Source organism: Oceanisphaera avium, from assembly GCF_002157875.1.
Classification (GTDB): Bacteria; Pseudomonadota; Gammaproteobacteria; order Enterobacterales; family Aeromonadaceae; genus Oceanimonas; species Oceanimonas avium.
The window spans coordinates 2,107,419-2,165,089 of sequence record NZ_CP021376.1; the positions used below are offsets into that span (position 1 = coordinate 2,107,419).

Annotated in this window: 46 protein-coding genes, 5 tRNA genes and 1 riboswitch (2 of these 52 cut by a window edge); of the genes, 20 read left to right on the top strand and 31 right to left on the bottom strand. The window is 46.8% G+C overall.

Going from position 1 to position 57,671, the window contains the following annotated elements; all coding sequences use genetic code 11:
* From glxR to CBP12_RS09740, 4 genes are all read left to right on the top strand, one after another.
* A protein-coding gene (gene glxR, locus CBP12_RS09725; RefSeq protein WP_086964254.1) for a 2-hydroxy-3-oxopropionate reductase crosses the window boundary here: on the top strand, positions 1-208 show its final stretch. The gene continues 680 nt to the left of window position 1, outside the view; the window shows 208 of its 888 coding nt (coding positions 681-888); its start codon lies off the left edge, out of view; its stop codon occupies positions 206-208.
* Between the two features lie 461 nt (positions 209-669).
* Positions 670-2,121 carry a YfcC family protein gene (locus CBP12_RS09730; protein WP_232455051.1) on the top strand — a complete coding sequence of 484 codons (1,452 nt, stop codon included), beginning with the start codon at positions 670-672 and terminating at the stop codon, positions 2,119-2,121.
* 191 nt (positions 2,122-2,312) lie between these two features.
* Positions 2,313-3,416: a carboxynorspermidine decarboxylase gene (locus tag CBP12_RS09735; protein ID WP_086964255.1), complete on the top strand. Its 1,104-nt coding sequence runs from the start codon at positions 2,313-2,315 to the stop codon at positions 3,414-3,416.
* 52 nt (positions 3,417-3,468) lie between these two features.
* A complete protein-coding gene (locus CBP12_RS09740) occupies positions 3,469-4,710 on the top strand; it encodes a saccharopine dehydrogenase family protein (RefSeq protein ID WP_086964256.1) in 1,242 nt (413 codons plus the stop codon).
* Between the two features lie 111 nt (positions 4,711-4,821).
* Here CBP12_RS09740 and CBP12_RS09745 read toward each other — a convergent pair whose 3' ends face one another.
* From CBP12_RS09745 to CBP12_RS09770, 6 genes are all read right to left on the bottom strand, one after another.
* Positions 4,822-5,631, bottom strand: coding sequence for an IclR family transcriptional regulator (locus CBP12_RS09745; RefSeq protein WP_086964257.1), 810 nt, complete (start codon positions 5,629-5,631; stop codon positions 4,822-4,824).
* Between the two features lie 543 nt (positions 5,632-6,174).
* Positions 6,175-6,251 (bottom strand) — tRNA-Pro (locus CBP12_RS09750).
* 58 nt (positions 6,252-6,309) lie between these two features.
* Positions 6,310-6,386: transfer RNA gene (locus CBP12_RS09755), tRNA-Pro, on the bottom strand.
* A 90-nt stretch (positions 6,387-6,476) separates the two neighbouring features.
* A tRNA-Leu gene (locus tag CBP12_RS09760) sits at positions 6,477-6,560 on the bottom strand.
* A gap of 34 nt (positions 6,561-6,594) precedes the next feature.
* Positions 6,595-6,670: transfer RNA gene (locus CBP12_RS09765), tRNA-His, on the bottom strand.
* 67 nt (positions 6,671-6,737) lie between these two features.
* A tRNA-Arg gene (locus tag CBP12_RS09770) sits at positions 6,738-6,814 on the bottom strand.
* A 232-nt stretch (positions 6,815-7,046) separates the two neighbouring features.
* On the opposite strand from CBP12_RS09770, the gene CBP12_RS13835 reads away from it, so the two are divergent.
* From CBP12_RS13835 to recG, 7 genes are all read left to right on the top strand, one after another.
* Complete coding sequence (locus tag CBP12_RS13835) at positions 7,047-7,613, top strand: TetR/AcrR family transcriptional regulator (RefSeq protein WP_086964258.1); 567 nt, start codon at positions 7,047-7,049, stop codon at positions 7,611-7,613.
* Positions 7,614-7,643: 30 nt separating this feature from the next.
* A complete protein-coding gene (locus CBP12_RS09780; RefSeq protein WP_086964259.1) occupies positions 7,644-8,795 on the top strand; it encodes an efflux RND transporter periplasmic adaptor subunit in 1,152 nt (383 codons plus the stop codon).
* 12 nt (positions 8,796-8,807) lie between these two features.
* Positions 8,808-11,882, top strand: a complete 3,075-nt coding sequence (locus CBP12_RS09785; protein ID WP_086964260.1) for a multidrug efflux RND transporter permease subunit — start codon at positions 8,808-8,810, stop codon at positions 11,880-11,882.
* Between the two features lie 145 nt (positions 11,883-12,027).
* Positions 12,028-12,222, top strand: coding sequence for a hypothetical protein (locus CBP12_RS09790; protein ID WP_086964261.1), 195 nt, complete (start codon positions 12,028-12,030; stop codon positions 12,220-12,222).
* 46 nt (positions 12,223-12,268) lie between these two features.
* Positions 12,269-14,077, top strand: a complete 1,809-nt coding sequence (locus CBP12_RS09795; RefSeq protein ID WP_086964262.1) for an aminopeptidase P family protein — start codon at positions 12,269-12,271, stop codon at positions 14,075-14,077.
* A 101-nt stretch (positions 14,078-14,178) separates the two neighbouring features.
* Entirely contained in the window at positions 14,179-15,528 is a 1,350-nt protein-coding gene (gene pssA / locus CBP12_RS09800; protein ID WP_086964263.1) for a CDP-diacylglycerol--serine O-phosphatidyltransferase, read from the top strand.
* 300 nt (positions 15,529-15,828) lie between these two features.
* Positions 15,829-17,901 carry an ATP-dependent DNA helicase RecG gene (recG, locus tag CBP12_RS09805; RefSeq protein ID WP_086964264.1) on the top strand — a complete coding sequence of 691 codons (2,073 nt, stop codon included), beginning with the start codon at positions 15,829-15,831 and terminating at the stop codon, positions 17,899-17,901.
* 92 nt (positions 17,902-17,993) lie between these two features.
* Here the strand turns inward: recG and CBP12_RS09810 are convergent, their stop codons facing one another.
* Positions 17,994-18,992 carry an acyltransferase family protein gene (locus CBP12_RS09810; protein ID WP_157420093.1) on the bottom strand — a complete coding sequence of 333 codons (999 nt, stop codon included), beginning with the start codon at positions 18,990-18,992 and terminating at the stop codon, positions 17,994-17,996.
* A 368-nt stretch (positions 18,993-19,360) separates the two neighbouring features.
* On the opposite strand from CBP12_RS09810, the gene CBP12_RS09815 reads away from it, so the two are divergent.
* Positions 19,361-21,430: an AsmA family protein gene (locus CBP12_RS09815; RefSeq protein ID WP_086964266.1), complete on the top strand. Its 2,070-nt coding sequence runs from the start codon at positions 19,361-19,363 to the stop codon at positions 21,428-21,430.
* A gap of 68 nt (positions 21,431-21,498) precedes the next feature.
* Here CBP12_RS09815 and CBP12_RS09820 read toward each other — a convergent pair whose 3' ends face one another.
* The 6 genes from CBP12_RS09820 to typA all read right to left on the bottom strand — a co-directional run bounded on the left by CBP12_RS09820 (position 21,499) and on the right by typA (position 28,844).
* A complete protein-coding gene (locus tag CBP12_RS09820; RefSeq protein ID WP_086964267.1) occupies positions 21,499-22,479 on the bottom strand; it encodes an acyltransferase family protein in 981 nt (326 codons plus the stop codon).
* Between the two features lie 1,046 nt (positions 22,480-23,525).
* Positions 23,526-24,416: a bifunctional GNAT family N-acetyltransferase/hotdog fold thioesterase gene (locus CBP12_RS09825; protein ID WP_086964268.1), complete on the bottom strand. Its 891-nt coding sequence runs from the start codon at positions 24,414-24,416 to the stop codon at positions 23,526-23,528.
* 79 nt (positions 24,417-24,495) lie between these two features.
* On the bottom strand, positions 24,496-24,933 hold the full coding sequence (dtd, locus tag CBP12_RS09830; protein WP_086964269.1) for a D-aminoacyl-tRNA deacylase: 438 nt from the start codon (positions 24,931-24,933) through the stop codon (positions 24,496-24,498).
* A complete protein-coding gene (pip, locus tag CBP12_RS09835; protein ID WP_086964270.1) occupies positions 24,930-25,889 on the bottom strand; it encodes a prolyl aminopeptidase in 960 nt (319 codons plus the stop codon). Before pip ends, dtd begins: the two co-directional genes overlap by 4 nt.
* Positions 25,889-26,791, bottom strand: a complete 903-nt coding sequence (locus CBP12_RS09840; protein WP_086964271.1) for a virulence factor BrkB family protein — start codon at positions 26,789-26,791, stop codon at positions 25,889-25,891. The genes pip and CBP12_RS09840 overlap by 1 nt, the downstream gene beginning before the upstream one ends.
* Before the next feature lie 223 nt (positions 26,792-27,014).
* Complete coding sequence (gene typA / locus CBP12_RS09845; protein WP_086964272.1) at positions 27,015-28,844, bottom strand: translational GTPase TypA; 1,830 nt, start codon at positions 28,842-28,844, stop codon at positions 27,015-27,017.
* Positions 28,845-29,314: 470 nt separating this feature from the next.
* Between typA and glnA the strand changes: the two genes are divergently transcribed.
* On the top strand, positions 29,315-30,724 hold the full coding sequence (glnA, locus tag CBP12_RS09850; protein ID WP_086964273.1) for a glutamate--ammonia ligase: 1,410 nt from the start codon (positions 29,315-29,317) through the stop codon (positions 30,722-30,724).
* A 68-nt stretch (positions 30,725-30,792) separates the two neighbouring features.
* On the opposite strand, the gene CBP12_RS09855 is transcribed toward glnA, so the two are convergent.
* Genes CBP12_RS09855 through slyA form a run of 3 tightly spaced genes read right to left on the bottom strand, consistent with a single transcriptional unit; the run spans position 30,793 to position 33,331 of the window.
* Complete coding sequence (locus tag CBP12_RS09855; protein WP_086964274.1) at positions 30,793-31,815, bottom strand: DUF2955 domain-containing protein; 1,023 nt, start codon at positions 31,813-31,815, stop codon at positions 30,793-30,795.
* Positions 31,816-31,839: 24 nt separating this feature from the next.
* The gene (locus tag CBP12_RS09860; RefSeq protein ID WP_086964275.1) at positions 31,840-32,889 is read right to left on the bottom strand and encodes an HlyD family secretion protein; all 1,050 of its coding nucleotides are present in this window, start codon (positions 32,887-32,889) and stop codon (positions 31,840-31,842) included.
* Between the two features lie 7 nt (positions 32,890-32,896).
* Positions 32,897-33,331, bottom strand: a complete 435-nt coding sequence (gene slyA / locus CBP12_RS09865) for a transcriptional regulator SlyA (RefSeq protein ID WP_086964276.1) — start codon at positions 33,329-33,331, stop codon at positions 32,897-32,899.
* A gap of 180 nt (positions 33,332-33,511) precedes the next feature.
* Between slyA and glnL the strand changes: the two genes are divergently transcribed.
* Positions 33,512-34,648: a nitrogen regulation protein NR(II) gene (gene glnL / locus CBP12_RS09870; protein WP_086964277.1), complete on the top strand. Its 1,137-nt coding sequence runs from the start codon at positions 33,512-33,514 to the stop codon at positions 34,646-34,648.
* 11 nt (positions 34,649-34,659) lie between these two features.
* Positions 34,660-36,063 carry a nitrogen regulation protein NR(I) gene (gene glnG / locus CBP12_RS09875; protein ID WP_086964278.1) on the top strand — a complete coding sequence of 468 codons (1,404 nt, stop codon included), beginning with the start codon at positions 34,660-34,662 and terminating at the stop codon, positions 36,061-36,063.
* 138 nt (positions 36,064-36,201) lie between these two features.
* Here the strand turns inward: glnG and hemN are convergent, their stop codons facing one another.
* The 4 genes from hemN to CBP12_RS09895 form a co-directional block, all read right to left on the bottom strand.
* A complete protein-coding gene (hemN, locus tag CBP12_RS09880) occupies positions 36,202-37,572 on the bottom strand; it encodes an oxygen-independent coproporphyrinogen III oxidase (protein ID WP_086964279.1) in 1,371 nt (456 codons plus the stop codon).
* Between the two features lie 13 nt (positions 37,573-37,585).
* Positions 37,586-38,044: a DUF2489 domain-containing protein gene (locus tag CBP12_RS09885; protein ID WP_086964280.1), complete on the bottom strand. Its 459-nt coding sequence runs from the start codon at positions 38,042-38,044 to the stop codon at positions 37,586-37,588.
* Complete coding sequence (yihI, locus tag CBP12_RS09890; RefSeq protein WP_086964281.1) at positions 38,041-38,616, bottom strand: Der GTPase-activating protein YihI; 576 nt, start codon at positions 38,614-38,616, stop codon at positions 38,041-38,043. Before yihI ends, CBP12_RS09885 begins: the two co-directional genes overlap by 4 nt.
* Before the next feature lie 297 nt (positions 38,617-38,913).
* The gene (locus tag CBP12_RS09895) at positions 38,914-39,531 is read right to left on the bottom strand and encodes a c-type cytochrome (protein ID WP_086964282.1); all 618 of its coding nucleotides are present in this window, start codon (positions 39,529-39,531) and stop codon (positions 38,914-38,916) included.
* Between the two features lie 143 nt (positions 39,532-39,674).
* On the opposite strand from CBP12_RS09895, the gene yihA reads away from it, so the two are divergent.
* Positions 39,675-40,322, top strand: a complete 648-nt coding sequence (gene yihA / locus CBP12_RS09900) for a ribosome biogenesis GTP-binding protein YihA/YsxC (protein WP_086964283.1) — start codon at positions 39,675-39,677, stop codon at positions 40,320-40,322.
* Positions 40,322-41,008 (top strand): pseudouridine synthase, encoded by a 687-nt coding sequence (locus CBP12_RS09905; RefSeq protein WP_086964284.1) that lies wholly within the window; start codon positions 40,322-40,324, stop codon positions 41,006-41,008. Before yihA ends, CBP12_RS09905 begins: the two co-directional genes overlap by 1 nt.
* Positions 41,009-41,051: 43 nt before the next feature.
* On the opposite strand, the gene CBP12_RS09910 is transcribed toward CBP12_RS09905, so the two are convergent.
* Both CBP12_RS09910 and CBP12_RS09915 read right to left on the bottom strand, forming a co-directional pair.
* Complete coding sequence (locus tag CBP12_RS09910) at positions 41,052-43,910, bottom strand: PAS domain S-box protein (RefSeq protein WP_086964285.1); 2,859 nt, start codon at positions 43,908-43,910, stop codon at positions 41,052-41,054.
* Entirely contained in the window at positions 43,907-45,700 is a 1,794-nt protein-coding gene (locus tag CBP12_RS09915; protein ID WP_198341787.1) for a sensor histidine kinase, read from the bottom strand. Before CBP12_RS09915 ends, CBP12_RS09910 begins: the two co-directional genes overlap by 4 nt.
* 192 nt (positions 45,701-45,892) lie before the next feature.
* Between CBP12_RS09915 and CBP12_RS09920 the strand changes: the two genes are divergently transcribed.
* From CBP12_RS09920 to CBP12_RS09930, 3 genes are read left to right on the top strand one after another with little or no spacing between them, the layout of a single operon-like run.
* Complete coding sequence (locus CBP12_RS09920; protein ID WP_086964287.1) at positions 45,893-47,551, top strand: diguanylate cyclase; 1,659 nt, start codon at positions 45,893-45,895, stop codon at positions 47,549-47,551.
* A 3-nt stretch (positions 47,552-47,554) separates the two neighbouring features.
* Positions 47,555-48,757 (top strand): HDOD domain-containing protein, encoded by a 1,203-nt coding sequence (locus CBP12_RS09925; protein ID WP_086964288.1) that lies wholly within the window; start codon positions 47,555-47,557, stop codon positions 48,755-48,757.
* A 1-nt stretch (position 48,758) separates the two neighbouring features.
* Positions 48,759-49,151 carry a response regulator gene (locus CBP12_RS09930; protein ID WP_086964289.1) on the top strand — a complete coding sequence of 131 codons (393 nt, stop codon included), beginning with the start codon at positions 48,759-48,761 and terminating at the stop codon, positions 49,149-49,151.
* A 177-nt stretch (positions 49,152-49,328) separates the two neighbouring features.
* Here CBP12_RS09930 and mnhG read toward each other — a convergent pair whose 3' ends face one another.
* The 9 genes from mnhG to polA form a co-directional block, all read right to left on the bottom strand.
* Positions 49,329-49,715: a monovalent cation/H(+) antiporter subunit G gene (gene mnhG, locus CBP12_RS09935; protein WP_086964290.1), complete on the bottom strand. Its 387-nt coding sequence runs from the start codon at positions 49,713-49,715 to the stop codon at positions 49,329-49,331.
* On the bottom strand, positions 49,708-49,983 hold the full coding sequence (locus tag CBP12_RS09940) for a cation:proton antiporter (protein ID WP_086964291.1): 276 nt from the start codon (positions 49,981-49,983) through the stop codon (positions 49,708-49,710). The genes mnhG and CBP12_RS09940 overlap by 8 nt, the downstream gene beginning before the upstream one ends.
* Positions 49,984-49,985: 2 nt before the next feature.
* Positions 49,986-50,459: a Na+/H+ antiporter subunit E gene (locus CBP12_RS09945; protein WP_086964292.1), complete on the bottom strand. Its 474-nt coding sequence runs from the start codon at positions 50,457-50,459 to the stop codon at positions 49,986-49,988.
* Positions 50,456-51,967 carry a Na+/H+ antiporter subunit D gene (locus CBP12_RS09950; protein WP_198341789.1) on the bottom strand — a complete coding sequence of 504 codons (1,512 nt, stop codon included), beginning with the start codon at positions 51,965-51,967 and terminating at the stop codon, positions 50,456-50,458. The genes CBP12_RS09945 and CBP12_RS09950 overlap by 4 nt, the downstream gene beginning before the upstream one ends.
* Complete coding sequence (locus CBP12_RS09955) at positions 51,964-52,311, bottom strand: Na+/H+ antiporter subunit C (protein ID WP_086964293.1); 348 nt, start codon at positions 52,309-52,311, stop codon at positions 51,964-51,966. Before CBP12_RS09955 ends, CBP12_RS09950 begins: the two co-directional genes overlap by 4 nt.
* Entirely contained in the window at positions 52,311-52,742 is a 432-nt protein-coding gene (locus CBP12_RS09960) for a Na+/H+ antiporter subunit B (protein WP_086964294.1), read from the bottom strand. Before CBP12_RS09960 ends, CBP12_RS09955 begins: the two co-directional genes overlap by 1 nt.
* Positions 52,739-55,042 carry a putative monovalent cation/H+ antiporter subunit A gene (locus tag CBP12_RS09965; RefSeq protein ID WP_086964295.1) on the bottom strand — a complete coding sequence of 768 codons (2,304 nt, stop codon included), beginning with the start codon at positions 55,040-55,042 and terminating at the stop codon, positions 52,739-52,741. The genes CBP12_RS09960 and CBP12_RS09965 overlap by 4 nt, the downstream gene beginning before the upstream one ends.
* A gap of 248 nt (positions 55,043-55,290) precedes the next feature.
* A complete protein-coding gene (gene thiD / locus CBP12_RS09970) occupies positions 55,291-56,112 on the bottom strand; it encodes a bifunctional hydroxymethylpyrimidine kinase/phosphomethylpyrimidine kinase (protein ID WP_086964296.1) in 822 nt (273 codons plus the stop codon).
* Positions 56,113-56,151: 39 nt separating this feature from the next.
* Positions 56,152-56,261: riboswitch (TPP riboswitch) on the bottom strand.
* Positions 56,262-56,398: 137 nt separating this feature from the next.
* On the bottom strand, positions 56,399-57,671 hold the final stretch of the coding sequence (polA, locus tag CBP12_RS09975; protein ID WP_086964297.1) for a DNA polymerase I. It continues 1,466 nt past the right edge of the window; 1,273 of the gene's 2,739 nt are visible here — the last part of the coding sequence; the start codon falls outside the window, past its right edge; its stop codon occupies positions 56,399-56,401.

Here is a 57,671-nt window from a genome sequence, read left to right on the forward strand (position 1 = left end):
TGACCCAGGTTTCCGTATCGCGTTACACCAGAAAGACCTGAACTTGGCTCTGACTGGCGCACGTGAACTGGGTGTTTCTCTGCCTAACACTGCTGGTGCACAAGAGTTGTTCAACACTTGTAACGCATTGGGCGGTTCAGGTTGGGACCACTCTGGTTTGATCAAAGCACTTGAGCACTTGGCTAACCACAACATCCGCGGCGAGTAATTGCTGCTTGCCCGCAAGCCTAAGCTTGCGGGCCTTTAAGAATCGGGGCAGGCAAAGATAAGTACGAGCTTTCACTCAGGGGGCTTTGTGTAAGATCTTAATTATTGCTGTGCTGCCCCACCTTCTGCATCATTAGCTTATTTAGTTCCCCCTTCAGCTACTTTACCTTCCTTTTCTTTAGCACCCTCAGCTTACCAAAGTGACTTATTTATCAGCGATTTACTCTTTGCATAAGGACTGTTAAAAAGCCACCTCAAAAAATCAGTTTTAAAACCTGGGTTCCAAATATCCTAAGTTCCTCTCTTTAATGTTGCCAATCTGTTAATAAATCTTATTAATAACTAAGAGCCATTCGTAACTATGTGGCTGTGCTAAAGAACTAGCCAACATTCATCACTACTCATCTGCTTTTAACGTAAACATGGTTTAACAGCTGTATTTGCTACAAGGAAGGGTAAATTATGGAACCAAAAGCTCACCAAAATCAGCTCGCTACGATACATAATACAAAAAAGAAAAAGCTATTCGAGATGCCCCATATTTATGTCATCTTATTTGTCTTTATTGCTATCGCTGCCGCTCTCACCTATGTCGTTCCTGCTGGGCAATATGAACGCGTGCCTGGCCCCGGTGGTCGAACGACAATCGATCCTAACTCTTACCAAGTTATTGAGTCGACTCCGGTTAGCGCTGTCGACTTTATGCTTGCGATCCCCAAAGGGTTAATGGATGCAGGCACAGTAGTATTTTTTACCTTTATGATTGGTGGGATGTTCATGGTACTGCGTCGTACTGGAATCATTGAGATAGGCGTAGATAAACTAACTCGGCGGTTCGCTAATAACACCATCATTATTATTCCCGTGCTAATGACGACCTTTGCGGTGATCGCCACGCTTATTGGCACTCAAGAGCTCGCCTTGGTATATGTTCCTGTCATCTTGCCACTGATGATAGCGCTGCGCTTTGACTCCATCACTGCAGCTGGAGTTGCGCTCTGTGCTACTACTGCTGGCTTTACAACGGGTATCCTAAATCCTATTAACACGGGTTTAGGCCAACAACTCTCCGACCTTCCTGTTTATTCAGGAATGCTGTTACGTACTGTGGCATTTATTCTTATTTTGCTAGTCGGTATTTTTTATGTCACTCGCTATGCGCTCAAAGTACGTAATAATCCAGAGTTAAGCTTGATGGGTGATGACGTTAAAGAGCAGCAGAAACGAGAACGATATCTACACAGTGCTAACGAAAAAACGCTGGCCGCAACCAAACGTCAACAATGGGCTTCTTTAGCAACCTTCGCCTTTTTCATTTTACTGGTGTGGGGCGTGATGACTCGCGGCTGGTTTATGATGGAGATGGCCGGTCTGTTTATTGTGATGGGCATAGTAGTCGGTCTGATTGCAGGTTTAAAAACTGAAGATATCAGTGAGGGCTTTAACGAAGGTTTCCGTGATGTGCTAGTCGGTGCCATGATCTGTGGTATTGCTCGAGCCGTAGCCGTAGTGCTAGAAGATGGCCAAATTATGGATACTCTGGTATATGCGCTAGGAAATCTGGTAGGTGAATTTCCGGCAATGTTCTCAGCCATTGGAATGTTTTTCGCCCAACTTGGCTTTAACTTTGTTATTCCCTCGGGCAGCGGACAAGCATTAGTAACTATGCCAATTATGGCCCCCTTATCAGATTTAGTGGGCGTAACCCGCCAGACTGCTGTACTCGCTTTCCAGCTCGGAGACGGTATTGGAAATATCCTTTATCCTACTTCTGGCTATTTTATGGCAACACTCGCTTTAGCAGGTGTAACGTGGAATAAATGGGTTAAGTTTTTCCTGCCATTATTTACCATTTGGATTCTAATCGCGATGGGATTCCTCATATTTGCACAAATGACACAGTGGGTAGGATAATGTTGCCTATCATTGATAATCGTAGGCTCCTTTCGGAGCCTTTTTAATAGCTAGCTCGCAAATTATAGGTCTTAGAAAAGCACGGCTGCCATTTGTGCTCGAAGCGGCTGGTCCTTTCTACTATAATTACGCGCTTCAAATTTCCCGTGCCATGACGGGTGGGCTATTACAGTCAAGAGGATATGATCTAGGTGATAAAAACGCCGTACTATCTCATCGATAAAGCTGCGCTGATGCGCAATATGGAAAAAATTGCCTATGTGCGCCAGCACTCAGGCGCAAAAGCATTGCTTGCTTTAAAGTGCTTTGCTACTTGGTCGGTGTTTGACTTAATGAGTCAATATATGGATGGCACCACTTCCTCTTCGCTGAATGAAGTCAAACTGGGCAAGCTGAAATTCCCCGGTGAAACTCATGCCTATAGTGTGGCGTATGCTGATGATGAAATTGGCGAAGTACTCGTCCACAGCGATAAAATTATCTTTAACTCCATCGGCCAGCTTAATCGCTTTGCTGAACAATCAGTTAATCATGTGCGCGGTTTGCGCTTAAATCCCGGCGTGTCTAGCTCCGCTTTTTTAATTGCCGATCCCTCACGGCCCTTTAGTCGTTTAGGCGAGTGGAATGCCGAAGAAATTAAGCCGGTACTAGAACAGATTTCTGGCTTTATGATCCATAACAACTGTGAGAACAACGATTTTTCTTTGTTCGATCACATGCTAAGTGACATAGAAACCAAGTTTGGCGACTTACTGGAGCATTCTAATATCACTTGGGTGAGCTTAGGCGGCGGTATTCACTTTACTGGCGAAGGTTATCCGTTGGATCACTTCTGTGCTCGTTTAAAGGCCTTTAGTGAGCGCTACGGCGTGCAAGTTTATCTTGAGCCCGGTGAAGCATCCATTACGAATACCACTAGTTTAGAAGTGACAGTGTTGGACACCTTGTTTAATGGCAAGCAGTTAGCCATAGTGGACAGCTCTATTGAAGCACATATGCTAGATCTGCTTATTTACCGCGAATCGGCGAAGATGGCGCCTAATAGCGGCAAGTTGGAATACATGATTTGTGGTAAGTCATGTTTAGCCGGCGATATTTTTGGCGAATTTAATTTTGAGCAACCGCTCAAAGTAGGCGATCGACTCTCTTTTATCGATGCCGCTGGTTATACCATGGTAAAGAAAAATTGGTTTAATGGCGTTAATATGCCCGCCATCGCCATTCGCCAACTTGACGGTAGCGTGGAGTTGGTTAAGGAGTTTAGTTTCGACGACTTTGTAGGCAGCCTCTCCTGAGGCATGAATCAACTATAACAGAGCCTTTTGAAGGAGGCGGTTAGAGGAAAAAATGAAAAGAAACGTTCTGATTATTGGTGCCGGTGGGGTTGCCCAAGTTGTGGCTCATAAATGCGCACAACATAATGATATTCTGGGTAACATCCACATCGCCTCGCGCACAGTCGAGAAGTGTCAACAGATTGTCGACAGCGTACAGGAAAAAGGCAGCTTAAAAACTGCCGGCGACTTGCAAGCTCACGCATTGGATGCGCTAGATATAGCAGCCACCAAGGCGTTAATTAATAAGACACAGTCGCAGATGGTGATCAATGTCGGTTCGCCTTTCATTAATATGTCAGTGCTTCAAGCCTGCATCGAAACCGGTGCTGCGTACATGGACACGGCTATCCACGAAGATCCGGACAAAATCTGTGAAAACCCACCTTGGTACGCTAACTACGAATGGCAGCGCAAACAATTGTGCGCCGATAACGGCGTAACCGCTATTTTAGGGGTGGGCTTTGATCCTGGCATGGTAAATACCTATGCCGCCGCTGCCGTTAAAGAAGATTACTTCGACCGCGTTGAGTCTATCGACATTATCGATATTAATGCCGGCAATCATGGCCACTATTTTGCTACCAACTTTGATCCTGAGATAAACTTTCGTGAATTTACCGGTCGCGTTTGGTCTTGGCAAAATAATGCGTGGGTCAAAAATAAGATGTTTGAAGTTAAGCGCACCGACGACTTACCGGTGGTGGGCATACAAACCAGCTACATGACAGGGCATGATGAAATTCATTCGTTATCTCATCATTTAGATGTGCCTAACATCCGCTTTTGGATGGGCTTTGGTGAGCATTATATTAATGTATTTAATGTACTGAATAATTTAGGTTTATTGTCTGAGCAACCGGTTAAAACTGCCGAAGGCTTAGAAGTAGTGCCGCTTAAAGTAGTGAAAGCTATCTTGCCAGACCCTGCATCTTTAGCGCCTAACTATACAGGTAAAACCTGTATTGGTGATTTAGTAAAGGGCACTAAGAATGGTCAAGAGAAAGAAATTTTTATCTATAACATTAGCGATCACGAAGCCGCTTATGAGGAAGTGGGCAGCCAAGGTATTTCTTATACCGCAGGCGTGCCCCCCGTCGCCGCCGCCATTTTAATCGCCACTGGCGAGTGGGACGTGTCGCGCATGGTGAACGTAGAAGAGCTGCCACACCGCCCTTTCATTAATCTGCTCAATGATATGGGTCTGCCTACGCGCATTAAAGATGAAGACGGCGATCGCCCGCTGCACTTCTAAGCTAAGCAGTTAAGACAATTAAGCAAACTGCAAAAGGCCAGTCATCAGACTGGCCTTTTTTATAGTTAAATTTTTTCGCTCAACTTAGGGCGTCAAGCTTCTCGCTTACAGCTACCTTTGAGGTGTTTTCCCACCAATGGCCTGCGTTACCTCTTGGGCCGCATCCACTACCAGCTGGCTTAAGTGAGTTAAGCGCTCGCGCTTGACGCGTACCGCCGGCCCAGAAATGGAAATCGCTGCCACCGCTTCGCCGTACTCATTATAGATATTGGCGGCAATGCAGCGTAAGCCTTCAAATTGCTCTTCGTCGTCTAACGAGTAGCCTTGTTGCTTAATGTGCTGTAATTCAGCTGCGAACTGCTCGGCATCGGTAATGGTATGCTCGGTAAAAGCCACCATATCCGTTTGCTTAATCAATGCCATGGCATCTGCCACAGGCACCACAGACAACAACGCCTTGCCCACACCCGAGGCATGCAAAGGTGAGCTACTCCCTAAAGACACCACCATGCGCATGGTTTGTGCAGACTCAACCTGCCCTACATACACCACTCTGTCTTGCTCTAAAATCGCAAGATTGGAGGTTTCACCCGTCTCGGCTACTAAGCGTTTCATAAAGGGGCGCGACTGAGCAATCACATCACGTTTTTTTAAGTAAGCATTGCCTACTGCAAAAGCGTTAACGCCTATGCTCCATAAGCCTTGAGTGTCATCCACATCAACGAAGTCATGACTACGCAAGCTGTTTAATAAGCGGTGCGTGGTAGAGGGCGCAAGATCTAAACTATTAGCGACTTCGGTTAGCGACATCCCCATATCTGAGGCGGCCAAGCGCTCAAGTAGTAATAAGGCCCGTGAAAGCGATTGCACTTGGGTAGCACTGCTCGCTTTATTTTTTTTAACTTTTACTTCTTCGGTCATGATATTGCCATGATCTACAGAGACTTATAGCCATTGTATGGCTATTTAGCCGCTAAGTCCTGTTTGCATTCGTGAAGAGTAAGGCGAGAAGAGAAGGCGTGGAGTTCTGCACAGCGTTTTTTCGTGTTACTGATGAAAATCAGGATCTCGCTGTTGATGTTAACGCTTAAGCAGAAGGGTGAGATACTTGGGCAAGCTCGGTAAGACAGCAGAGGTGCTTTGGGTTTTACTCTTTACGATCATCTGTTACTAAAATTCAGACGAAAAAAAACCAGTCATAAGACTGGCTTCTTAATTGGTCGGCCACACAGACATAAGCAGGATTCGAACCTGCGAACACACTCTCTGGTCCGCTTATTCCTAAAACACGAGATGCGCTACCAAGCTAAATGCAATGTTGAATACTTAATGTTGAGTGTTTAATTAAAAACTAAACATTCAACACTATGTTGACCGCTACCAAGCTGCGCTATTTGGCTGTATTTCTGCAGAACCCTGAATTTTAAACAGAAAAAAGCCCGCTACTTGAGCTGGCTTCTTAATTGGTCGGCGTTGCAGGATTCGAACCTGCGACCCTCTGGTCCCAAACCAGATGCGCTACCAAGCTGCGCTAAACGCCGTAAAACTGTGCTGTCTTTCTAAAATTAACCGTGAAGTCATCACGGTTAATTTTTTAATTGGTCGGCGTTGCAGGATTCGAACCTGCGACCCTCTGGTCCCAAACCAGATGCGCTACCAAGCTGCGCTAAACGCCGAAATTTCTTCTTTACCTTAAGGCCTAAGCCTTACTTTTAATCTTATGTATCGTACTCCGATAAAGTACAATTACAAACTTATTGAAGTAGTGGTGCGAAGGGGGGACTTGAACCCCCACACCCGAAGGCACTAACACCTGAAGCTAGCGCGTCTACCAATTCCGCCACCCTCGCACATTTTTACTACTTCCAGGCCATAACCTGAAATTGGGGTGACCGACGGGGCTCGAACCCGCGACAACCGGAATCACAATCCGGGACTCTACCAACTGAGCTACGATCACCATTATTTCTGACTAACTTTCTTTTTACTGGGGCTTAGTCTACCAAGCTTTGTCCGAATGTACTAGATGGCGCGCCCGACAGGATTTGAACCTGTGACCTCTGCCTCCGGAGGGCAGCGCTCTATCCAGCTGAGCTACGGGCGCTCACATTTGGACGATGCGGATATTAAGACCCACGCCGCTGCTTGTCCAGCACTATTTAAAAATAAACACGTGGTTGGTGCTTTTGTCGTCAGTCTGCTGCTTTTTTAGCGTGGTGCTAATAATGTCTTACTTAACTTGTCCGTTGAGCAATTGACTTATGTTAGAAAAGACTTAAAATTCTTAAAAATGAATGAACGTTCATTCATGGCTTTATTTTGTTAGCGGTGAGTTAATGCCTGATAAACGCGAACGTATTTTAAACTCGGCCGAAGCCTTGATAGCTCAGCTGGGCTTTCACGGTATTTCAATGCAGCAAGTAGCTAAGCGAGCTAATGTTGCTACTGGAACTATCTATCGCTATTTTTCTGATAAAGAAACGCTATTACGGTGTGTACACGAGGAAAGACTGCGTGATGCTTCTACCACCATTTTAAAAAACGTCAATGTAGCAGAACCTTGTTATTTGCAGTTTCGCCAACTTTGGCTAAATACCTTGCACTATTTACAGGCTAGTCCAGACAGCCTGTGTTATCGAGTGCAGTATGAAGCCTCGCCTTTGTTTAACCGCGAAGAAGAAAAACAAATGGACGAGCGATACTTTAAACCGGTGCATGAGTTTTTTGAATGTGGGCGCATTAACGGCTTATTTCGCGATATGCCTGCCGAATTATTGGGCTTTTTAGCACTGGAAAACCTGATGTTATTGACTCAAAAATGCACTAAAGGCTGTATTGAGCTTGATGATGACTTATATGAACAACTGCTTGATGCCAGTTGGAACTCTATTCTTAAACGTTAATATTTTATAAAAAGTTGCGGGAGCAAACGAATGAAAAAGTGGACATTGTCCATGTTGTTGCTGGTAGTGCTAATTTTCGGCAGCGTCATCGGATTTAACTTATTTAAACAAAAGATGATGGGCGAATATTTCGCCAATATGCCGGTGCCTAGCTATCCAGTCACCACGATGGAGGTGACTCCAAAAGACTGGACGCCGCGTATTGCTGCCATTGGTTTTATTGAACCTATTCAAGGCATTGATATCAGCAACGAGTCTTCAGGCATAGTGCGCGCTATTCACTTTGAGTCTGGGCAAAAAGTAAAAGCTGGAGATGTCTTGCTTGAGCTGGACGCAGATGTAGAAAAAGCCAACTTACGCAGTGCTCAAGGGCGGGTGCATTCGGTAGAAGCAAATTTAAAGCGTACCCGCCAGTTGCTTAATCGCGGCTCAGTTTCACAAGGTCAATTAGATGAAGCTCAAGCTAGTTATCAAGAGCTAATCGGCCAAGTGGACTCTCTTAAAGCCACTATTGCTCGGCGCACCATTCGCGCGCCCTTTGATGGCGTGATGGGCATTCGTAATGCATTTTTAGGTCAGTATTTAAATGCCGGCACCGATATCGCGCGCTTAGAAGACAGCAGTCAATTTCGGATCCGCTTTACCATACCGCAAACGCGCATTGCCGATATTGCAGTAGGACAGGCGTTAAATATTTTTGTTGATGCCTATCCTGCCACCCCGTTTGAAGGTGAAGTCACTGCGATTGAACCGCAAGTTAATCCTGACTCCGGCGTCGTGCAGGTACAAGCCAGTATTCCAAACCAAGATGGCAAGTTACGCTCTGGCATGTTTGCCAAGCTAGACGTGCAGTTGCCAGTGCAACATGAACAAATTTTGGTACCACAAACCGCCATTAACTTCACGCTGTATGGCCAAACGGTGTATGTCGTTAGCAAGCAGCAGCCAGAAGAAGGTAAAGAGAAAGAAAAACCCAACGCTGAGGATGAAACCGTATACATCGCTAAACAAAGAGTGATTGAAGTGGCTGAGCGCGAGGATGATTATGCGCGCGTAGTAAAAGGCCTCAAAGCGGGTGAAGTCATAGTGACCACCGGACAGGTGCGCTTGTCTAATGGCAGCCATGTAAAACTGGTTGAAGACGATGCCCTAGACACCCCAGAGTCAGCGCCCCAGCTGTAAGCGGAGAATCTGATGCGTTTTACTGATATTTTTATTAAGCGCCCCGTACTGGCGGTGTCGATCAGTTTACTGATCGTGCTGCTGGGGCTGCAGGCCTTGCAAAAAATGCAAGTGCGCGAATACCCAGATATGACTAACACCGTGATCACCGTGAGTACCGGCTATTACGGTGCCAGTGCGGATTTAATCCAAGGTTTTATTACTCAACCCTTAGAACAAGCCATAGCACAAGCGGATAATATTGATTATATGAGCTCCAGCAGTAGTAACGGCAGCTCCAGTATTACCGTACAAATGAAGCTAAACACCGACTCTAATGCCGCCCTTTCCGATATTTTGGCCAGGGTAAACTCGGTGCGCTCGCAGCTCCCCAGAGAGGCAGAAGACCCCAGTCTGGAAATGACCACAGGCGCTTCTACCTCCATTATGTATATCGCCTTTAGTAGTGATGATTTGAATGCACCTCAAATCAACGACTACTTAGAGCGCGTTATACGCCCACAATTCTACTCGGTAGACGGGGTTGCCAAGATTAACCTCTTTGGTGGTGCTAAGTTTGCGCTGCGCATTTGGTTAGATCCCCAGCGCATGGCGGCACATAAGCTCACCGCTCCCGAGGTATTGACCGTTTTACAAGCAAATAACTATCAAGCGGCGGCTGGTCAGGCCACGGGTTATTACATGCTGTATAACAGTGAAATCAATACCCAAATTGAAAATCCTGAAGAGCTAGAGTCTTTGGTGGTGGCCACTCGCGACGATGGCGTAGTGCGCCTGCGCGATATTGCCCAAGTGTCCTTGGAGAAAAGCCACGATGTAGTGCGCGCCTTAGCCGATGGCCAACCTGCGGTGGTGATTGGTGTGGATCCCACGCCCTCGGCTAACCCCTTGGATGTGGCCGATAATGTGCGCAACATGTTGCCTGACTTAGAACGCAACATGCCCGATAACATTAAGATGCAGCTGCTCTATGATGCGACCGATGCCATTAATGAGTCTATTAGTGAGGTGGTTAAAACCATATTGGAAGCCTCATTAATCGTGGTGGTAGTTATTACGCTGTTCTTGGGTTCTTTTCGCGCCGTATTAATCCCTATTGTTACTATTCCGCTGTCGCTCATTGGCGTGGCCATGCTGATGCAAGCTTTTGGTTTTAGTATTAACCTGATGACGCTACTGGCCATGGTACTGGCAATTGGCTTGGTGGTAGATGACGCCATTGTGGTAGTAGAAAACGTCGACCGACATATCAAAGCGGGTGAAGAGCCTTATCGTGCCGCCATTATTGGTACCCGAGAAATTGCCGTGCCCGTTATTACCATGACCATCACCCTAGCAGCCGTGTATGCTCCTATCGCGTTAATGGACGGTATTACTGGCTCTTTGTTTAAAGAGTTTGCGCTAACTTTGGCGGGGGCGGTATTTATCTCTGGCATAGTGGCGCTCACGCTGTCACCTATGATGTGCTCTAAGTTATTAAAACCGCACACTAATCCTAATCGTTTTGAACGTGGCGTAGAAAGTACCTTAGATAAGCTAACGCACAATTACTCGCGCATGCTGGATGCAGTATTGGCCAAGCGTGCGGTAGTCATTGCCTTTGCGGTATTAGTATTCGCTTCAATGCCGGTGTTATTTAGCTTTATTCCCAGCGAGTTAGCACCCAGTGAAGATAAAGGCGCGTTTTTGATGATGGCCAAGGCACCGAACTCGGCAAACCTAGACTACATCGAAAACAATATGCGCAAAGCCGTGGAGGTATTGAATAAAGAAGATGGCCTTGCCACCTCGTTAACCATTGCCGGCGTGCCTAATCCCAACCAAGGGCTAGCAGTCGCCGTGCTTAAGCCATGGAGTCAGCGCGATAGCCAAAAAACGGTGATTGACCGCCTTACCCCAGGTCTGGGCGCCATTCCTGCGGTGGCAATTACTGCCTTTGAGTTTCCTGAGTTACCCGGGGCGTCTAGTGGCTTACCGGTACAATATGTACTAACTACGCCAAATAGCTTTGAAAGCTTGTATGAAGTGGCAGCCGATGCCCTGAAAAAAATCAGCCAAAGCCCGCTGTTTGTTTATAGCGAACTGGATCTGGCGTTTGACTCAGGGACCATGAAAATTGAGGTTAATCGCGATAAAGCCGGTGCCTACGGCGTCACCATGCAAGACATTGCTATTACTTTGTCGACCATGATGAGTGACGGTTATGTAAACCGAGTGGATTTAGATGGCCGAAGCTATGAGGTGATCCCACAGGTGTATCGCAAAGACCGCCTCAACCCCGACTCCATCAAAGAGTATTATGTGCGGGCGCACAATGGTGACATGGTGTCGCTGGCTAACTTAGTATCTATTACTATGGAAGCTCAGCCTAGAGCGCTTCCTCACCATAATCAGCTAAACTCAGCCACCATTGGCGGCGTGTTAACGCCTGGGGTATCTATGGGTGATGCCATCGACTTCTTAGAACAAGATGTGTCAGCTAACTTACCTAAAGGCTATAACCACGACTACTTAGGGGGGGCTCGCCAGTTTGTCACCGAAGGCAGCGCGCTGTACATGACCTTCTTATTGGCCTTATTCATTATCTTTTTAGTGTTGGCCTCGCAGTTTGAAAGTGTACGCGACCCACTGGTGATTATGGTGTCGGTGCCGCTGGCTATTTCTGGTGCCTTAATTGCCTTGGCGTGGGGGCTCGCCACCATGAATATTTATACTCAGGTGGGGCTTATTACCTTGGTCGGTATTATTACTAAACACGGTATCTTAATGTGTGAGGTAGCCAAAGAAGAGCAGCTAGCGGGAGCCAGTCGTACCGACTCCATTCGCACTGCAGCACGCATACGCCTGCGCGCCATCTTAATGACCACTGCCGCCATGGTGGCGGGCTTACTGCCGCTGATGTTTGCAGTTGGAGCGGGGGCTATCTCACGCTTTGGCATGGGGATAGTGATTGTGTCGGGCTTGAGTATTGGTACGCTGTTTACACTGTTTGTGTTGCCAGTGATCTATACCTTCTTAGCTTCACAGCACAAACCCTTACCGGAGTTTGATGAAAGCCTAGCACCCAAGACGGTAGATAGTTACTAAGCACAACTTCACTCTTAGTTTAAAAGGGCTGCCGTGGCAGCCCTTTTTTATTCTTCTAACCCCGCCATCTTCATCTAAGCTGTGATAACTTAGCGTCTAATAGCCCCAACTCAAGGGCATGTTTTTATAAGATAGGAAGCGGCTAATGCTAGCAATAATATTATTAGGTTTAGTGATTGCCGGCGTTTTGCTATTACTCAATCAAGGCCGTAGCCACAGCGATATTACGCAGCGTGTCTTCGCCCTTGAAGCGCAAAACCAACAACTACAAGACAGAGTGCAAGCACTGGAAGCGCTAGTAATAGAAAAAGAAAAACACCGCCCTTTTGACGCTCTCTAACTCGCGTCCTCTTTTTATATTATTGAATGTCTATTAAGGAGCCCTAATGCCCTACGCACAACGCCTTGGTGCCCTTCGCCGTGCCATGGCGAGTCTAAATCTACAGGCCTTAATTGTTCCTCATGATGACGAACACTTGGGAGAGTATATTGCGCCCTACGCTGAGCGTTTAGCCTGGCTTACTGGCTTTAGTGGCTCAGCGGGAGTGGCGATAGTCTTAGCGGAGCAAACGGCGATGTTTGTTGATGGTCGCTACACAGTACAGGTGCGCCAGCAATGTCCCGCTCCCTTATTTAGTTACCATCATTTAATAAGTGAGCCCTATTTAGATTGGCTAATAACCAAGCTGGCACCGGGCGCAAACCTTGGCTTTGATCCTCATCTCCATAGTCATCAATGGCTACAACAAGCAGCGCCTAAGCTGGCTGAGCACGGCATTAGCTTAAGGGCACTCGATCATAACTTAATAGACTCGCTGTGGCAGGATAAACCCGCTCCTTCCCAACATAGCGCACTCTTACTTAGCCAAGATTACAGCGGTCAACATAGCCAGGCTAAACGCAGCCGTATCGCAAGCGAGCTGGCGGCGGCCGATATTGAGGTACAACTATTAACCCAAGCCGAGCCCATTAATTGGTTATTAAATATTCGCGGCCGCGACATTGCCTGCCTACCTGTGGTGCTAGGCTTTGCGCTGTTATATCAAGATGGTCGTGTGCAGTTATTTAGCGATCCTGAAAAATTTGCCGAGCTTGAAGTCACGACTCATTGGGGTGAAGACGTGAGTATCCATCCCGTGGCTGAGCTAAGCGAGGCGCTCATCGCCTTGGGCCAGCAACAAGCGCGAGTTCAATTAGACCCCGATACCGCCAATGCCTGGTGTGGCCTTACCTTAAGCCAAGCAGGCGCCGAGTTAGTATTAGCACCCGATCCTTGCATGCTACCTAAGGCGTGTAAAAACCCCGTCGAAGTAAATGGCAGCCGTGCCGCTCACCTACGAGATGGGGTGGCAATGTGTCGTTTTCTCGCTTGGTTAGATGAACGTCTCACCCAGCCTCATCCTGAGCAAGAAGATGAAGGCACCTTAGCCGATAAGCTGGAGTTTTTTCGCCGTGCGCATCCAGAATTTGTAGAGCCCAGCTTTAGTACTATCTCCGCCCTAGGCCCCAACGCGGCCATGTGTCATTATCACCATTTAAATGGTACCCCACGCCAATTAGGCCAAGATAGCGTTTATTTAGTGGACTCAGGCGGCCAATATCTGGATGGCACGACCGATATTACGCGCACCGTGGCCGTGGCTACGCCTCAGGGAGAGCCGCCAAGTAAAGAGCTCAAGAGGTTATTTACCTTAGTCTTAAAAGGCCATATTGATTTAGCCAGTGCCCGCTTTCCGGCCAATACCTGTGGTCAACAGCTGGATATATTGGCGCGCCAGCCCTTGTGGCAAGCTGGCTTTAACTTTGATCACGGCACCGGTCATGGCGTCGGTCATTATTTAAGTGTGCATGAAGGCCCACAACGTATCTCCCCGAAAGGCAGCCAAACCGCCCTTACTACCGGCATGATAGTGTCTAATGAACCAGGATATTATCGAGAGCAGGCCTTTGGCATTCGCTGTGAAAACCTTCAAGTAGTACAGCCGGCAACCACCGACGGCGAACTTCCTATGTTTGAATTTGAAACACTGACTTGGGTGCCCTTTGATCTGCGCTTAATTGACCAAAGCGAGTTAGAGCCTAAGCATATTGCATGGCTAAACCATTACCACGCCCAAGTTAGACAAAAGCTAAGCCCTTATTTAACGGGCGCTGCGCTTGCTTGGCTTATTCAGGCCACTCATGCCATCACCTAAGTGAAGGTAATTTGCCGCGCTTAGCTAAAGTTAGCTAAACTGCCCGTGTATCTTGTCGCCTAACTTCCTTGTAGGCGACAAATCATCAACCGGATATACTTATGCCATTAGCTCACCACTACCGCTCCTTACTGCATCGACTCCCTACTTTGGCGGTGAATGCAGATCAAATACAAACCTTGTATTCGGCAGCCAGCTTTAAGCAAAGGTTATTGGAACTCATTGCCCACGCTCAGCGGCGAATTTATTTAGTGGCCCTCTACTTGCAAGATGATGAAGCGGGTCGGGAAATATTAACCGCGCTTTATGAAGCTAAGCAGGCTCGCCCTGAGTTAGATATTTGTTTATTTGTGGACTTTCATCGAGCGCAGCGTGGGCTTATTGGCCATAAAGGCCAAGGCGGCAATCATAAGATGTACCAAGCATTTGCTGACCGTTATCGCCAGCCTATTAATATTTACGGCGTGCCCGTTAAAGGCCGAGAAGTGCTAGGCGTACTCCACCTTAAAGGCTTTGTGTTTGATGATACGCTGCTCTATTCCGGTGCTAGCCTTAACGATATTTACTTGCATCAAAATGAGCGTTATCGCTTCGACCGCTATCATCAGTTTAATGATGCTACGCTGGCTGACACTATGGTTGATTATATGAGGCGCTTATTTATAGATAATGCTGCCGTGCCCTCTTTATTAGCCGCCACTATCCCCTCTGCTCGCCAATTACGCACCGTCATCCGCCAATTTAAACCTCAGATGAAGCGCCTTCAATATCAGTTTAGCGATCAACACCGCCAAACAGGACAAGTATCGGTAACGCCATTAGCGGGCTTAGGCAAACGCGGCAATAGACTCAATCGCACCATTCGCACCTTATTACGCAGCGCCGAGCAGCAGGCGTTTATTTGCACGCCCTATTTTAATTTGCCAAAACCGCTGGCGAAAGACGTGCGTACCTTATTAAAAAAAGGCGTGCGCGTGACCTTAGTGATTGGCGATAAAACGGCCAATGATTTTTATATTGCGCCCGATGAGCCGTTTCGCACCATAGGCGGCCTACCTTACTTATATGAAACTAATTTGCGCCGCTTTGCTCGCACTCACCAAACCTCTATTTACCAAGGTAAGTTAAATATTATGCTGTGGCGCCATGAGCGTAACTCTTACCATCTTAAAGGTATTTTGGTTGATAATGACTTAGCCATGGTGACCGGTAATAACCTCAATCCCAGAGCTTGGGGCTTAGACTTAGAAAATGGCTTATTGCTTCAAGATCCTGAGCAATTATTACAGCCCATGTTTGAAGAAGAAAAAAATAATATTTTACAATATTGTCAGCGTATCGAGCATTTTTCAGAAATTGAAGAAGTCACCGACTATCCTCTTCCCGTACAAAAACTCTTAAAGCGAGTACAGCGCACCCGCGCCAATGTATTGCTTAAAAGGCTGCTTTAAACAAAGCCGTACGCTTTACGCGGTACGCCATAAGATAAACGACGCCGAGCTCCCTGGGTTCGGCGTTTTTGTATTTACATTGAAGCCTAAAGTAAGAAATATGGTCGCATAACGGCAAAGAGTGAGTGTGTGTCTTTAACGTACGGTGTAAAACATACCGCTTTCTTTTAAGTGGTCTTTCTTATGAAAATCAGGACTTCGCACTATTTTTGAACTTACCGCGTATAGCGTAGCGCTGTCCCCCGCTCCCTTTTTAATCACGCCTTTGCTATTCTCTGTATATATTCACAGGGGGCCGTTATGAATCTGGACAAGATGTCTCTCCGTCAGCTAAAAGGCGTGGGCGATAAGATGTTCGAAAAATTGCAACGGCTCAACTTGAGCACGGTGCAAGACTTGCTATTTCATCTGCCACTGCGCTATGAAGACCGCACCCGTGTGTATGCCATCAAAGACGTAATGCCAGGCATGCAGGTCTCGGTAATAGGCGAAGTGGTCGATAGCACTATCAGCTATGGCCGAAAACGCATGTTATTGTGTCGCATACGCGATGATAGCGGCAGTTTAACATTGCGCTTTTTTAACTTTGCTGCCGCCCAAAAAAATGCCCTAACTAGCGGTGCCCGTATTCGGGTGTTTGGTGAAATTCGCCCAGGCCAGCATGGCCTAGAAATTATTCATCCGGAATACAGCCTGCAAGTGGGTGAGCAAGCAATAAGCAGCGAGGCCTATTTAACTCCTGTCTATGGTGCCACCGAAAGCTTGCGCCAAATTACTCTTCGCCAGCTAACTGATCATGCCTTGGAATTATTGCAGCACTCGCCGCTTCCCGAATGGCTTCCTGCTGGCTTATATCCGCAGCAGCTAGGCTTAAACCACGCGCTGCAACTGCTACACCGCCCCCCGCCCGACATCGACTTATTTAGCCTAGAGCAAGGACTGCACCCTGCACAGCAAAGTTTAGTCATGGAAGAGTTGCTAGCCCATAATCTTTCTATTCTTAAAGTGCGCGAGCAAAGCCAAGCACATCAGGCGCGGGCCCTCATTTATCCAGACACCCTCATTAATAATTTCTTAAGCCAGCTGCCTTTTAAGCCCACCGGTGCCCAGCAGCGCGTAGTGGCAGAAATAGCTGCTGATTTGGCAAAACCGATACCTATGATGCGTCTCGTACAAGGGGATGTAGGCTCAGGAAAAACACTGGTGGCGGCACTGGCGGCCTTGCAGGTTATTGGTAATCAAGGACAAGTTGCCTTAATGGCACCCACTGAGTTATTAGCCGAGCAGCACGCTAATAACTTTGCCGCTTGGCTGGCTCCCTTAGGCATCCAAGTAGGCTGGTTAGCGGGCAAGGTAAAGGGCAAAGCCCGCGCCGAGCAACTGGCACGACTAGCCAGCGGCGAGGTAGGCATGATAGTGGGCACCCATGCTTTATTTCAGGAAGAAGTACAGTTTAGCGCCCTTGAATTAGTCATTATCGATGAGCAGCATCGCTTTGGTGTGCATCAGCGACTAGCGCTGCGCGAAAAAGGCAGCCAAGGTGAGTTTTTTCCTCACCAACTGATTATGACCGCCACGCCTATTCCGCGCACTTTGGCCATGACCGCCTATGCCGACTTAGATACTTCTGTAATTGATGAGCTGCCGCCTGGGCGTACACCTGTGACTACCGTGGCTATACCAGACACTCGCCGCGATGAAATTATCGCCCGAGTGCGTCAAGTGTGTCGCGAGCAAGGACGCCAAGCCTATTGGGTTTGTACCCTTATTGAGGAGTCTGAAGTATTAGAATGCCAAGCCGCCGAAGATACCGCCAGCGAGCTCACCGCGCAGCTGCCCGAGCTTAACGTAGGTTTAGTTCATGGCCGGATGAAGCCGGCAGAAAAACTTAAAGTAATGGCAGACTTTAAAGCGGCAAGCCTTGATTTATTAGTCGCGACCACAGTGATTGAGGTGGGCGTAGATGTGCCTAATGCATCGTTAATGATTATTGAAAACCCCGAGCGCTTAGGCTTGGCACAACTGCACCAATTACGTGGGCGGGTTGGCCGCGGTGCGGTCGCCTCACACTGTGTGTTGCTATATCACGCGCCATTAACCAAAACCGCCGGCCAACGCCTTGGCGTATTACGCGATAGTAATGACGGCTTTGTGATTGCACAAAAAGACTTAGAAATTCGCGGCCCGGGCGAATTGTTAGGCACTAAGCAAACCGGCCTCACCGACTTAAAAATTGCTGATCTAGTACGCGATCAGCATCTCTTACCCGATGTACAACGCTTAGCTCGCTATTTAGCAGATCAACACCCAAGGGCAGTGGCACCGCTTATCCGGCGCTGGTTAGGCGAGCGCGAACACTATGGTAAGGTTTAAAACGGGCGGCACGCTTGAATAAGTTGGCTGGCCTTAAGCTAATTGACCAACAAGCCCGTTGCTTATTCGTCAACCGCCCGCGCCTGTGTAAGTTATTTATTACTTAGTAAGAGTTGTTGCGCCGGCTGTAACAGTAATTTATTAGTGAGGCTGGCCATCCAGTGACTTGCGAGCAACATAGTCAGTAATACAGAAGCCACAAAGAAGATCAGCAGCGCCGTAAGACTCGACATTTCAGCGACCGAACTCATAATGCCAAAATAAACCGCCACCTTAATAAATAAGCCATGCCAAGCATAAACATATAAAGAATTTTCGCCGTAGGACGCTACTTTTTCTCCACGGTTAGGAATAACCATAAACACCGCCAGTGCTGCGATGGTTGATAAGCCGTAACAGAATAAGCGATAAACAAAACCGTAGTTGCTCTCAACGCCTAAATTGGCATAAGAATCGCCGCCATAGAACCACTGATATGGCACCTCTTTAAAAATAAACAGGCCTACAAAGATCAATGCTAACAGCGCCCAATAGAAAATGGCCGGCAGATTAAATAACCTGTCTTTAGCGATGAGGGTGTTATTTAGCTTATAACCTAATATAAAAAACGGGAAGAAGTATAAAGTTCTAGAAATACTTAGAAATGAGCCCACATCATCAACATAGCCGGCACAGAGTGAGATAATAACGCTAATAACTAACGGGAATCTCAACTTCATAATAATAGGAAAAGCCAGCTTCCAAATAAATAAACTAAATAAAAACCACAATATCCAGTGCGGCTCAAAATTTAAGGTGTAATGGCTAATAGTTCTGTAACCTAGCAGGTTAATTAGCTCATACAGCAGAGTAAACACCACAAAGGGCACTATAATGGAGGCAATATTTTTATAGCTGCGCTTTTCAGACTCATCTAATTTGGTGAGTGCGCCTGCCAGCATAATAAATACCGGCATATGAAAGCTATAAATAAACATGTAGAGAGTTCTGGCAAGATGCCCGTGGTCAAGCAGTGGCTCTATTAAGTGGCCAAACACTACTAAAAACACCATGGCTAACTTTATATTATCGAATAACAAATTCCGTGTCATTATTAGCTCCATGTAACTCACATAAGAAAAATGACTAGGCGCTTATCCTCTACTGCTAATTAAGCTTAACAGCGCTTAAAAAATAATATTTCACTCACCTTATCGGCTATTAGTAGTGATTAAAATTTAAAAGCCGCCTTATCGGTCAATTTTTGACACTACCTACCCTATATTAATTTTAGTAAGCAAACCAATTTATTTATCTTTAGTTTAAAGTAATGCTAATAGTCATTTTAAATTCAGCTAAACAAAATCTATCTATTTCATCGCTACTTTCCCTCTTTTTAGGACATAAAAATGAGCACTTTGTTTCCCTGCCCTCTTGTGGCTATGTATGATAGACAGCCAGTGTGATAAGAGGATGGGCGATGAAGAGGTTTGTAAAATATCTATTGCTGTTGATGGGCGCCATTTTACTCGCGGCTTGGTTAGTGCTGAGCTTATTTGATGCTAACCGTCTTAAGCAGCCGGTACTGGCTTGGTTAAATGAACACACTGAACTCGATGCCGCCATTGGTAACATTAGCTTTAACCCACTGCACCCCTATACCTTATTGGCCGAGGATGTGCGCTTAGGTCACTGGTTTAGTGCCCGCCAAATCTATATACAGCTTGCTAACTTCTCTCCTTTATCTGGTGAAACGCGCATCGCTACCCTAGATCTCATTGATAGTAAGCTCGTTATAGAAGACGCTACCGAGCTTAAGCTTCCGAGTAATTTAGCCAACATACATATTGACGAGCTCACCACTAAAAATTTCAGCCTAGATTGGCACGGGTGGCAGCTAAAAGGGGCAGATTTAACACTGCAAGACTGGCAGCCAAGACAAGAGGGGCAGTGGCAGTGGGGGGCCGACATGGACTTACAAGGTCAAGCTCGCCAGCTCACTCAACCTCATATTGAGATGGCGCAATTAACCTTTAGTGGCCAGGTTCGCCAGCAACAGCTGCAGTTAAGTAAATTAAAGAGTCACTTATTTGATGGCTTATTTGATACCCAATTAACCCTAGACTGGCCCAAGCAGCAAGTAACGCTCACCGCCCCCACCTTTAGTCGCAATCAACTGCAATTTGAGCAGCTTCCTCACTTAAACGGCGACTGGCGCCTTTTTATTAATAAAGCCTCTTTTGATAACATCAGTATTACCAGCCCCACGTTAATCAGTAACGCCATCACAGGCGAATTACGCTACCTAGAATGGACGCCGGGCAGCTTGCCCATTGCCAGTGCGAAATGGCAGGCTAATGAAGCCGTAGTAGACTGGCTGCGCCTTAATCAACATCAAGTCGAGCTACTGAGCGAAGCCCAGCAACTGTCTCTCAATATCAATGGTCAAGCTTATGAAGGAAGCGTTAGCAGCGAGCTGCGCTGGTTACCCGAACAAGGACGACTAGATATTGATAAATTAGCATTACAAAACACTAAATTTATTTGGCAGCCCGATATGCGCTGGCCCTTACCTGAGGTTCGCTTGCATCGACTGGACTTAAGCAATGGCGAGCTATTATCGCTAGATACTAATTTGCCATTATCGATATTAGGCGCTGAGCTCTTTCTCAGTGACATTGCTTGGTCTGGCGGCCAATGGCGCGGCTTAACGCCACGCGCTCGCGCTCAAGCAAACTGGAATGAAATTGCCTTTGATAATCTCATTGCTCGCCAAGGCAGCGCCCAAGTCACAGTCGATGATAGCTATGTTTGGTTAACTCAATTTGCTAGTGAAGCACTAGATGGTCAGCTGACGCTTAGCGGTAAGCTCGGTTTATATCCCCCTTATGAGATGGAAGGCCAAGTTGCAGCGCAGCAGATAAGTTTGCGCCCGCTAAGTCGCTGGTTAAAAACCGAACGACGCTTTAGCGGACTCGCAGAGCTTAATGCCACCCTTCACGGTGAGCTAGACCACCCTCAAAGCTGGCAAGGACAGCTGGCATTGAGTGCTCAGGAAGTATTTATTGAAAATTTTGCGCTAGATAGCTGGCTAAGCCATCGTTTACACGAAGATTACCGCTCAGCTAAAAGCGTAGATACTCAACTGGCGGCGTTGGACTTAACTCAAGGCGATAGCTTTATTTATCAGTTAGAGCTAACGGGTAGCGTTAACCAAGGACGTTGGCAGCTTAAAGACAGTGCCCTACAAAGCGTTCGTTATTTATTAGCACTACAAGGTAGTCTAGCTATCAAACAAGACTGGCAGCTGGAGCTTGGTGCTATTAATGACCAAGGCTGTAAAGAGCTGGCAATTAATTTAAACGGCCCTTGGCAAGCACCTAAACTGGTCTTACACCAACCTAAACTTACTCAGCCTTGTATACCTTGGTATAAAGGGCAATTAGCCTATCCAAAATCGGGATTATCGGGCAATTTAATACAAGGCGTGAGAGCGCTAACTCAAGAAAGCGACCCTCAAACAGCCCTTGATAGTGACTCAGTTAACTAGCTATAAAAATCAGCAATAAAAAAGGCGGCTAATAATCAATTAGCCGCCTTTTTTTATTTAACCCTTAGTTACACACCAAAGAAATACCGAGTACTGAATATTCTCTTTCTGGCGGACAGGTGGGTGCTCCACAGCTTGACAATTAAGATAGGGATAACAATGCATGAAATAACAGTGGCTGCCCACACTAAAAAGTTTGCCCCAGCTATAGGCACTACCGCTCTTTGGAAGGCCTGCAATATATAGCCATGTAAGAAGAAAATACCAAAGCTATATTTGGCTAGCACATCAAATACTTTCAGCTCTATATTTTTATCTTCAATAATGCAGAACAACGACATAAAGACAAAAGTTTTAATAAGCTTCAAAATATCTGAGTGACTGACTAGTGAAGTCTCAATAAAGCTCCACACAATTAAAGCTAGCGTACTGACCACCAGAATTTTCTTACTGTGCGTTTGGATTACCGAGTAATTAGCACTTAGGTAGCCACCGAGCAAGTACACACCCAGCCAGTAGATAAAACTTAACTCAGGCAGTTCTGGACGATCGGAAGTAAGCGTGAATAAGAAAAAAACTGTAGTAATGAGGCCAAAGTATCGAGACTCCATAATCATCTTGATGACAGGACTCACGACAAAGAAAATACAAATCATGGGAATAAACCACAAGGGGCCTATTACGGTACCACCATGAGTGATTAGATAAAACACATAGTAAACAAGGTTTTGTACTTCAGGGATCTCATCAGCCTTAAACCACGTTAAGCCGTTAACATAGTAATAAATAGCTAATAACACGCCTGGGATTAAGACAAATAAGTAGGGCAAAACAACAAACTTAAATTTCTTCCTAATATAATCTGTATACTGAAATTTCTCTTTTAAATAATGAAATAAAAAGCCAGCTATTAATACAAAGAAGAAAGTACCATTGGACATAAAGTCGTAGTTATACTCCATCCCTGCAAATGTAGTCAAATGTACATGACCCATGACCACAAATATAATAGCGATCCCTCTAAACCAGTTTATTGAAGATAAAAACAAACCTTTCTCACCTTTTATAATGCGATGAAACTAAAAACAATAGAGATCGCCATACACTTTCCTTATATAAGGCGAGCTTTAATGTTTTATAAAAAATTACACCTAAGTGTAATTACATTAGCGTTCTATAATAAAACTGTAATACAGTACGCTATATTAAGAGCTTAACAGGCGAAAAAGGTTCATTATTAAATGGCCGAGCAATTTTTGGTGCGACAATTTATACAGCTTTTAAACTCGATTTGGCTTGCTAATTAAGCGTATCACTGACTATTCTTGGTGTCGAGAGTACACTGGGGTGAGTAAAAAAACTGATGTATTAGACTGCCGCACCCACCTTGTAAACCAAACGTTAATGGCCAGAAATAAAGCCTCTAAAAAAATCGTATATTAAAAATATTAGAGTTTCATAATAACAGGAGCGGCAGTGATTTTAGATGCTTCTCACTCGATGTCAGCTATTTATAAAAGTCTAAATAAACTATTTAATCTTCCGTATTGTTAGTCATAGCATTTATCTTTAAGAGAAAAAATGACTGTTTGTTTAGGGAGAGTATTTCATCTACCCATCACTAGAACATTAGTTTATAACGAGTTAAAACAATAACTTATAATAAAAATTTTTATTTTAAAGTAATCCTGCCCATCATATTTATCTTTAGGTAAACCTAAATATTTATTTTTACGAAGCAAACCACGACTAATATAAACAGTACTTATGCCTGCATATCAAGTATTTAACCTATTATATAGTGAATAACCACTTGTGATAAAAAACACATCATTGTCTAATAAGCCAGCAATTTAGTACTGCCTAAAAATAGGTTAAAAATTATAACTTAGATAACAAGTAAGCAGTGTTAGCTTTGAATTATGCTTATTTACTATTAACGCTCACTCTCTCTAATAATCAGGGCCACTTGTCATCAGCCAGCTATTGCGACAATAGGTGTCGCAGATTGACTAAAAATAACCCGCTTATTAAGAGGTATAAGCTAGCAAGCACTCACTTGATTCATAAAGCTCGCTTTTGTAGAAGGAAGTATTTACCTAGCTAGGATGACATAGCGTCCTTGGAAAGTAGCTGCTACTTGCTCACCACTATATAAGGTCACGGTGAGTTCAATGCTCACCTGCTCCCCCTTGTGTAAGGGTAACAGCGGCTCTCGCAAACGGCCCCGCACTTCAGCGGTGGGCTGATCCCACACCGGAGTGAGATATTTTATATCTCCACTGGCTTGGACTATGTCGCCACTTAAGCCAAATTCTTGCATTTGCAGCCAAATAAGCCCCCAACCGGTCAGGACACACTGGCTATAAATACTGCCTGCAAACATGGAGTCATGCAGGTTAAGGTTAGCGTTAAGATTGGCCTTAGTCTTGAGACGAGAGCCCGTATATTGAATAATTCTTATGCCCATCTTTTCTACGATAGGAATACGCTGGTGCCATTCCCGCTGCAAGTCGTCACATAACGCAGGACAATGGCGAATAAGGTGAATAGACGTTAAGGCTTTAATCATTTGCCGATGCGGGATTTTGCCAAAACTAATGGGGCCCTCACCCACCACCGTAAAACCACATCGAGTGTAAAAAGAAACCGCCTCTTCTCTGGCATTCATTACTAAGCGGCGCGCGCCTTGTTGGCGCGCGACTTGTTCTAGCGCTTGTACCATACGCGTACCCAAGCCATGGCTTCGACTTTGAGCTGCCACTGCCATAAAACGGATCTGTGCCTCATCGCCGCTTACATATAATCGCCCCACGGCCACTAGTTTTCCTTGGTTATTAACCATCATCCGGTGGTGAGCATATTCATCAAACTCATCACGCTCCGAGCCCAATGGCTGCTGCCAGGGTTTACGTAATAACTGCCAGCGTAGATAGTAATAAGCTTCAAGCTCCGCTTTGGTTTGCGGGGTGACCACCCGATACATGGCCTGCTCCTGTTAGTGGGTGTAAAAATGACAAGTGGGGGGAGCGCTAACACGCTAAAGAGACTAAGTTAACAATTAACTAGACTTGCAGCCAAAATGTCACTGGGCCGTCATTCACTAAGCTGACTTGCATATCGCCACCAAAGCGCCCCGTTTCGGTAGGCATGTTCAGCGCTCGTGCTGCCTGCACAAAATAGTGATACCAATGCTCAGCTTCTTTTGCACTGGCACCTTTGGAAAAGCTGGGTCTAAGGCCACTGTGAGTATCGGCAGCTAGCGTAAATTGTGACACGACCAGTAGGCTGCCACCGACTTGGCTAACATTCAAATTCATCTTGTCATTGGCATCACTAAATACTCGATAAGCTAACACTTTACGTAATAACTTATCGGCTTTAGCTTGATCGTCGCCCTGCTCTATTCCCAGTAACACTAATAAGCCTGCCCCTATGGCACCCACCGGCTCACCTTCTATCGTTACACTGGCAGAGCTCACTCTTTGTATTAGCGCTATCATGACTGGATTAACTCTCTGGCTAGATGATCGGTGGCTTTAATAAGGGCATCAATATTATTAGCTTCAAAGGCAGAATGCCCAGCGGCTAAAGTAATTTGTAAATTTAGCTCGGGCCAATGCTTGGCTAACTCAAAGGCCGCCGCGGGCTTACATACCATGTCATAACGCCCGTGAATGAGCACCGCCGGCACGTCTCGTAATTTATCTACTTGGTTAATAATGTAATTTTCATCAATAAAGCAGTGATGAATGAAAAAATGGTTTTCTATACGAGCTAAGGCGAGCGCGTCACTGGCTTGCCCAAAATGCTCATTCGCATCGGCGCGCGGTAACAAGGTGGAAATGCGCCCCTCCCAAATCGCCCAAGCTCGGGCGGCATTAAGGCGCGCCAGCTCATTAGCGCCGGTGAGCAGTTGTTGGTAATGACGCAGTAGCGGTTGAGTTTCGCCCTCAAGGGGGGCTAAAAAATCTTGATAGTAATCTTTAAACACGGCTGCCGCGCCGCCATAGGGCTGATAAAGCCAGTCAAGATCTTGTTGGCGGCCTAAAAATAGTCCTCTTAATACCAGGGCTAATACCTGTTGACGATGGGCGATGGTATAACACAGCGCTAAGGTTGCCCCCCAAGAGCCGCCAAAAATAAGCCATGACTCTATTTGTAAATACTGGCGTATTTGCTCCATATCAGAAATGAGGGCTTGAGTATTATTCTCTTCAAGTTCGGCATGAGGCAAAGAGCGGCCGGCACCGCGCTGATCAAATAAAATAATACGATAATACTGGGGATCAAAGAATCGCCGCTGCTCGCTACTGGTGCCAGCGCCAGGCCCACCGTGTAGCACCAGCACCGGAATGCCTAGCGGATTACCACTTTCTTCCAAATATAAGGTGTGGCGCTCACTCACTTTTAATTGGTGTTCTTGATAAGGGTTAATACTGGGGTAGAGGGTGCGCATTAGTCTTGTTCCTCCTCAGCAAGCTCGGGGTTGAGATCTTCAAAACGCTTACCTAATAATCGCTCAAACTCACCCATGCCAGCGGTAATTTCTGCGCCGAATAACGCTACCATCCAGCTTAAATAAATCCAGACGAAGATAATAGGAATAGTGGCTAGCGTGCCATAAATAGCTTCGTAAGAGGGGAATTTCACAATGTAAAAAGCAAAAGCTCGCTTGGCAATTTCAAATAAGATACCGGCGACTAAACCGCCACAAATAGCATGGGTAAAGCGCACATGGATATTTGGCACTACCATGTAAAAAACGACAAACATACCGATGGAGAGAAAAAAGGGTAACACCGATAATATTCGAGTGCCCACCCCTAGTATATCGCCGTGGAACAGCTGCAAAGTCGTGACATAAGAAGTCAGTACTAAACTGGCCCCCGCCAAAATAGGCCCTAAGGTCAGGATCATCCAATAGGTAGCAAACGCCACCGATACACGGCGTTTTTCGGTAACTCGCCAAATATAATTAAAGTTTTGGTCAATGGCTGAAATAAGCAACATGGCGGTAAAGGCTAAAGCTGCCACTCCAATAGCCGTGGTTTTAGAGGCATTATCGACAAAACTTTGAATTTTATCTTGTACCACATCGCCGGCGGCAGGCACAAAATTGGTAAAAATAAAGTGCTGTATGGTTTCTCTTAACTCTTCAAACATCGGAAAAGCAGACATCATGGCAAAAATGACCGCTAGCATCGGCACTAAAGACAACAGCGTAATATAAGCTAAATAGCCGGCCGTGACTTTTAGTCGGTCATCTTGAATTCGTCGCCACATAAAGCCGGCAAACTCTACGCCATGATCGCGTATAAATTGCAGTCGATGAGAAGTGTGCGCGATAATTTGACTCATGAAAGCCCTCAAGTTTGGATAAGTGTTTCTTATTGTGGCAAATTAATTAGCAAAAGTGCCAGTCGGATATGAATTGCCTGTAAACCTAGTTCACATTTCTGAAGTGAAAAGAACCTTATATGCCGTACTTAAGACCGACAGCTTAAAGCGAAAGACGGGTTAAAAACAAAAAAGGGCGCCCTTAGGCGCCCTGTTAGTTAGCATAATTTAAAACAAGTCGAGATTACTCGCGACCGGCACGCTTGCGCTCGTTTTCAGTTAGGCCGCGCTTGCGAATACGCAAGAAATTAGGCGTCACTTCCACCAACTCATCATCCGCAATAAACTCTAACGACTGCTCAAGAGTCATCTTAATAGGGGTGATCAGCGTTAACGCTTCATCAGTACCAGAGGCACGAACGTTAGTTAACTGCTTACCTTTAATGCAGTTAACCGTCAGATCGTTAGCACGGCTGTGAATACCAATCACCATACCTTCGTAGACTTCAGTGGCATGGTCGATAAATAAACGGCCACGTTCTTGAATGTTAAACAAAGAGTAAGCAGAGGCTTTACCGTTAGCATTAGAAATTAATACGCCATTAGTACGTGCACCGATAGTGCCGCCTTTGTGCGGGCCGTAGTGATCAAAGCTGTGGTTCATTAAGCCAGAGCCAGAAGTCAGCGTCATAAACTCAGTTTGGAAACCAATTAAGCCACGGGCCGGAATAATAAAGTCGATACGTACGCGCCCTTTGCCATCTGGCACCATGTCGGTCATTTCCGCTTTACGCTCGCCCAGCTTCTCCATAATGGCGCCTTGGCTAACTTCTTCGATATCCACAGTCAAAGTTTCAAACGGTTCTAACTTAACGCCATTTTCAGTCTTTAAGATGACTTCTGGACGAGATACCGCCAGCTCAAAGCCTTCGCGGCGCATATTTTCAATTAAAATACCTAAGTGCAATTCACCTCGGCCAGAGACGCGAAACTTATCAGGATCTGAACCTTGCTCCACGCGCAGAGCGACGTTGTGCACCAGCTCAGAGTTTAAACGCTCCATGATATTACGAGAGGTAACGTACTTACCGTCTTTACCCGCAAATGGCGAATTATTCACTTGGAAAGTCATGGTGACCGTTGGCTCATCCACAGACAAAGGTGGCAGTGCCTCAACATGACCTACGGCACAAACGGTATCAGAGATTTTTAGCTCGCCTAAGCCGGTAATGGCGATAATATCACCCGCAGTACCCTCTTCTGTTTCGGTGCGCTGCAGGCCCAGATAGCCCATGACCAAGCCCACTTTACCGTTACGCGTCTTACCATCGGCACCCACAATGGTGACTTGTTGGTTAGGCTTAACGGTACCGCGCTTAATACGGCCAATACCGATAACACCTACATAAGAAGAGTAATCAATTTGCGAGATTTGCATCTGCAAAGTACCGTCTTGGTTAGCATCGGGCACCGGGACTTGATCAACGATAGTTTGGAACAAGGTGGTCATGTCTGGCTCGGGTGCATCTACGTCAAGTGTTGCCCAACCATTAATGCCGGAGGCATAAATAACTTGGAAGTCTAACTGATCGTCGGTGGCACCTAAGTTATCGAACAAGTCAAAGATTTGGTCTAGTACCCAGTCTGGGCGTGCACCTGGCTTGTCCACTTTGTTGATAATCACAATCGGCTTTAAACCTTGAGCAAAGGCTTTTTGAGTTACAAAGCGCGTCTGCGGCATGGGGCCTTCTTGGGCATCCACCAGCAGCAATACCGAGTCAACCATCGACAATACGCGCTCAACTTCACCACCAAAGTCGGCGTGACCTGGGGTATCAACGATATTAATGCGATATTCTTGATTATCAGTAGGAGAAGTCCAACGGATAGCGGTGTTTTTGGCAAGAATGGTAATGCCGCGTTCCCGCTCTATGTCGTTGGAGTCCATGACTCTGTCTTCTGCTTCGCCGCGGCTCTCTAGAGTTCCAGATTGCTGCAACAGCTTGTCTACCAGAGTAGTCTTACCATGGTCAACGTGAGCTATGATTGCGATATTACGTAAATTTTCTAACATTCCTGCCTCAAAATACCGAAAGTGGGTAAAAAATGGTCTGTCATTTTACTCGGCTAGCGCTGATCTACCTAGAAGTATTGAAAATTCTCTTGGCTCGCTTTCCAAGTGACGTCGAATACACCATGATGGACATATGCCAATGCAAGGTGCACTGAAAAGATCCGCTATGCACCATAAGGGTGCAAACGTAACATTAAGCCGACTCTTATAAAGGGTGCGCTGGCTTAATGATAGATATAGGGTCTGAGTAACAGCCTTAATAACAGATACTTATCTTTTTATAACAAGCGTTTGGCTTAAATAATGGTGTTTAACAACTTGGCACAGATTTCGCTTAACTCACGCTTGTCGTGCGCTTATTTGATTAAAGCGCTGAATTTGGCCGTATTTCGTTTACAGTTGGCAACGGTTCATGAGTCGGTTTATCCCATGTTCCACCATAAGATGATTATTTTTGGAGGTCGAAATCCATGTCAATAGACACCGTACTGGACATGATAAAGGAACACGATGTTAAATTCATCGATTTACGCTTTACCGACATCAAAGGTAAGGAACAGCATATCAGCTTTCCGGTTGGTCAGGTAAACGACGACTTCTTTGAAGAAGGCAAAATGTTCGATGGCTCTTCTATGCCGGCATGGAAAACCATTCATGAATCAGACATGGTATTAATGCCCGACCCTAGCTCCGCCGTCTTAGACCCCTTCACCGACGACAGCACTCTCATTATTCGCTGTGATATTTTAGAGCCGGGTACTATGCTCGGCTATGACCGTGACCCACGTTCTATTGCGCGACGCGCCGAAGAATATTTAAGCAGTACTGGCATAGCAGATACGGTGCTCATTGGCCCAGAGCCCGAGTTCTTCTTATTTGATGATGTGCGCTTTCATACGGATATGGCCGGTAGCTTTTTTAAAGTGGATGACATTGAAGCTAAGTGGAATTCTGGCCGCGAATACGAAGGGGGCAATAAAGGCCACCGCCCCGGTGTAAAAGGCGGCTACTTTCCCGTAGCCCCCATCGACTCTTCCCAAGATATCCGCTCTGCCATGTGTTTAGTCATGGAAGAAATGGGGTTAGTCGTGGAAGCGCATCACCACGAAGTCGCCACTGCCGGCCAAAATGAAATTGCGTGTAAATTTAATACGCTGACTCTTAAAGCGGATGAAATACAAATTTATAAATACGTGGTGCACAACGTAGCCCATGCCTTTAATAAAACCGCTACCTTTATGCCCAAGCCATTAGTGGGCGATAACGGCTCCGGTATGCACGTGCATCAGTCATTAGCTAAAAATGGCGTTAATTTATTTTCTGGCGATCTATACGGTGGCATGTCACAAATGGCGCTGTACTACATTGGCGGTATTATTAAACATGCCCGCGCCCTCAACGCCATTACTAACCCAGCCACTAACTCTTATCGGCGCTTAGTCCCTGGCTTTGAAGCACCCGTAATGCTGGCTTATTCGGCTCGTAACCGCTCGGCATCGATTCGTATTCCTTTGGTTAACTCGCCTAAAGCGCGGCGCATCGAGACGCGTTTTCCCGATCCGGCGGCTAATCCTTATTTATGCTTTTCTGCGCTGCTCATGGCCGGCTTAGATGGCATTCAAAATAAAATTAGCCCAGGCGATGCCATGGATAAAGACTTATATGATTTGCCGCCTGAAGAAGCGGCTGAAATTCCTACCGTCGCGACGTCACTCGATATGGCCTTGGATTATTTGGATGAAGATCGCGAATTTTTAACTCGCGGTGGCGTCTTTAGTGATGAGTTTATTGATGCCTTTATTAAGATGAAGCGCGCAGAAGCACAAACCATTAATATGGCCGTGCATCCGCTAGAGTACGATCTTTATTATTCCGTATAACAAAGCTGTCAGTTAAAGATAAAATCAAACCCCGAGCCAAAAGCTCGGGTTTTTTTATTGGCTGACCGCTACCCGGTGGACACCACTTCATAGCGCGTAGAAGGAAACAGATTTAAGATTTTATGCACTAAATACACGCAGCACAGCGTCACTAAGATAGCGATGGTCATGGAGCTCATGCGATATAAGGCGCTATAAACTAAGTCATGCTCTGGCGATATATATTGGCCAAACAAAATACCCGTGGTGGTTAAGCCAGCAAAACCAATCCCTGAGATCCCTTCTTTAACATGCCAGCGCGCAAACACCATGGCGCACAGCCAAAACGACATGCTTAGTAATACCAAGTTATGATAATGACTATAGAGAAAGACTTGCGTTAATAAGCCTAATCCACAGCCTAGCAGAGTCCCGATACAGCGCATTTTCCCCGACTCTACCGCACCCATAAAGCTCATGGGGAATAACACTAACACCGTGGCTACCTGTGCCGACAGCGAGTCCACTAAATCAACAGATTGAAACACCACAAAACTGATGGTGGCCACAATGGCGCCTAATAAGGCCTGGTGGCGGATGACGTTAGCACTTTTAGCCGGTCTAACAACAGCAGTAGGTGGCTCGATATTAGGTAAGAAGGCATAAGCAATATACGCCAAGGCTACCGACATCACAGAGGCCATAATATTCATGACTGCCATGTCGGTCAGACCAAAGTGCTCATAGCTAGAAAAATGCAGCATAATACTTAAGCTAACACAGCCCGAAGCGCCAAATAGCATCATAGGGCCTTTAGCCATCAGCATAAAACGACTTAAAAACAACAAAAACACCACTACAGTAAATGCCGGCGGCCAGTTGTGTAATAAGCTGGGTAATATCATGATCTCGAGCGAGGTTAACAGTGAAGAGCCTATAAACTGCAGCGCAATAAAACGATTCAATACTGGGATCATCCCCAGAAGCAGCATAGGATAAACCGTAAAAAACACGCCAAAATTCCAGTTCATCAACTTAGTCAGTAACAGCCCAGTTGCACTGGCAAACGCCACTCTAAAGCATATTCTGAGCTTATCTTGTGTTAACTCCATTGGTTTCTCCGCTAAGACGCTTGCTTAATATAAGTAGCGCAGCACACTGACTAGGCGCGCCTGCATAGCGGCTAAGACATTGAAAAATGGATTATCAATAGGATAAAGCTGCACTGTGGCTTTAGCCCCGGTGGCCAGCTCTGGCCAAGCTTCATCTAGCTCGATATTAGTGCGCAGGCGCTGGGCATCACGCACCCAGCGATCTGAGCTTACCGTTTGCGCTAACAGACCATCGGCAGACTCTTGTCCTTCACGCACACCACTGTCGATGCTAGTAACATGGCCTTTAAACACTTGGCCGGGCAGCGCATCAAACATAATATCTACCGGTGTGCCTCGCGTTACATGGCGCAGACTTTTTTCTCGTAAATCAGCGCTCACCCAGCTTTGATCAGAAATAAGAGCCAATAATGCTTGCCCTGCATTAGCATGTTGTCCTTGGCGCAATTGTAAATTACCAATACGCCCAGCTGTTTCAGCGCGCACTTTAGTGCGCGATAAATTCATTTTAGCTTGGCTAAGAGCCACCTCTGCCTGCTGTACGCGAATACCTGCTACCGCTTGCTCTTGCTTAATTTCTTGCAACTTGGCTCGCGATACGGCGCTGGCTTCTTTGGCTAAGCTCACCTGAGTGTTAGCTTGCTCTAGTTGCTGCAACGACATATGGCCTAATTTGTGTAAACGCGCAATACGCGCAGCTTCGCGCCCTTGCTCGGTGGCTTGCAGCTTACTTTGCTGCAACTCAGCATTAATCTCGGCTAAGCTGGACACAGATTTTTGCTGTTCTGATTGGGCTTGGCGCAGCGCTAGCTCACTGCGTTGAACGGCCAGCAAGTAATCGCTGTCGTCCAAAGAAAATAACAACTCTCCTGGCTCTACATGCTGATTATTCACCACATACACTTTATCCACCTGCCCTGAGAGGCGCGTCGACACGGGAATAACATAGCGCTGAATACGCGCCTCTGTGGTCATCGGCATATAGTTGTCGGCTAGCACAAAATAGAAAAATAAAATAAAAAAAACGGTCAGTGCTATTTTAACCCAGCGGGTAAAGCTCTGTTCTGGTGTCATTCGTGCCTCAATTGCTCTTATGCTTAGTTAGCTGCTGCAGGTTATGCTGGATCTGCTCGGCGATGCGGGTAAATTCTGCTATTTCTTGCTCACTTAAGCCCGCCAACACTTGAGCTCGAGTTTCATCTAAGACGCTGTCCATTTCCATCACTAGCTCAGTAGCTGCAGACGCTAAATGTACCGTCTTGCCGCGGCGATCTTTTTCACAGTGGCGCCGCTCTATCAGCTTTAAACTTTCTAAGCCATCGAGGGTGCGCACCAGTGAAGGACTTTCTACTCCTACCAGGCGCGCTAATTGATGCTGTTGCATGCCATCTTCATATTTTAGATGACTTAGCGTTATCCAGCGGCTTTGAGTTAAGCCTAAGGGCTTTAATCGTTCATCGTTTACCGTACGCCACTGGCGCACTAAGCTGGCTAAAATCATTCCTAGCGTCTTCATGCCTTCCCTCTTTGATAGTTAGCATGCTAATTATATTTTAGCTAACTATCTCGAGCAATGTTTTTTTATTTTATTCGCTTTCCGACACCGCATTAGCCAAGACACGCCCGCTAAATAGCCCTAAACTATCTGCACCACTTTGGTGCAGATAGTGTTAATACCTCCCCCACTAAGGCAGTTATGCAAAAAACGTCAAAATCTACTCCCACATTAGCAAACTTGCTCGCTTCATCTGCGCTGCTTGATAATTTATTAACCGGAGTGTTAGTGGTAGATAGTGCATTGAAGATCCACTTAGCGAATGCCGCAGCCAGGCAGTTCTTTGCCCTCACCCCGCGGCGTTTGCAACAAGCCAATTTGGCGTTAGTTGATAAAGACTTAGCCCTCGATATTTCTTTGGACTTAGCACGGATACGCCAAGCCATTACCCAAGAGCACAGCTTTAGTGACAGTGAAGTACTGCTAGTAAGTAAAGGGCAACGCCACTGGGTACAGGTAAGCGTAACGCCACTTGGCACTGAGCAAGGGCTGGCCTTAATTGAAGTGCACTTAGTGGATCAGCAAAAAAAAATTAGCCAAGAACTGCAACAGCGCACGCAACAACAAGCGGCGCGCGAGCTAGTTCGAGCGCTAGCGCATGAAATTAAAAATCCACTCGCTGGCTTGCGCGGTGCAGCGCAGCTATTAGAGCGAGCGCTGGTGCAAGAGGAACTTAAAGAGTTTACTCAGCTTATTATTGGCCAAGCGGATCGCTTATCTAAGCTGGTAGACAGATTACTGGGCCCACAACAAGTGCGCACCTATCAAGCAGAAAATGTGCATTGTGTCTTAGAGCGGGTCTCTGGGCTAATGCAACTTGCCATCAGCCCAGAGATTGAGCTCAGTCGCGATTACGACCCCAGTATTCCCGAATTAATCATGGATGCCGAGCAATTAGAACAAGCCTTTCTCAATGTGGTACAAAATGCCGCTCAAGCTCTGATGGGCGAGCAAAGCCTCGATTGCCGCGTAAACAAAAAGAAAAAAATCACTCTAAAAACTCGTATCGCCCATCATGTTTTGCTCCAAGGGCAGCTACATCGTTTAGTGGCAGAAATTCGTATTATCGATAATGGTCCTGGCGTACCTTTAGAGCTTAGGGATACTTTATTTTATCCACTGGTCAGCGGGCGCCCACAGGGCACGGGGTTAGGCTTATCGCTGGCACAAGATATTATTCAACAGCACCAGGGTCAGATTGCGCTACAAAGTAGCGTAGGCCATACCGAATTTATAATTTACCTGCCCCTTAAGCACTCACTTTCCCCTGAAAATTAACGAAGAAAACCATGACTGCAACTGTTTGGATAGTAGAAGATGATGAGGGCATTCGCTGGGTATTAGAGCGCGCGCTCGCGCAAGCTAAATTAAGCTGTCGAAGCTTTAGCAACATTCATGATTTTTTAGCTGACTGGCTACCTAACAGCGCGCCAGCGCAGGTGGTGTTATGTGATATTCGCCTCCCCGACGGCGATGGATTAAGTCTGCTTAGCCAGCTAAAACAACAGTGCCCTGAGTTGGCAGTTATTATGATGACGGCTCACTCTGATCTTGATAGCGCCATTAAGGTATATCAAAAAGGGGCATTTGAGTATTTACCTAAACCTTTTGATATTGATCACGCCATTGCCTTAGTACAAAAAGCAATTCAGGCCAGTTTTAGCTCTACTCAAGCCGTCTCTGTTAGCACAACCACTCAAGAGCACGGCCGCACCATCATTGGTGAAGCGCCCGCGATGCAAGCGGTATTTCGGGCAATTGGCAAACTGGCTAACTCCTCGATGGCAGTGCTTATTAATGGCCAAAGTGGCACCGGTAAAGAGTTAGTGGCTAGGGCGCTACACCAGCATAGCCCGCGCGCTACTCGGCCTTTTATTGCGCTAAATATGGCGGCCATCCCTAAAGATCTAATTGAGTCTGAACTATTTGGCCACGAGAAAGGCGCCTTTACTGGCGCCCATCAGCGGCGCCAAGGGCGCTTTGAACAAGCCCAGGGTGGCACTTTATTTTTAGATGAAATTGGCGATATGCCACTCGATGTACAAACTCGTTTATTACGAGTATTAGCCGAGGGACAATTTTACCGTGTGGGTGGGCAGGCCATAGTACAAGTAAATGTACGCATTATTGCCGCCACTCATCAAGACTTGGCGGTTAAGCTTAGCAGCGGAGAGTTTAGAGAGGATTTATTTCATCGCTTAAATGTCATCCCGCTGCTGATGCCGCCCTTAACAGAGCGCGCCCAAGATATTCCTGAGCTGGCGGCACATTTCCTTAATCAAGCTGCAAGTGAGCTAGATGTAGCCACGAAACGCCTCCACCCTAGTACCCAAGCGCACTTACAAAGGCTACCTTGGCCGGGCAATGTCCGCCAATTAGAAAACTTATGTCGCTGGTTAACGGTCATGGCGCCCGCGCCTGAGATATTAATCAGCGACTTACCCCAAACGCTACACACTCAGCCAAGCTCTCGCCAAGCTTGTGCTTGGCAGTTGCACTTACAACACTGGGCAGAGCAAGAATTTAGCCAAGGTCGCCAAGCACTGTTAACTGAGGTACTGCCAGAGGTAGAGCAAATCTTATTAACGTGTGCGCTTAAGCATAGCCAAGGCCATAAACAAGCAGCCGCTAAATTATTGGGCTGGGGGCGCAATACCTTAACGCGCAAACTGAATGGGAAAGGTGACGGCTAAGGACAGCGCGCTTTTCTAAAACATGTCGATATCGGTACTGCTCTTGGCGGGGCTTCTTCACCCAGCTTTACTTAAATAAAAACACCGAGCTTAGGGCTCGGTGTTTTCTCTTACTGCAAATCTATTGCTTAAGTGGCGCTAGATCACTCTGGAGAATTGGCGCATCCGGGTTTCACGGCGCAAGTGCACATCAAAACACATGCAAATATTGCGAATTAACAGCTCGCCTTTTAAGGTGACGTTAATATGAGTGTCAGTCATGGTCACTAATTCATCGTCGATAAAAGTTTGCAGCAGCTTAAGGTCTTCAGCAAAATAGTCAGCAAATACAATATCGTACTCTGCTTCCAGTGGCGCAAATGCTAACTCAAAATCACAAATTAGCGTCTTAATAAGATCACGGCGGATACAGTCATCAGTATTAAGCGCATAACCCACTGCTTGGGCGTGACCTAGATTATCGAGCTGTGCGTAATACTCTTTTAAGTCTTTATGATTTTGTGAGTAGGCATCACCTAACATGCTGATGGCCGATACCCCTAAGCCCAGCAAGTCACACTCACCTTGAGTAGTGTACCCTTGGAAGTTGCGGTGCAACTTACCTTCGCGCTGAGCGATGGCTAAGGTGTCGTCGGGTAGTGCAAAGTGATCCATGCCAATAAACTGATAGCCCTGCTCGGTTAAAAAGTTAATGCTTTGCTCAAGCATCAGTAACTTATTAGCGGGACTTGGCATATCTGCCGGATTAAGCTTGCGCTGGGCGGCAAAACGACTAGGTAAGTGGGCATAGTTAAAGACCGACAACCGCGCGGGTTTTAGCGCCACAATTTCTTTTAAGGTGTGCTGAAAACTTTCAGGAGTTTGCAGTGGCAAGCCGTAAATTAAATCGAGGTTAGTTGAAGTAAAACCTAACTCGGCGGCGCGTACCACCAACGCCTTAATAAAGTCGTTGTCTTGCTCGCGGTTCACCATCTGTTGTACCGCTTTATTAAAATCTTGCACCCCTAAGCTGATGCGATTAAAGCCCACTTCTTTTAGCACTTCAAGTAGGCTCAGCTCAATTTTTCGCGGATCAATTTCAAGGCTATATTCACCTTGTTCGGCAAAATTAAAATTTTCACGTAATAGGCTATTTAAGCGACGAATTTGCGGCTCAGTTAAAAAAGTCGGTGTGCCACCGCCCCAGTGCAGTTGAGTGACGGTACGCCCCGCAAACAGCGGCGCTAGTCGTTTAATTTCTAACTCTAAATAATCAAGGTAAGGATCGGCTTTACTCTGGTGGCGAGTAATCACCTTATTACAACCGCAGTAGTAACAAAGCTTATGACAGAAAGGAATATGCACATAAAGTGACAAGGGCCGCTCAGGATAGCGCGCCGCTGCCGCTTCTAACTCCGGCATACCAAAGTTTTCACTAAATTCCATTGCCGTTGGATACGAAGTATAACGAGGTCCAGAATAATTGTATTTCTCGATCAGCGCCTGATCCCACTCAATTTGTGCAGTCATATTACTCCCCAGCTTAAGCGCTAGGCAGTGTTAAGCCCGACAGCGCTATCGCCTCTGTTTTAATTTGTGCTGCCAACTCTAATTCAAAGCCGGCGCGTTGCATGTCTAAGCGCATGATCTCATTACGCTTAAAATTATTTCTCGCCTCATGAGTCGGCATATCTTTAACTTTTTCATACAGCTCATATAAACCTGGGTATTCGTTAGCAAAATCTCGAGGCTCATTAAACTGCAACGCATTCAGTAAATTGGTTAAACGAATCGCGCCTTCAGACGGGTTACATTGCTCTTGGCTAACCGCTAAGGCGATAGTACGAATACTATCTAAAATACGCTCATTGCGCACCATTACCGCCTGAGTTTGACGTAAAGCTTGTGCTTTTACTTGTCCTAATAACTTACCCGCATAAATAGCGAGCGCTAAAATAATAGCGCCGCCTATTAAGGCGGCAATAACCCATGCTGACATCATGACTTATCTTCCTTATCCTCGTATTGTGCAGGATCAAATTCTGTATCCATAAACCGCGTCCACAGATCATCACCTTCATTGGCCTCGTCATCTTCTTCATCCAGCAAGCCTAATTGCTCAAGCAGCTGTTGGTGACGTGCTAAACGAGCATCTAACCAAGCGCCATCGGCTTTGGCTAACTTTTTACCGGCATCCACTTGGTCTAACAGCGTATTTAATCGCTCATCATTTTCTAGCTGCTCTAACTCTTGCTCAGGACTTAGAGCTGCGCATTCGTCGATCACTGTTATTTTTGCAACAGGTGCAGGCTTAGTGAATTTTTTTGTCTCAGGCGCATCCGTGTTGGTAGCCGGGCCGAGAGGAACGGGCTTTTTTGAGCCCAAGCGAGGATCAGTGGGCGCTTGTTTATCTTTATTATGCTCATGAAGCTCAGGCACGTTTTGTCGAGAGCCGGGCGCTAAGCCTTTACGTTTAGCTTTACGCTGGCGCTCTTTAGTTTGCGCGGCAGTTTCGCGCGTGTTTTTGCTGGCTGCAAGTTGTCCCGGAGTGCGGGATTTTTTTATGCGTGTCATATCGACTCCGATATATAAAATTATTTTATTGCCTGAGCAAGCAAGCCGCCTAGCTCAAGGATAATGAGTGATAAGTGCTTAAGCTAAACACTCATCTACTTAAGACTAAGCCTACCGCATCTTGCTCTGACTGCCTGATATTAAGATCCAAAAAAATTAGGACTCAGTCGTGAGTGCAAAGCGCAAACGACAATGACCCAATAATGGCGTATTAAAAGAGAGCACGGCAGGCATTAAGCTAAGCAGCTAGGAAGGGAGCCAAGGTATGCAGGGGGCACTTGGCCCCCAGAGACGATCTTAACGCAGGCCAGCTACGTATTTAGACAATATTTCAATGTCTTGATCTGTTAACTTGGCCGCTATGCTACGCATCATGCCGTTAGGATCGTTATTACGCTCTCCCGTACGGAACAAATGCAATTGCTCGGCAATATATTTAGGATGTTGGCCAGTTAAGCTTGGAAACATCGCAGCTTCCAAACCTTCGCCACGTGGACCGTGACAAGCGATACAGGCAGTAATGCCACGCTCAATGTCACCGCCTTGGTATAAAGCAGCACCTTGTTCGATAACATCTTCTGGTACCGCGATAGGCGTAACGGCTTGGCTGGCAAAATAAGCAGCTAAATCTGCCATGTCTTCTTCAGACAAGGGCATGGCCATGCCGCCCATGATAGCGTTAGCACGACCCTCATTACCGGTAGCTGCTGCTTTATACTCAGCTAATTGCTTAGCTAAATAAGAGGCATGCTGGCCTGATAATTTTGGGTACATGTCGATTGGGCTATTGCCATCAGGGCCATGACAAGCAGCACAAGTAGCTGACTTGGATTTACCTGCTTCTACGTCGCCCTGAGCTTGGGCGACACCAACCACTCCGAGCATTAAGGCTAGCGTGAAAACAATTTTTTTCATGACGTTGCGACTTCTCGTTGTAAGAGCTTCCAGATCACATACCGACAAGGGCATGTTACAATGTGATTCAAAAAACACCCCCATTCTACAATTTTTTTGTAAGAAAGTAAGCAAAGCGGCATCAGAACTCAGAGGAAATCATATTGGATAACAAACAGATAAATTTTAACAGCGCCCGCTTTATTACTAGTGCGCCAGATATTAGCCAAATGCCGCCCGATACTGGCGTTGAAATTGCCTTTGCTGGCCGCTCCAATGCAGGTAAATCATCTGCTTTAAACACAATAACCCAGCAGAAAAGTCTGGCTCGCATCAGTAAAACGCCCGGTCGTACTCAATTGATTAACGTGTTTGAGCTTAGCGCTGATAAGCGTCTTATCGACTTGCCCGGCTATGGCTATGCAAAAGTGCCACAAGAAATGAAACAAAAATGGCAAGCGGCGTTATCTATTTATTTACAAAAACGCGAGAGTCTTAAAGGGTTAGTGGTACTTATGGATATTCGCCACCCCCTAAAAGACATCGATCAACAGCTATTAGAGTGGGCATCGGAAAGTAGCTTACCGGTGCTCGCCTTACTCACTAAAAGCGATAAATTAAAGCCCGGCCCCCGTAATTCAGAAGTACTACGGGTACGCGAAGCCGTTAAAGTCTACGGCGGCGATATTCGTGTTGAGTCCTTTAGCTCTCTTAAAGGCTTAGGGGTAGATCGCGCTAAAGAAGTACTGAGCGCTTGGCTACTTGAAGATGAGCAAGCCGAGCCCCTCACTCACCAAGATGATAATAACTAATGCGTCTCGACCGATTTTTATCTGAAGCCACCGGCTTAACTCGCTCTATGGCAAAAAAAGCGCTACACAGAGGCGATGTCACCGTAGATGGAGAAGTGATTAAAAAAAGTGACCAGCAAATTCATGGCCAAGCGGTGCGACTCGAGGGGCGCTTATTAAACGAACCTCAGCCGCGCTATGTGTTATTACACAAGCCTGCCGGTTATATTAGCGCCACCCAAGATGAGGTTCACCCTTGCGTGTTTGCGCTCTTGCCACCTGAGCTGTGCCGCGGTATGCAATGTGCCGGGCGCTTAGATGTGGACACCACTGGCTTACTGTTACTCACCGACGATGGCCAGTGGTCACACCGTTTGCGCTCCCCAAAACATCAGTGTCAAAAAGTCTATCAAGTGGACTTAGCCGAGCCGCTTGCGCCTGGCGTAGCTCAACTATTTTCTGAGGGTATTATGCTACACGGCGAAGACTCGCCCACGTTAGGGGCTCAGCTAGACGTGCTCAGTGAAACGCGCGTATTACTGACGATTCAAGAGGGAAAGTATCATCAGGTAAAACGCATGTTTGCTGCTGTGGGTAATTTTGTGGTGGCGTTGCATCGTCTTAAGGTGGGCGAAATTGTCTTAGAAGACTCTTTGGCCGAGGGCCAATGGCGCTTTCTTACACCTGAAGAAGTGGCCTCGATTTAGCGCAGCACCTGCGCCGAGCTAACAGATAGCCACTATTATTAGCTTAGTTTGGTGCTGGGTGTAGGGCGCAAAAGGCGAACTCTCGCGGCACCTCTAGCCAAAAACAGGCTCCTTGCTGAGGTTGTGAGTCAAACCCCACCCGCCCTTGCATGTCTTCCATTAATTGTTTGGTAATGGCGAGTCCTAATCCCGTGCCGCCTTTTTGGCGACTGTCTGAGCTATCCGCTTGGGCAAATTTTTCAAAAATGCGATCCCTAAAATTAAGCGGCACTCCCTCACCCTCATCTGCCACACTCACTCGATAAAAATGCTCACCACTGGGCGCTATGCTCACTCGCACCTCACTTTCAGAGGGTGAGAACTTAATAGCATTAGACTGCAAATTAGACAGCGCTTGTAAGAATCTGTCTTTATCGATCACGACCTTGGCGTGGCTGAGCTCAGACTTAAGCACCAGTTTAATGCCTCGGGCTTCCCCTAAGGGCTGGTTCATGGTCATGGCGATTTGCACTAGCTCAGTTAAATCATAGCTTTGGGGATTAAACGTCACTTTACCGGCCGCCAGCTTTTCAATATCTAATAAGTCATTAATTAACAAATTTAAGCGCTGACTATTATGGTGAGCCACTTTTAATAACTGTTGTACTTTTTCAGGCAGCACACCTAACACCCCTTGGCTAAGCAGTGCTAATGAGCCGGTGATAGAGGTCAAAGGAGTGCGCAATTCATGACTAACGGTGGCAACAAATTCTTTTTGTAATTGCTCTACTTTTTTTAATTCCGAGATATCTTCAACAAGCGACCACAGTAATACCCGCCCATTGGCTTCGGTGATCAACACTCCTTGTTGGCGCACCGGAAATAGCGAGCCATCCCAGCGGTAATATTCTTTTTCATAGGGCGCAAAGCGACCATTAGTGGATAGTTGCACAAAGGCTTGGCGGTCTTGCTCATGATATTGGCTGGGCGTGAGTTGGCGATAATGCAGCTTTAATAATTGTGACTTACTAAAGCCAGTCGCATCAAGCAGCGCCTGATTTACATCAATAAACTGGCCGGTTTTAAAATCATTAAGCGCAATCCCGATAGAGGATAATTCAAATAAACTGCGCAGCCGCTGCTCGCTAGCAGTTAAAGCCAGCTCTGCTTGCTTTTCTGCTTGTATATCTACCATATACCCATGCCAAATCACGCTGCCATCATCGAGTCGCTCCGGCTTAGCGCGCCCTTCCACCCAGCGCAGGCTGCCATCGGCTTGTAGGGTGCGATATTGAGCATGCCACAGCGACAGCGTTTGTTGGGAGATTAAGGCACTGCTTTGTACTTGGGCTAAGTCTGGCTCATAAATACGGGCAAAAATTTGCGTCGCATCTCGCTGCACTTGCGCTGGGGTCACTCCATAAATATGTTTAATGCCATTACTGCTATAAGGAAAGCTATTATGCCCATCGGGCCAATGCCGATATTGGTATAACATGCCGGGCATTTGATCGAGCAGCTTAGTTAAGCGCTCTTCATGGAGTTGCCTGCTTAATATTTCGCCGAGCCAATGAGCAAATAGTTTAAGAAACATCTGATCGGTTTCATCAAAAGGCTCGGCTCTTACGCTGGCATCACAAAAATTAAGGGTGCCAAAAAACTGGCCATCTACTTCTAAGCGAATCGCAATATAACTCTCAAAACCTAATTGCTGATAGCAGCCTTCATTTTTAAAAGCAGACTGGCCCATATTAGCAATGGCGAGTACGCCAGTTTGTTGCAAGAGTAACTTGCAATACGTCTGCTCTATCGCAAAATGCTGCCCCACTTCAAGATGAGTAGGAGCGGGCGCGGCCAGCCAACGCACCACATAAATATCGCTGACCATTTCACTGACCATGCCCACACTTAAGCGTAGAAAATCCCCACCTAAGATGAGCGCTTGGTTTACTTTTTCATCTAGACTGCCAGAAAGCTCAAAAGAAATTCGATTAAGTAAAGACAGCGCTTGGTTTTTACGCTCTAGCTGGGCTTGAGCTTCTCGCTCTGGCGTAATATCAACGAGCGAGCCATAAAGCGTCAGCTCAGATTGCGCAACCTCAGGATCTAGTAGCTGGCCGTGACTGTGCACCCACACCCAATGACCCAACTTATGTCGCATCCGGTATTTGCACTCATATTTTTCCGTTACTCCACTTAGATAGCGCTCCACCAAGGCCGTTAACTTAGGTTCATCCTCAGGGTGCACACGACTTTGCCATGTTTCACTGGTAACGGGTTCCAGCTCCGCCAAGGTATAGCCAATAATCTGCGCCCAGCGCTCATTTACTTGGCAGGTATGACTACTTGGTTGCCATAGCCAAGTGCCCACATTCGCATTGGCAATAATCAGCTGAGCTTGGGCTTCTTTGGCGGCCAGCGTTTGGCTTAGTTGCAATAATTTGCGCTGGCTAATTTGTTCTTGCACTTCATCAGCAAGCAGGCGCAGTAATTGGCTGTCTTGTTCACTAAAGGAGCGGGGTTGGCTGTCAATAACGCATAAGGTGCCCAGACGATAGCCCTCGATAAGCAAGGGGGCGCCGGCATAAAAGCGAATATAAGGCGCGGCTTTTACGAGAGGATTATCAGCAAAACACGCAGTGGCGTGGGTATCTTCTACAATAAAAACCTTGTCATCTAAAATAGCATGGCCGCAAAATGACCAGTCACGATGGGTTTCACACACCTCTAAGCCTTGGCGAGACTTAAACCATTGTCGGTCCTTGTCAATTAATGACACCAGTGCGATATCAACCTTAAAAATTTGCTGCGCCAAGCGAGTAATACGATCAAAGCTCGCCTCTGTGGGGCTATCAAGTAAACCGGTGTTAATCAATGCTTGTAAGCGCAGCACTTCATCAGCCGGTGTTAACGGAGGCATCATGGTAAGGTCTCCTGATTAAGTTGCGCAGCCATATTTAGCGGTAAATCGACCCAAAAATGAGCGCCTTCTGCATTATAAAAGCCTATTTCACCTTGCATTAAAGAGACCAAATTTTTACAAATCGTCAGCCCGAGCCCAGTACCTTGCTGAGCGCGCATATTGCCGTGTTCAGCTTGAGCAAAACGCTCAAAAATAAAGGGCGCAAACTCATTACTAATGCCCGCACCTTGGTCACTTACCGTAATACGCACTTGATGGTCATTAGTTTTGGTGGCTTTGATATTAACTTGGCCGTGGGCAGGAGAGTATTTAATGGCATTGCTCACTAAGTTATCCAGCACTTGGCGCAAGCGCAGCGGATCTTGATAAATTAGCAAAGACTCGACATTGTCTTGGCATAACTGCACTTGGTGTTGCATCGCCATAGGCTGATTACTGTTGATAGTCTGCGCCACTAGTTCTGCAATATCGATGCGCACTGGCGTTAAGCTCATCTTACCTTTGCTGAGCTTATTAAAATCCAGAAGATCATTAATTAACAACTGTAAACGCTCACCATTGCGCAGTGCTAAGGCCGTAAGCTCGGCGGCTTTTTTCGGTAAGGGGCCGCCGTGGCCTAAATGCGTTAGCTTTAGCGCACCATTAATAGAAGTCAGTGGCGTGCGCAATTCATGACTAATCACGGCTATAAAGTCGTCTTTTAGCTCACTAAGCGCCTGGCGCTCATCGGTGAGCTGATTAAACGCCTGCGCTAAGCTCGCCACTTCAGTGACGCCCTGCTCCGATAATCTCACTGTCTCTTGGGGACGACTCGCTTGTACTTGATGGCTCATGGTACGTATTTGCTGAGTCATTCTATCGAGTGGGCGAATTGCCAACCAAACTAACCAAAACGCCAAGGCAGAGAGAATCGCGCCTAAGCCTAAGCTAATACCGGCAAAGCGAATAAAAAAAGCCTTAGCTGGGGCGAGTGCATGGCTGTAAGGCACAGCGCTAATAAATACCCAATTTAGCGCATCAAGGCGGGCATTGGCATATAACCAAGCATTAGGCTGGCTATCGGTAATACCATTACTAAAGCCAGAAAAAGCGGCGTCCACTAGCGGGTCTGCTAAGGGTGTCGGTAAGGACTCTAGCTGAGTCATAACCCCTTGGTGCGCACCGTCATAAATATAGAGCTGATTATGCGTATCAATAATTTTAAAAGAAATTCCCTCACGACGAGCTTGGCGCACACTTTGCTCTGGTAACAAGGAGCCATCGCGCAGGGTGATAATACCCATTAGCAGTCCTAGGACCTCGCCCTCATCTGATAATATAGGTTGCACCATATTCATTAGCGGCTGTCCGGTGCGCAAGCCAATCACAGGTTGGCTCATCGTGACTTGGCCTGTTTGTAGTGCTTGTTGCACATGAGCGCGCTGTCCATAATCGGTACCAATTCGCTGCGGCACATATACACTTTCGGCGCGCGCTATGCCTTTGTTATCCAACACAATAATGCCATCGGGAAACATCGAAAAACCATTAATTTGGCGCTGGCGAGCCAATTCTTGTTTGAGCGTGGGCACAGGATGTAATTGCTGGCCGCTAGAAAGCTGCACGCCAATATGAGCTAAGGTGTTAGCACGTAGCGCTAATAGCTGGGCAACTTGCTCGGCGGCGCGGGCGGTAATAATACTTTGCTGATTACGTAGCTGGCGCTCGGCGCCCTTTACTAACATGTGATAGCCCGTCGACAATACGGCTAAAATGATCACTAATGTGGTCACTAATATAATCAGGGCCATGCGCCCCTTTAACGATATTCGCATCCTGCCACTTCCTAGTCGTCGAGCTCTAGTCGCTAGTGTATTACTTAACGAGATAACGTTAAGCTATAAATGCACAACTTTAGTTGCGATAGTGTGTTTTATGTTTGCTATCACTCATTACCGCCCTAGGCTGATAATTTATTCGTCTTTGCTTAAATGGAGAACCGGATGGCGCCGAAAGTAACCGCAATCGATGAGCGATTATTGCAGCTTAAGGCTCGCTTTGCCGAACGTAGCGCAATTCAACTGCGCGAACTCAGCGCCAAACTAACCGATTGGCAATACGGCCACTGTACGCGAGAAGATTTACAAACGCTCTATGAGTTATTGCATCGGCTAGCTGGCTCAAGTGGCACCTTTGGCTTTCATCAACTCGGTCAAGAAGCCGGCCAACTGGAGCAAGTGATCAAAGCCCAGATCAGCGACTCACCCCCGCTATCTGATCTTCACCTCGCTCCTGAAATCCAAGCGCGCCTAGCTCAGCTTTCACGCTTACTGGTTACTGAACCCTCTTCTTCTGCTGAGGCAGCCACAACAGACCTACCAGACACAGCGAGCGAACAAACCCAATTACTCGTATTAGACTCCAGCTTAAACGAGCTGGCAGAGGCGCTTAATAATTTTGGCTTTAAGGTAGTCGTTTGCGAAGAGCTACCACTGCATTGTGCGCATTGCTGGCGAAGTACTAGCATTATTATCGCGCCTGCCGCCAAGCTTACCCAAGTAGTAAACTGGAATCAGCAACAAGCACAATCCCACCATGCCTCGCCCTCACCCATTTTATGTATTGGCTCTGATGATAGCTTTGCCGCGCGTTATGCACTGGCTGAACAAGGCGCTGATGGTCTGTTCTTACAACCGGTAAAAGTGCCGCAACTGGCAAAGCGCATTGAGCAAATAAAATCCCAACAGCAACAGCCTTACGCCAGTAAGGTGTTATTGCTAGATGATGACCAAGAGCTAGCAGAGCATTATCGTTTAGTGCTCACCCAAGCGGGTAAAAACGTTAAAGTAATGGCCGAGCCTACTGAGCTATTAGCGGTGTTGGCCGAGTTTCGCCCAGATATAGTACTGCTTGATGTGCATATGCCGCCTTATTCCGGCGTGACCTTAGCGCGCATGATCCGCTTGGAGCCAGATTGGTTAAGCTTACCCGTTATCTACTTATCATCTGAACAAGACCGAGACTTACAAATTAGTGCCCTTGCTCAGGGCGCGGATGAGTTTATTACTAAGCCTATTTCTGATGAACAACTGATCCTGACCGTGCGCGCACTTTGTCATCGCGCTCGCCAGCTCGCCAAACTAGTCTCTAGTGATGGCTTAACCGGCTTATTAAATCACTCACATATTAAGCGCGCCCTTGGCCATGAATATGCAAGAGTGCAGCGCTATGGCCACAATACCAGTTTAGCTATGCTCGACTTGGATCACTTTAAGGGAGTGAATGATACTCACGGCCATGGTGTGGGTGACTTAGTAATTAAAGCTTTAGCGCAATTATTACAACAGCGATTACGTACCACAGATCATCTTGGTCGCTACGGCGGCGAGGAGTTTGTCGTTATCTTACCAGAGTGTTCATTAGCGCAAGCTAAGCACATGTTTGAAGAAATCTGTTATCACTTTTCACAATTAAGCTTTATGGGTAATAACGGCACTTTTCACGTCACCGTGAGTGTGGGACTGGCGCTATTGAACGACTTTGTCAGTGAAGAGCATGCCCTTAATGCTGCTGATGCTGCTTTATATCAGCAAAAACAAGCGGGTAGAAATGGCGTTACTTGCTATCTGCCCCATGCTCCTGCTAGCGACTCCCCCGAGTAAGCAATGCCTATTTTGCTGTTAGAAGATGACCCCTTAGTGGCAGAGCTGCTGATATTAGTGCTGGGAAATTTAGCCCCCTGGGCACAGGTTAAGCATTGCAGCACGGTGGCGGGCGCCAAAGCGGCGTGGCGTCCCTGTATGCAACTAGTTATTTGCGATCGCCACCTCAGTGATGGCTCTGGCTTAGAGCTAGTAAAGCTCGTGCGCAGTCAAGATCGTCATTTACCTATTGTCATGATCAGTGCGCACTCGGATCGTGACGCTGTGATGAGCGCAGCCCGCTTAGGAGTAAGCGAATTTATTGCCAAACCGCTCGATATCGCCATGTTACAACACAGACTTACGCCGCTACTCACTAAACTGAGTCCTCCGCTAGCAAAGCCAGCCGCCAAACAAAGCCTAAGCACTTGGTTAACTCAGTGTCTAAGCCAGCCTCTTAAACTACCCACGGCGTTATCGGTAGCAGCAGTATTACCCCTACTTGAACTTCGCGACGAGCTTTCGCCACAAAGTTTAAGTCGTACTTGGCACAATGAAATCCCGCTTGCGGCTCGCCTATTACAACTGGCCAATGGTGCCTCTTTAAAGCGCAGCGGCAAACCCATAAATCAACTCTCAGAGGCGATTAGCACCTTGGGTATTGAGATGTCTTTGTCTGCGGCAATGGCGCTAGCACTAGATATTCGCGGCGCATTACAAGAGCCAAGATTAATAGCCCAAGCTCAGCATTTTTATACCATGGCAGAGCAAGTAGCCGATATTGCACGCGCCATGGCGCTGAGTATTGGCATTCATGGCGGTGCGATTTATTCGGCGGGTTTACTCAGTCGTGCCGGCGAGCTGGCAGTCATACGTGCGCTGCAAGATTTTATTAACCAAGGGGGGCAACTCCAAGATGCGGAGCTGACTCAAGCGCTTAATCAATGGAGTGCGCCTTTTGGTAATCGCCTTAAAATGCAATGGGGATTGGCCCTGCCAATGCGTGAATTAATTGGCGCCGTTCATCAAGCTCCTAGCTATGCGACCCAGCGTGCCCTGTTGATTATGCATCTAGCTGGCTTAAGAGTCCGCTCCCAATTAAATACCGCTGCGGCGCTGCGAATGTTGCGCCAAGTGGGCTTAGATGTAGAAAAGTGGCGGTCTGAGCGCTTAGTTGTCCCTGCGCTTATCGCCGACGTTATTCCACCCTCCACACAGAGTCATTAATATGTCTACACAGTGCTTGAGTCGAATTTTATACGTAGAAGATGATGCAGATATTCGCGAGATTGCCCAGTTAGCATTAGAAGTAGTGGGAGGATTTGAAGTATTGCTGTGTGCCAGTGGCGAGCAAGCGCTGTTACAAGCCATCGACTTTGCACCCCAGCTGATATTATTAGATGTCATGATGCCGGGCATGGATGGCCCCAGTACTTTAACCGCCTTGCGCCAACATGCAGAGCTGGCACATATTCCAATTGCGTTTATGACGGCAAAAATTCAACCCCAAGAAATCGCCCACTACAAAGCCATGGGCGCCGTAGATGTCATTGCTAAGCCCTTTGATCCCATGCGCTTGCCCCAGCAAGTGACCGACATTTGGTCGAGCAGTAAAGCGTAAACTGACCGTATTACGCCGCAAGTTAAAGAAAAATAGCATCCTTAGCCGTCTTACTGGGCTGGCCCCGTATCTCGCTTTTATATTTTGGTATTTAAAGCGAAAATGAGATCTTGATGTACATCAGGAAGACGGAAAAAAGCCGAACGCTTACGGTTCGGCTTTTTGGTTTCTATAGGGCTAATAGGTCTCTTCATCATCGCGGGGCTTGGGCGCACTGCCAAGACGGCGGGTTTTTAAGTCGTAGCGCTCTTTTATCACATCTTTAATGGTGCCCTCCCATAACTCAATGCCCACAAAATAACCCGCGCGCGCTAACACATGGGCGGCGATGGGTGCGGTCACAATAACAAACACTATCATGGCCAAGGCGCGCACGACTAAGCTTGCGCTATCACTATAAAAAATCATGTAGCCACAGGTCATTAACCCGATACCAAGCGCACCGGCTTTACTGGTCGCGTGCATGCGGGTCAGTAAGTCGGGCATGCGGATAATGCCAATGCCAGAGAGCAGCATTAAAAAGGCACCTAGTAGTAAAAAAGCACTGGTGAGCAATTCAGTCATCACTAAGTTGTGCTCCTCGTTCAAGGTAGCGGGCAAAAGCCACGGCCGTTAAAAAGGAAGTGAGCGCTAATACTAACGCCACATCAATCAGCTCAGGCACGCCATAACTCACGCTATAGAGCACAATAAACCCAACCGTCATCGAGGCAATCACCTCTAGCGCCACCACTCGGTCCGGTAAGGTGGGGCCACGCAACAAACGCAATGTAGCTAACACCAAGCCCACACTTAAAAATATAAAAGAAATAATAATGGAAATCTCAAGCATGCTTACCTCAATAAATTTAATACGCGGGCTTCAAGAGATTTAAGCTCAGCTAATTGAGTGCCCTCATCGTCCAAATACATAAGGTGCACATATAACACCTTACGATCACTGGAAATATCCAGCGCCAGTGAGCCCGGCGTAACCGTAATGAGATTAGCAAATAAGCTAATAGCAGCATCGTCTTTTAAGTCGAGAGGGATGGCAATCACGCCAGGGCGCATTAAATGGGTGGGCGTTAGTACATCATAAGCGACCCGCGCATTGGCTTTAATTAAATCCCAAATAAAAAATAAAATAAAACCAATAATATTGGGCGCCTTGCCAAAATAATTAGCAAATTCCGGTTTATCGCGCGCCACATACGCCAGCACAAAATAACTGAGAACCATGCCGGCCACTAAATTACTAATGCTATAACTGCCCGATAAAATGACCCAAAATAGGGCCAATAACATATTCCAACCAAAGGCCTTCATGAGCGACTCCCAAGCGGGCCTAGTACCGCTTCAATATAGCCATTAGGGTTTAATAATTGTGCTGCGGTATCAAGAGATAGCCTAATAAACCATTCCGCACCTAAGCCGATGGTGAGCGTCATGGCCGCTAACACTATTACCGGTAAATACAATAAATAACGCTGCGGGTCGGACTCACCGCGCAACGGCTTGGCTTCATCGGGTAAAGGTTTCCAAAATGCCTCCGCCCAAATTTTTACCATAGAATATAAGGTAAGCAGACCCACTAATAAGGCAATACCCACCATCCACCACGCACCTTCTAACACGCCGGCCTTAATCACCGTATATTTAGCAAAGAAGCCCGACAGCGGCGGTATGCCCGCTAAAGACATGGCCGGAATTAAAAACAAAAAGGCCAGCCAAGGTGCATTACGATAGAGGCCTCCTAATTTGGCAAGATCATAACTGCCATGATAGCGATACATAATACCGCTAATTAAAAAGAGATTCGTCTTCACAATAATATGGTGAAAAATATAGAAAACGCCGCCGGCAATGGCTAACGGTGTAAATAATGCCAAGCCCACTAGCATGTAACCAATTTGGCTAACAATATGAAAAGATAAAATACGGCGCACTTCAAATTGTGCGGCTGCCCCTAGCACGCCCGTAAGCATGGTAAAGATGCCCATGGCCATTAAAACATTATGATGAGTTAAGCCAATATCTTGGATAAATATCAAACTAAAGACGCGGTATAAGGCGTAGACCCCTACTTTAGTGAGCAAGCCGGCAAACACCGCTGAAATGGCCACCGGAGGCGTATGATAAGAAGCCGGCAACCAGAAAAAGAGCGGAAATGCAGCCGCTTTAATGCCAAAGGCCACCATAAACAGCATGGCGATAACTGTCACTAAACCTGGCTGCTCACCGTTACCCAGTTTAAGCGCTAAGTCAGCCATATTTAGCGTACCCGCATAGCCATATAGCAAGCCGACGGCCGTTAAAAATAACGCCGAGGATAATAAGTTTAAGGTGACGTATTTTAGCGCGCCCTCCATTTGCGCGCGCTCACCGCCTAAGATCATTAGACCAAACGAGGCCACCAGCATGATCTCAAACCAGACATAGAGATTAAAAATATCACCGGTTAAAAAAGCGCCCGCCACCCCAGCCAGCATTAAGTGCAGCAAAGGATAATAGCCAAAAGCCTCATGCTTTTTACTCATGGTTGCCAACGAGTAAATCGCCACACTTAAGCCGACAATGCCAGTCACCAACACCATAATGGCGCTTAATAAGTCGGCCACTAAGGTGATGCCATAAGGCGCAGACCAATTACCCATATAAGCGACTAAGATGCCTTGGCTGCGCACTTGGCTAAAGAGATAAATGCCCGCAACTAACAGACCGGTACCGGAGAGCAGTGACAAAATGCGCTGTACATTGCGCCATTGCCAACAGGCCAAGGTTAATGCGCCCGCTAACATAGGGATAAAAATAGGCAGTACTAAGGCTATATTCACAAGTCAGTGCTCTTCATTTCATTCATATCATCGGCACCTATTACTTCATAGGCTCTGTGTATTAACACTACGGCGAAGGCCAGCACCCCAAAACTAATGACAATGGCGGTTAAAATTAAGGCTTGTGGCAGTGGATCAGCAATAGGGCCCGTTACCTGCTCTAAATGCTCGGCGATCAAAGGCGGAGCACCGCGCACCAGACCACCGGCACTTAAAATTAATAAGTTGGCGGCATTGGATAAAATCATTAAGCCAATGACTAATTTCACTATGCTGCGTCTGAGCATCATAAATAAGGCGGTGGCATAAAGAGCGCCAATCACAAATGCGAATAGGTTTTCCATTAATCCTCCGACTTATCAAGCGACAGCAAGATGGTCGATACCACGCCGATCACCACTAAATAAACACCAATATCAAAGAACAAAGGCGTACTAATACTCAGCTCTCCAATGCCCGGTAGGTAAAACTGGCCCCACTGGCTGGTTAAAAACGGTTGGCCTTTTAGTACCACACCCACCATGCCGCTTAATAACGCCAGACACAGCCCCACCCCCATTAAGTGTTGGCTTTCTACTTTAAGTAAAATACGGGTGCTGCGAGCATCAAAGGCAAACAAATGTAAGCCAAAGGCGCAAGAGGCGACTAAGCCTGCGATAAAGCCGCCACCAGGCTCGTTGTGGCCGCGCAGTAATAAGAAAATAGAAAACAATAACAACAGCGGCACCAGCATGCGGGTCGCGGTTTGTAAGATAATAGAGGTTTCAGTTCTCATGACGTCGCCTCCTCACGAAAGCGGATCATGGCATTAACGCCAATGGCTGCCAGCGCCAACACAAAAATCTCGCCCAAGGTATCAAAGGCTCTAAAGTCCACCAAAATTACGTTGACGATATTACGTCCATGAGCCAAGAGATAACTGTTAGCCACCAAGTAATCAGAAATTCGCTCACCCGGCATGGCAGTTTGATGCACCGTTAGTAGCATCATAGTAATAAGCACCCCAAAAGCGCCGGCCACGATAGCATCGCGAATACGTACCCATGGGCTAGATAATTCTTGAAAACGCGGTAGGCGAAACAAGACTAACACCAGCATAATCACAGTAAGTGTTTCTACTAAAATCTGAGTAATAGCTAAATCTGGGGCACTAAAAAACACATAAACCATGGCCATCACGAAACCCAACACTCCCAGTGCGGCCACCGAGCCTAGGCGCAAACAGGTAACACAGGCATAAATAGCAGACACCATCATTAATAGCGCAATCACCACTTCATAAAAGCGCACATCGTTAAAATACAGCGAATAAGCAAAGGCCTGCTCCGACCAGAACACATAAGCCAACAGCGCAATGCTAGTTAGCAAAATAGTCAGAATATAATTGGCCATATAACCGTTTTGCAATACGCGAGTTTGTTTATCCGCCAGCCACACTAAGCCTTGCATCATGCGCTCATAGTTGCGCTCTGGGCCATAAGCCAAGAAATCAATGCCTTTACTCAGTGGCTCACGACTAACACTCCAGTAATAATAAAGCAGCGCCCCACTCCCCAGCGCAATGGCACTCAGCAAGAGCGGTAAATTAAAGCCATGCCACAATGCCAAGTGCAGAGTCTGCGCGGGTGGCTCGCCACTAATAACCTGAGTTGCTGCTTGTAGTAAAGGAGAGATAAGGCTGGGCACTAAGCCAAAAATTAGCCCTAAAAGAGCCAGTACAGAAAAGCCTAAACGCATCGACCAAGGCGCTTCATGGGGGATGTTAGGTGTGGTTTTATAAGCGCCATAAAAAGGCTTAATAGCCACTAAGGCGCTCGCCGCCACAATACAAATGGCGGTGATCAAGCACAATACAATTAATAACGGGGCGAGTCCGGTGCTGCTTAAGGCGCCACTAAACATTAGCTCTTTGGCAATAAAGCCAAATAAAGGCGGTATCCCTGCCAGTGACAGTGCGGCTAACGTGGTAAATATCGCCGTGTGCGGCATATATTTACGAAGGCCCGCCAAGTCACGCACATCTTTGGTACCCGTGACATGATCCAGTGTGCCGGCGGCCATAAAAAGCGCCCCTTTATAAAGGGCATGCGCTAATAAAAAGACCATGGCTGCTTCTAGCGCATAGGGAGTGCCAATACCAATTAACATGGTTAATGTGCCCAGCGCCATTATGGTGGAGTAAGCTAAAATGCGCTTTAAGTCGGTACTGCACACCGCCATGATGGCGCCTAACGTCATGGTCACCCCGCCCACTAAAGAAAGCGTGAGCGTCCACGGCTCATAGCCTGCCATCATAGGTTGGATGCGCGCCATTAAATATACGCCCGCTTTGACCATAGTCGCCGAGTGTAAGTAAGCGCTCACGGGTGTAGGCGCTGCCATGGCATTAGGTAGCCAAAAATGAAAGGGCACTTGGGCAGACTTAGTAAACGCTCCCAGCAGAATTAACGCCATCATCACTAAAAATAGCGGGTTATCTTGTAGCGAGGTGCCCTGCGCTAGCAGTGCCGTTATTTCAAAGCTGCCGCCTAGGGTGCCTAATAAAATTAAGCCCGTCATTAGCGCAAGACCACCGGCGACGGTAATAAAAAAGCCCTGCAAGGCGGCCTTGCGGGCTTTTTGCTGTTCATGGTTAAAACCAATTAATAAATAAGAGGTAAAGCTGGTGAGCTCCCAAAAGACAAACATGGCAATTAAGTTGCTCGATAGCACCAAGCCCAGCATGGCTCCCATAAAGGCCAACAAGTACATTAATAGCTTATACATGTCTTTATGGCCGTGCAGATATTGCCCAGCATAAATAAAGATAAAAGTACCAATGCCGGTGATTAATAAGGCAAACATCAGGCTTAAGCCATCCACCATTAAACTCAGATTAATATCGAGACTGGGGATCCAAGCATACTGATAATAGAGAGTGTCACCTGCACTAATCGCTGGCAAAAAAGTAGCAAAATAGGCAAATAATACGGCCGGCAATAAAGCTAAGCCCCAGCCTAGATACGCGCCTAAGACACGTGATAACTGGGGCGTTAACAAGGCCAAAATAAAGCCTGATAAAATGGCAACAAGCATAGGAAAATGCCTCCTTTCCTTGCCTGTTCAGGCAATAGAATAAGCTAAAAATAGGGGGAGAGATGGCACTGAGCTGAGGCTATAGTAAAGAAGTATTTCGATTATTTATCAAACAGTTAATCGATTATTTTTATATTATTATGGCGGTCGATACTACAAGTCGCACTTATAAAACGCAAGCTCACCAGCCGCATTTGTGCGGCTGGTGTTCATAAATGCGATATGGATCAAAGCCAAAACCTTGGCGCTTAGCGAGTGAAAAAATGCTCCACTGGGCCCCGACCATGGCCGATGCGCACCTTGCTGCCGGCCAAAATAGCCTGATCGATATAGTGCTTGGCTCGCTCTACCGCTTCATCTAATGGATAACCTTGCCCTAAGAAGCTTGCCAGCGCCGCCGATAACGTACATCCAGTACCATGGGTGTTATTCGTCATAATGCGCGGTGTATCAAAGCAGCGAACCTGTTGGCCACTTAACAACCAGTCGGGACTGCGCGCTTCTTGTTGTAAAAAGCCGCCTTTTATCAAAATCGCCTTACAATCTAATTGCTGTAAGCCGGCAAATAAGGCCTCTACCTCAGCAAGGTGCGCAGGAATAGCCTCTCCTAATAACGCCGCCGCTTCCGGTAAGTTGGGCGTGATCACATCCGCTAATGGCAATAGTTCTTCGCGCAGGCAATTAACCGCATCTTCTGCCAGCAGCATATCGCCATTAGCAGTGACCATTACCGGATCCACGACTAGATGAGCGGGTCGATATTTTCGCAGTGCCGCGGCCACGGTGCCAATGGTCTCGCTATCACCCAACATGCCCACTTTAACGGCAGTGACCGCCAGATCGCCGAATATGGCGTCTAACTGAGCTTGGATCATAGCTTGTGGGGTGGCATGAACGGCGGTGACGCCTTGGGTATTTTGCGCGGTGAGCGCGGTGATCACCGAGCAGGCATAGCCACCGGTCGCAGAAATGGCTTTAATATCCGCTTGGATACCGGCGCCACCGCTGCAGTCTGAGCCGGCGATGGTCAAAATAATGGGTTTTTGCTGCTGATTTTTCTGATGAGGCATAAATTAAGCTCCTTCGGACGAAGGAACCACAGGCAAATTAATATTTAGCCGTTAGTTTCCTCCGCCAGCATTAACTGGATCAGGTACAGCGGGTCCGGCAGTCACCGTCTCAGCACTTAAGTTAATTTAAGGCTCCCCGACTAACAAGGAGCCTGATAATAGCGAGCTCACCCCTTAAAAGAAAGGTGCACGCGATACGCCTTACGCCGTAAGGCCAAGAACAACACCGAGCCAAGCGGCTCGGTGTGGTATTTTTAGCCTATGGCGTTAAACCTATAGTACTCAGTTAATGAGCCTGATCCCAGTTGTCGCCTTCACCGGCTTCGACGAGCAAAGGCACGTCTATGCTGGCGGCATTTTGCATTAAATCGCAAATTTGCTGTTTAAAGTCGGCGACTTTATCTTCGCGAATTTCAAACACCAATTCATCGTGCACCTGCATAATCATGCGCACTTCGCCTTCGCTTTGATTTTTTAACCAAGCGGCAACCGTGATCATGGCCTTCTTGATAATATCTGCCGCGGTTCCTTGCATAGGCGCGTTAATAGCGGCACGTTCGGCGCCTTTGCGGCGCGCGCCGTTTTTGGCATTGATCTCAGGCAGATATAATCGCCGGCCAAAAAGCGTCTCAACATAGCCCTTATCTGCCGCTAGCGCCCGCGTGTCTTCCATATACCGCAGCACGCCTGGGTAGCGTTCAAAATAAATATCCATATAAGCTTGGGATTCATGGCGTGGAATACCCAGCTGACGAGATAAACCAAAGGCACTCATGCCATAAATCAAACCAAAGTTAATGGCCTTAGCGCGCCGGCGCTGCTCGGTAGTGACGCTGTCCAGCTCAATGCCAAATACTTCGGCAGCGGTGGCTTTGTGAATATCTAGGCCTTTACTAAAAGCATCAAGCAAGCCTTTATCTTTAGATAAATGAGCCATGATCCGCAGTTCAATTTGCGAGTAGTCCGCCGCCACCAGTTTATAGCCCGGCTCAGCAATAAAAGCTTGGCGAATACGCCGCCCCTCAGGGGTACGGATCGGAATATTTTGTAAGTTAGGATCCGAAGACGATAAACGCCCCGTTGCCGCATTGGCCTGATGATAAGAGGTGTGAATACGACCACTGTGCTCATTCACCATTAGCGGTAACTTATCGGTATAAGTGGACTTAAGCTTGCTTAACCCCCGATATTCCATCAATAACTTAGGCAGCGGATAATCCAGCGCCAACTCTTGCAGCACTTCTTCCGCCGTAGACGGCGCTCCTTTTGGCGTCTTCTTCAAGACAGGTAATTCAAGCTTGGTAAAGAGAATTTCACCCAACTGCTTAGGCGAGCTTAAGTTAAAGGGCTCGCCGGCCAATTCATGAGCCTTCAGCTCCAATTCTTTTAAGCGTTTAGCAATTTCATCACTTTGGATAGCCAGCAGTTTGCTGTCGATTTTAACGCCTGTGTATTCCATGTCGGCTAAAATCGGCACTAATGGCATTTCAATGTCGGTGAATACGCTTTGCAACTTAGGCTCAGCTGCTAGCTGCTTAGCTAAGTACTGATGCAAACGC

What these genes read in the sequence shown, in the direction of transcription:
- CBP12_RS09730 (WP_232455051.1), top strand. Translation starts at nt 670, where the DNA reads ATGGAACCAAAAGCTCACCAAAATCAGCTCGCTACGATACATAATACA.
- CBP12_RS09740 (WP_086964256.1), top strand. Translation starts at nt 3,469, where the DNA reads ATGAAAAGAAACGTTCTGATTATTGGTGCCGGTGGGGTTGCCCAAGTT.
- CBP12_RS09745 (WP_086964257.1), bottom strand. Translation starts at nt 5,631, where the DNA reads ATGACCGAAGAAGTAAAAGTTAAAAAAAATAAAGCGAGCAGTGCTACC.
- CBP12_RS13835 (WP_086964258.1), top strand. Translation starts at nt 7,047, where the DNA reads ATGCCTGATAAACGCGAACGTATTTTAAACTCGGCCGAAGCCTTGATA.
- CBP12_RS09780 (WP_086964259.1), top strand. Translation starts at nt 7,644, where the DNA reads ATGAAAAAGTGGACATTGTCCATGTTGTTGCTGGTAGTGCTAATTTTC.
- CBP12_RS09785 (WP_086964260.1), top strand. Translation starts at nt 8,808, where the DNA reads ATGCGTTTTACTGATATTTTTATTAAGCGCCCCGTACTGGCGGTGTCG.
- CBP12_RS09790 (WP_086964261.1), top strand. Translation starts at nt 12,028, where the DNA reads ATGCTAGCAATAATATTATTAGGTTTAGTGATTGCCGGCGTTTTGCTA.
- CBP12_RS09795 (WP_086964262.1), top strand. Translation starts at nt 12,269, where the DNA reads ATGCCCTACGCACAACGCCTTGGTGCCCTTCGCCGTGCCATGGCGAGT.
- pssA (WP_086964263.1), top strand. Translation starts at nt 14,179, where the DNA reads ATGCCATTAGCTCACCACTACCGCTCCTTACTGCATCGACTCCCTACT.
- recG (WP_086964264.1), top strand. Translation starts at nt 15,829, where the DNA reads ATGAATCTGGACAAGATGTCTCTCCGTCAGCTAAAAGGCGTGGGCGAT.
- CBP12_RS09810 (WP_157420093.1), bottom strand. Translation starts at nt 18,992, where the DNA reads ATGACACGGAATTTGTTATTCGATAATATAAAGTTAGCCATGGTGTTT.
- CBP12_RS09815 (WP_086964266.1), top strand. Translation starts at nt 19,361, where the DNA reads ATGAAGAGGTTTGTAAAATATCTATTGCTGTTGATGGGCGCCATTTTA.
- CBP12_RS09825 (WP_086964268.1), bottom strand. Translation starts at nt 24,416, where the DNA reads ATGTATCGGGTGGTCACCCCGCAAACCAAAGCGGAGCTTGAAGCTTAT.
- dtd (WP_086964269.1), bottom strand. Translation starts at nt 24,933, where the DNA reads ATGATAGCGCTAATACAAAGAGTGAGCTCTGCCAGTGTAACGATAGAA.
- pip (WP_086964270.1), bottom strand. Translation starts at nt 25,889, where the DNA reads ATGCGCACCCTCTACCCCAGTATTAACCCTTATCAAGAACACCAATTA.
- CBP12_RS09840 (WP_086964271.1), bottom strand. Translation starts at nt 26,791, where the DNA reads ATGAGTCAAATTATCGCGCACACTTCTCATCGACTGCAATTTATACGC.
- typA (WP_086964272.1), bottom strand. Translation starts at nt 28,844, where the DNA reads ATGTTAGAAAATTTACGTAATATCGCAATCATAGCTCACGTTGACCAT.
- glnA (WP_086964273.1), top strand. Translation starts at nt 29,315, where the DNA reads ATGTCAATAGACACCGTACTGGACATGATAAAGGAACACGATGTTAAA.
- CBP12_RS09855 (WP_086964274.1), bottom strand. Translation starts at nt 31,815, where the DNA reads ATGGAGTTAACACAAGATAAGCTCAGAATATGCTTTAGAGTGGCGTTT.
- CBP12_RS09860 (WP_086964275.1), bottom strand. Translation starts at nt 32,889, where the DNA reads ATGACACCAGAACAGAGCTTTACCCGCTGGGTTAAAATAGCACTGACC.
- slyA (WP_086964276.1), bottom strand. Translation starts at nt 33,331, where the DNA reads ATGAAGACGCTAGGAATGATTTTAGCCAGCTTAGTGCGCCAGTGGCGT.
- glnL (WP_086964277.1), top strand. Translation starts at nt 33,512, where the DNA reads ATGCAAAAAACGTCAAAATCTACTCCCACATTAGCAAACTTGCTCGCT.
- glnG (WP_086964278.1), top strand. Translation starts at nt 34,660, where the DNA reads ATGACTGCAACTGTTTGGATAGTAGAAGATGATGAGGGCATTCGCTGG.
- hemN (WP_086964279.1), bottom strand. Translation starts at nt 37,572, where the DNA reads ATGACTGCACAAATTGAGTGGGATCAGGCGCTGATCGAGAAATACAAT.
- CBP12_RS09885 (WP_086964280.1), bottom strand. Translation starts at nt 38,044, where the DNA reads ATGATGTCAGCATGGGTTATTGCCGCCTTAATAGGCGGCGCTATTATT.
- yihI (WP_086964281.1), bottom strand. Translation starts at nt 38,616, where the DNA reads ATGACACGCATAAAAAAATCCCGCACTCCGGGACAACTTGCAGCCAGC.
- CBP12_RS09895 (WP_086964282.1), bottom strand. Translation starts at nt 39,531, where the DNA reads ATGAAAAAAATTGTTTTCACGCTAGCCTTAATGCTCGGAGTGGTTGGT.
- CBP12_RS09905 (WP_086964284.1), top strand. Translation starts at nt 40,322, where the DNA reads ATGCGTCTCGACCGATTTTTATCTGAAGCCACCGGCTTAACTCGCTCT.
- CBP12_RS09910 (WP_086964285.1), bottom strand. Translation starts at nt 43,910, where the DNA reads ATGATGCCTCCGTTAACACCGGCTGATGAAGTGCTGCGCTTACAAGCA.
- CBP12_RS09915 (WP_198341787.1), bottom strand. Translation starts at nt 45,700, where the DNA reads ATGGCCCTGATTATATTAGTGACCACATTAGTGATCATTTTAGCCGTA.
- CBP12_RS09920 (WP_086964287.1), top strand. Translation starts at nt 45,893, where the DNA reads ATGGCGCCGAAAGTAACCGCAATCGATGAGCGATTATTGCAGCTTAAG.
- CBP12_RS09925 (WP_086964288.1), top strand. Translation starts at nt 47,555, where the DNA reads ATGCCTATTTTGCTGTTAGAAGATGACCCCTTAGTGGCAGAGCTGCTG.
- CBP12_RS09930 (WP_086964289.1), top strand. Translation starts at nt 48,759, where the DNA reads ATGTCTACACAGTGCTTGAGTCGAATTTTATACGTAGAAGATGATGCA.
- mnhG (WP_086964290.1), bottom strand. Translation starts at nt 49,715, where the DNA reads ATGACTGAATTGCTCACCAGTGCTTTTTTACTACTAGGTGCCTTTTTA.
- CBP12_RS09940 (WP_086964291.1), bottom strand. Translation starts at nt 49,983, where the DNA reads ATGCTTGAGATTTCCATTATTATTTCTTTTATATTTTTAAGTGTGGGC.
- CBP12_RS09945 (WP_086964292.1), bottom strand. Translation starts at nt 50,459, where the DNA reads ATGAAGGCCTTTGGTTGGAATATGTTATTGGCCCTATTTTGGGTCATT.
- CBP12_RS09955 (WP_086964293.1), bottom strand. Translation starts at nt 52,311, where the DNA reads ATGGAAAACCTATTCGCATTTGTGATTGGCGCTCTTTATGCCACCGCC.
- CBP12_RS09960 (WP_086964294.1), bottom strand. Translation starts at nt 52,742, where the DNA reads ATGAGAACTGAAACCTCTATTATCTTACAAACCGCGACCCGCATGCTG.
- CBP12_RS09965 (WP_086964295.1), bottom strand. Translation starts at nt 55,042, where the DNA reads ATGCTTGTTGCCATTTTATCAGGCTTTATTTTGGCCTTGTTAACGCCC.
- thiD (WP_086964296.1), bottom strand. Translation starts at nt 56,112, where the DNA reads ATGCCTCATCAGAAAAATCAGCAGCAAAAACCCATTATTTTGACCATC.